Origin of the sequence: Longilinea arvoryzae, from assembly GCF_001050235.1 — a bacterium.
GTDB classification, from domain to species: Bacteria; Chloroflexota; Anaerolineae; order Anaerolineales; family Anaerolineaceae; genus Longilinea; species Longilinea arvoryzae.
Window position 1 is genome coordinate 3,223,624 of the sequence record NZ_DF967972.1, and the last position, 57,671, is coordinate 3,281,294.

54 protein-coding genes and 1 tRNA gene (2 of these 55 only partly in view) are annotated in these 57,671 nt (G+C 56.2%); 33 read left to right on the forward strand and 22 right to left on the reverse strand.

Annotated elements, in window-relative coordinates; translation table 11 throughout:
* The 6 genes from LARV_RS14340 to LARV_RS14365 form a co-directional block, all read left to right on the forward strand.
* On the forward strand, positions 1–1,203 hold the 3' portion of the coding sequence (locus LARV_RS14340) for a HEAT repeat domain-containing protein (protein ID WP_075074276.1). 39 nt of this gene lie to the left of the window's left edge; the window shows 1,203 of its 1,242 coding nt (coding positions 40–1,242); its start codon lies beyond the left edge, outside the window; it ends in the stop codon at positions 1,201–1,203.
* Between the two features lie 21 nt (positions 1,204–1,224).
* Positions 1,225–2,412, forward strand: coding sequence for a peptidase MA family metallohydrolase (locus LARV_RS14345; RefSeq protein ID WP_075074277.1), 1,188 nt, complete (start codon positions 1,225–1,227; stop codon positions 2,410–2,412).
* Positions 2,409–2,702 (forward strand): acylphosphatase, encoded by a 294-nt coding sequence (locus LARV_RS14350; RefSeq protein ID WP_075074278.1) that lies wholly within the window; start codon positions 2,409–2,411, stop codon positions 2,700–2,702. The genes LARV_RS14345 and LARV_RS14350 overlap by 4 nt, the downstream gene beginning before the upstream one ends.
* A gap of 148 nt (positions 2,703–2,850) precedes the next feature.
* Positions 2,851–3,078 carry an AbrB/MazE/SpoVT family DNA-binding domain-containing protein gene (locus tag LARV_RS14355; RefSeq protein WP_075074279.1) on the forward strand — a complete coding sequence of 76 codons (228 nt, stop codon included), beginning with the start codon at positions 2,851–2,853 and terminating at the stop codon, positions 3,076–3,078.
* Positions 3,075–3,809 (forward strand): ABC transporter ATP-binding protein, encoded by a 735-nt coding sequence (locus LARV_RS14360; RefSeq protein WP_075074280.1) that lies wholly within the window; start codon positions 3,075–3,077, stop codon positions 3,807–3,809. Before LARV_RS14355 ends, LARV_RS14360 begins: the two co-directional genes overlap by 4 nt.
* Complete coding sequence (locus LARV_RS14365) at positions 3,806–4,543, forward strand: ABC transporter permease (RefSeq protein ID WP_075074281.1); 738 nt, start codon at positions 3,806–3,808, stop codon at positions 4,541–4,543. Before LARV_RS14360 ends, LARV_RS14365 begins: the two co-directional genes overlap by 4 nt.
* A 111-nt stretch (positions 4,544–4,654) precedes the next feature.
* Here LARV_RS14365 and uvrB read toward each other — a convergent pair whose 3' ends face one another.
* The 7 genes from uvrB to LARV_RS14400 form a co-directional block, all read right to left on the reverse strand.
* Positions 4,655–6,700 (reverse strand): excinuclease ABC subunit UvrB, encoded by a 2,046-nt coding sequence (uvrB, locus tag LARV_RS14370; RefSeq protein WP_075074282.1) that lies wholly within the window; start codon positions 6,698–6,700, stop codon positions 4,655–4,657.
* Positions 6,701–6,758: 58 nt separating this feature from the next.
* Positions 6,759–8,123 (reverse strand): sensor histidine kinase, encoded by a 1,365-nt coding sequence (locus tag LARV_RS14375; RefSeq protein ID WP_075074283.1) that lies wholly within the window; start codon positions 8,121–8,123, stop codon positions 6,759–6,761.
* Between the two features lie 5 nt (positions 8,124–8,128).
* Positions 8,129–8,809: a response regulator transcription factor gene (locus LARV_RS14380; RefSeq protein ID WP_075074284.1), complete on the reverse strand. Its 681-nt coding sequence runs from the start codon at positions 8,807–8,809 to the stop codon at positions 8,129–8,131.
* On the reverse strand, positions 8,787–12,191 hold the full coding sequence (gene mfd / locus LARV_RS14385) for a transcription-repair coupling factor (RefSeq protein WP_075074285.1): 3,405 nt from the start codon (positions 12,189–12,191) through the stop codon (positions 8,787–8,789). The genes LARV_RS14380 and mfd overlap by 23 nt, the downstream gene beginning before the upstream one ends.
* 12 nt (positions 12,192–12,203) lie before the next feature.
* On the reverse strand, positions 12,204–12,812 hold the full coding sequence (gene pth, locus LARV_RS14390; protein WP_075074286.1) for an aminoacyl-tRNA hydrolase: 609 nt from the start codon (positions 12,810–12,812) through the stop codon (positions 12,204–12,206).
* Positions 12,813–12,818: 6 nt separating this feature from the next.
* On the reverse strand, positions 12,819–13,418 hold the full coding sequence (locus LARV_RS14395) for a hypothetical protein (RefSeq protein ID WP_075074287.1): 600 nt from the start codon (positions 13,416–13,418) through the stop codon (positions 12,819–12,821).
* A gap of 107 nt (positions 13,419–13,525) precedes the next feature.
* The gene (locus LARV_RS14400) at positions 13,526–13,867 is read right to left on the reverse strand and encodes a cupin domain-containing protein (protein WP_075074288.1); all 342 of its coding nucleotides are present in this window, start codon (positions 13,865–13,867) and stop codon (positions 13,526–13,528) included.
* A gap of 121 nt (positions 13,868–13,988) precedes the next feature.
* Here LARV_RS14400 and LARV_RS14405 point away from each other — a divergent pair, with 121 nt between their 5' ends.
* Positions 13,989–14,453 carry a hypothetical protein gene (locus LARV_RS14405; RefSeq protein WP_075074289.1) on the forward strand — a complete coding sequence of 155 codons (465 nt, stop codon included), beginning with the start codon at positions 13,989–13,991 and terminating at the stop codon, positions 14,451–14,453.
* A 48-nt stretch (positions 14,454–14,501) separates the two neighbouring features.
* The gene (locus tag LARV_RS14410) at positions 14,502–14,864 is read left to right on the forward strand and encodes a YtxH domain-containing protein (protein WP_075074290.1); all 363 of its coding nucleotides are present in this window, start codon (positions 14,502–14,504) and stop codon (positions 14,862–14,864) included.
* A gap of 55 nt (positions 14,865–14,919) precedes the next feature.
* Here the strand turns inward: LARV_RS14410 and LARV_RS14415 are convergent, their stop codons facing one another.
* Positions 14,920–16,545 (reverse strand): NAD(P)H-hydrate dehydratase, encoded by a 1,626-nt coding sequence (locus LARV_RS14415; protein ID WP_172797885.1) that lies wholly within the window; start codon positions 16,543–16,545, stop codon positions 14,920–14,922.
* 101 nt (positions 16,546–16,646) lie between these two features.
* On the opposite strand from LARV_RS14415, the gene LARV_RS14420 reads away from it, so the two are divergent.
* Together LARV_RS14420 and LARV_RS14425 are read left to right on the forward strand one after the other, a co-directional pair.
* Complete coding sequence (locus tag LARV_RS14420; RefSeq protein ID WP_075074292.1) at positions 16,647–18,203, forward strand: spermidine synthase; 1,557 nt, start codon at positions 16,647–16,649, stop codon at positions 18,201–18,203.
* Positions 18,200–18,868, forward strand: coding sequence for a TIGR01906 family membrane protein (locus LARV_RS14425; RefSeq protein ID WP_075074293.1), 669 nt, complete (start codon positions 18,200–18,202; stop codon positions 18,866–18,868). Before LARV_RS14420 ends, LARV_RS14425 begins: the two co-directional genes overlap by 4 nt.
* Before the next feature lie 76 nt (positions 18,869–18,944).
* Here LARV_RS14425 and gpmA read toward each other — a convergent pair whose 3' ends face one another.
* Positions 18,945–19,691, reverse strand: coding sequence for a 2,3-diphosphoglycerate-dependent phosphoglycerate mutase (gpmA, locus tag LARV_RS14430; protein WP_075074294.1), 747 nt, complete (start codon positions 19,689–19,691; stop codon positions 18,945–18,947).
* A gap of 126 nt (positions 19,692–19,817) precedes the next feature.
* On the reverse strand, positions 19,818–20,930 hold the full coding sequence (locus LARV_RS14435; RefSeq protein ID WP_075074295.1) for an ABC transporter ATP-binding protein: 1,113 nt from the start codon (positions 20,928–20,930) through the stop codon (positions 19,818–19,820).
* Positions 20,931–21,221: 291 nt separating this feature from the next.
* Here LARV_RS14435 and LARV_RS14440 point away from each other — a divergent pair, with 291 nt between their 5' ends.
* The 4 genes from LARV_RS14440 (at position 21,222) to LARV_RS14455 (ending at position 26,092) form a co-directional block, all read left to right on the forward strand.
* Complete coding sequence (locus tag LARV_RS14440) at positions 21,222–21,518, forward strand: hypothetical protein (RefSeq protein ID WP_075074296.1); 297 nt, start codon at positions 21,222–21,224, stop codon at positions 21,516–21,518.
* Positions 21,519–21,820: 302 nt separating this feature from the next.
* Entirely contained in the window at positions 21,821–23,641 is a 1,821-nt protein-coding gene (locus LARV_RS14445; RefSeq protein WP_083522590.1) for an ABC transporter ATP-binding protein, read from the forward strand.
* Positions 23,631–25,460 carry an ABC transporter ATP-binding protein gene (locus tag LARV_RS14450; protein WP_075074297.1) on the forward strand — a complete coding sequence of 610 codons (1,830 nt, stop codon included), beginning with the start codon at positions 23,631–23,633 and terminating at the stop codon, positions 25,458–25,460. The genes LARV_RS14445 and LARV_RS14450 overlap by 11 nt, the downstream gene beginning before the upstream one ends.
* Before the next feature lie 71 nt (positions 25,461–25,531).
* Complete coding sequence (locus tag LARV_RS14455; RefSeq protein ID WP_075074298.1) at positions 25,532–26,092, forward strand: GNAT family N-acetyltransferase; 561 nt, start codon at positions 25,532–25,534, stop codon at positions 26,090–26,092.
* A gap of 344 nt (positions 26,093–26,436) precedes the next feature.
* On the opposite strand, the gene LARV_RS14460 is transcribed toward LARV_RS14455, so the two are convergent.
* A complete protein-coding gene (locus LARV_RS14460) occupies positions 26,437–29,340 on the reverse strand; it encodes an insulinase family protein (RefSeq protein WP_075074299.1) in 2,904 nt (967 codons plus the stop codon).
* A gap of 176 nt (positions 29,341–29,516) precedes the next feature.
* On the opposite strand from LARV_RS14460, the gene LARV_RS14465 reads away from it, so the two are divergent.
* Positions 29,517–32,039 carry a clostripain-related cysteine peptidase gene (locus LARV_RS14465; RefSeq protein ID WP_152031808.1) on the forward strand — a complete coding sequence of 841 codons (2,523 nt, stop codon included), beginning with the start codon at positions 29,517–29,519 and terminating at the stop codon, positions 32,037–32,039.
* 81 nt (positions 32,040–32,120) lie between these two features.
* Here the strand turns inward: LARV_RS14465 and LARV_RS14470 are convergent, their stop codons facing one another.
* Complete coding sequence (locus tag LARV_RS14470; protein WP_075074301.1) at positions 32,121–32,591, reverse strand: zinc-ribbon domain-containing protein; 471 nt, start codon at positions 32,589–32,591, stop codon at positions 32,121–32,123.
* A 343-nt stretch (positions 32,592–32,934) separates the two neighbouring features.
* Here LARV_RS14470 and LARV_RS20215 point away from each other — a divergent pair, with 343 nt between their 5' ends.
* A complete protein-coding gene (locus tag LARV_RS20215) occupies positions 32,935–34,209 on the forward strand; it encodes a hypothetical protein (RefSeq protein WP_152031809.1) in 1,275 nt (424 codons plus the stop codon).
* A 103-nt stretch (positions 34,210–34,312) separates the two neighbouring features.
* On the opposite strand, the gene LARV_RS14485 is transcribed toward LARV_RS20215, so the two are convergent.
* Together LARV_RS14485 and LARV_RS14490 are read right to left on the reverse strand one after the other, a co-directional pair.
* Positions 34,313–35,122 (reverse strand): IS3 family transposase, encoded by an 810-nt coding sequence (locus LARV_RS14485; RefSeq protein WP_236709973.1) that lies wholly within the window; start codon positions 35,120–35,122, stop codon positions 34,313–34,315.
* The gene (locus LARV_RS14490) at positions 35,119–35,466 is read right to left on the reverse strand and encodes a helix-turn-helix domain-containing protein (protein ID WP_075073994.1); all 348 of its coding nucleotides are present in this window, start codon (positions 35,464–35,466) and stop codon (positions 35,119–35,121) included. The genes LARV_RS14485 and LARV_RS14490 overlap by 4 nt, the downstream gene beginning before the upstream one ends.
* 784 nt (positions 35,467–36,250) lie before the next feature.
* On the opposite strand from LARV_RS14490, the gene LARV_RS14495 reads away from it, so the two are divergent.
* Positions 36,251–37,243: a DUF362 domain-containing protein gene (locus tag LARV_RS14495; RefSeq protein ID WP_075074304.1), complete on the forward strand. Its 993-nt coding sequence runs from the start codon at positions 36,251–36,253 to the stop codon at positions 37,241–37,243.
* 292 nt (positions 37,244–37,535) lie between these two features.
* Here the strand turns inward: LARV_RS14495 and LARV_RS14500 are convergent.
* Together LARV_RS14500 and radC are read right to left on the reverse strand one after the other, a co-directional pair.
* Positions 37,536–37,607, reverse strand: a tRNA-Met gene (locus LARV_RS14500).
* A gap of 73 nt (positions 37,608–37,680) precedes the next feature.
* Positions 37,681–38,385, reverse strand: coding sequence for a RadC family protein (radC, locus tag LARV_RS14505; protein WP_075074305.1), 705 nt, complete (start codon positions 38,383–38,385; stop codon positions 37,681–37,683).
* A gap of 129 nt (positions 38,386–38,514) precedes the next feature.
* On the opposite strand from radC, the gene LARV_RS14510 reads away from it, so the two are divergent.
* The 14 genes from LARV_RS14510 to LARV_RS14575 all read left to right on the forward strand — a co-directional run bounded on the left by LARV_RS14510 (position 38,515) and on the right by LARV_RS14575 (position 50,873).
* Positions 38,515–39,117 carry a zinc ribbon domain-containing protein gene (locus LARV_RS14510; RefSeq protein ID WP_075074306.1) on the forward strand — a complete coding sequence of 201 codons (603 nt, stop codon included), beginning with the start codon at positions 38,515–38,517 and terminating at the stop codon, positions 39,115–39,117.
* A 79-nt stretch (positions 39,118–39,196) separates the two neighbouring features.
* Complete coding sequence (locus LARV_RS14515; RefSeq protein ID WP_172797887.1) at positions 39,197–39,991, forward strand: PfkB family carbohydrate kinase; 795 nt, start codon at positions 39,197–39,199, stop codon at positions 39,989–39,991.
* 5 nt (positions 39,992–39,996) lie between these two features.
* The gene (locus LARV_RS14520; RefSeq protein ID WP_075074308.1) at positions 39,997–40,794 is read left to right on the forward strand and encodes a ParA family protein; all 798 of its coding nucleotides are present in this window, start codon (positions 39,997–39,999) and stop codon (positions 40,792–40,794) included.
* Positions 40,795–40,799: 5 nt separating this feature from the next.
* Positions 40,800–41,657: a ParB/RepB/Spo0J family partition protein gene (locus tag LARV_RS14525; protein ID WP_075074309.1), complete on the forward strand. Its 858-nt coding sequence runs from the start codon at positions 40,800–40,802 to the stop codon at positions 41,655–41,657.
* A gap of 1 nt (position 41,658) precedes the next feature.
* On the forward strand, positions 41,659–43,239 hold the full coding sequence (locus LARV_RS14530; protein ID WP_075074310.1) for an amidohydrolase: 1,581 nt from the start codon (positions 41,659–41,661) through the stop codon (positions 43,237–43,239).
* A gap of 21 nt (positions 43,240–43,260) precedes the next feature.
* Positions 43,261–44,295, forward strand: coding sequence for a sensor histidine kinase (locus LARV_RS14535; RefSeq protein WP_075074311.1), 1,035 nt, complete (start codon positions 43,261–43,263; stop codon positions 44,293–44,295).
* Positions 44,296–44,329: 34 nt separating this feature from the next.
* On the forward strand, positions 44,330–45,520 hold the full coding sequence (locus LARV_RS14540; protein ID WP_236709984.1) for a GAF domain-containing sensor histidine kinase: 1,191 nt from the start codon (positions 44,330–44,332) through the stop codon (positions 45,518–45,520).
* Between the two features lie 28 nt (positions 45,521–45,548).
* Positions 45,549–46,256: a response regulator transcription factor gene (locus tag LARV_RS14545; RefSeq protein WP_075074313.1), complete on the forward strand. Its 708-nt coding sequence runs from the start codon at positions 45,549–45,551 to the stop codon at positions 46,254–46,256.
* Positions 46,257–46,278: 22 nt separating this feature from the next.
* The gene (locus tag LARV_RS14550) at positions 46,279–46,596 is read left to right on the forward strand and encodes a DUF6812 domain-containing protein (protein WP_083522593.1); all 318 of its coding nucleotides are present in this window, start codon (positions 46,279–46,281) and stop codon (positions 46,594–46,596) included.
* Positions 46,593–47,906, forward strand: a complete 1,314-nt coding sequence (locus LARV_RS14555; RefSeq protein WP_075074314.1) for a CpaF family protein — start codon at positions 46,593–46,595, stop codon at positions 47,904–47,906. Before LARV_RS14550 ends, LARV_RS14555 begins: the two co-directional genes overlap by 4 nt.
* A 48-nt stretch (positions 47,907–47,954) precedes the next feature.
* A complete protein-coding gene (locus tag LARV_RS14560; protein WP_075074315.1) occupies positions 47,955–48,635 on the forward strand; it encodes a helix-turn-helix domain-containing protein in 681 nt (226 codons plus the stop codon).
* A 5-nt stretch (positions 48,636–48,640) separates the two neighbouring features.
* The gene (locus tag LARV_RS14565) at positions 48,641–49,192 is read left to right on the forward strand and encodes a soluble NSF attachment family protein (protein ID WP_075074316.1); all 552 of its coding nucleotides are present in this window, start codon (positions 48,641–48,643) and stop codon (positions 49,190–49,192) included.
* Positions 49,193–49,242: 50 nt separating this feature from the next.
* Entirely contained in the window at positions 49,243–50,091 is an 849-nt protein-coding gene (locus LARV_RS14570) for a GNAT family N-acetyltransferase (RefSeq protein ID WP_075074317.1), read from the forward strand.
* 71 nt (positions 50,092–50,162) lie between these two features.
* On the forward strand, positions 50,163–50,873 hold the full coding sequence (locus tag LARV_RS14575) for a thioredoxin domain-containing protein (RefSeq protein ID WP_075074318.1): 711 nt from the start codon (positions 50,163–50,165) through the stop codon (positions 50,871–50,873).
* Between the two features lie 163 nt (positions 50,874–51,036).
* Here the strand turns inward: LARV_RS14575 and LARV_RS14580 are convergent, their stop codons facing one another.
* The 5 genes from LARV_RS14580 to secG all read right to left on the reverse strand — a co-directional run bounded on the left by LARV_RS14580 (position 51,037) and on the right by secG (position 54,907).
* The gene (locus tag LARV_RS14580; protein ID WP_075074319.1) at positions 51,037–51,747 is read right to left on the reverse strand and encodes a DUF554 domain-containing protein; all 711 of its coding nucleotides are present in this window, start codon (positions 51,745–51,747) and stop codon (positions 51,037–51,039) included.
* Positions 51,744–52,295 (reverse strand): cob(I)yrinic acid a,c-diamide adenosyltransferase, encoded by a 552-nt coding sequence (locus tag LARV_RS14585; RefSeq protein WP_075074320.1) that lies wholly within the window; start codon positions 52,293–52,295, stop codon positions 51,744–51,746. The genes LARV_RS14580 and LARV_RS14585 overlap by 4 nt, the downstream gene beginning before the upstream one ends.
* A gap of 6 nt (positions 52,296–52,301) precedes the next feature.
* The gene (locus LARV_RS14590) at positions 52,302–52,862 is read right to left on the reverse strand and encodes a hypothetical protein (RefSeq protein ID WP_075074321.1); all 561 of its coding nucleotides are present in this window, start codon (positions 52,860–52,862) and stop codon (positions 52,302–52,304) included.
* A gap of 25 nt (positions 52,863–52,887) precedes the next feature.
* On the reverse strand, positions 52,888–54,579 hold the full coding sequence (locus LARV_RS14595) for an ABC transporter substrate-binding protein (RefSeq protein ID WP_075074322.1): 1,692 nt from the start codon (positions 54,577–54,579) through the stop codon (positions 52,888–52,890).
* 106 nt (positions 54,580–54,685) lie between these two features.
* Complete coding sequence (gene secG, locus LARV_RS14600) at positions 54,686–54,907, reverse strand: preprotein translocase subunit SecG (RefSeq protein ID WP_075074323.1); 222 nt, start codon at positions 54,905–54,907, stop codon at positions 54,686–54,688.
* A 78-nt stretch (positions 54,908–54,985) separates the two neighbouring features.
* On the opposite strand from secG, the gene LARV_RS14605 reads away from it, so the two are divergent.
* Positions 54,986–56,050: a CehA/McbA family metallohydrolase gene (locus LARV_RS14605; RefSeq protein WP_075074324.1), complete on the forward strand. Its 1,065-nt coding sequence runs from the start codon at positions 54,986–54,988 to the stop codon at positions 56,048–56,050.
* 3 nt (positions 56,051–56,053) lie between these two features.
* Positions 56,054–56,551 (forward strand): YbaK/EbsC family protein, encoded by a 498-nt coding sequence (locus LARV_RS14610; protein WP_075074325.1) that lies wholly within the window; start codon positions 56,054–56,056, stop codon positions 56,549–56,551.
* Positions 56,552–56,557: 6 nt separating this feature from the next.
* Here the strand turns inward: LARV_RS14610 and LARV_RS14615 are convergent, their stop codons facing one another.
* On the reverse strand, positions 56,558–57,671 hold the 3' portion of the coding sequence (locus LARV_RS14615; protein ID WP_075075255.1) for an RtcB family protein. Its footprint extends 335 nt past the window's final position; 1,114 of the gene's 1,449 nt are visible here — the last part of the coding sequence; its start codon lies off the right edge, out of view — the gene reads right to left on this strand; its stop codon occupies positions 56,558–56,560.

Below are 57,671 nucleotides of genomic sequence, written 5' to 3' on the forward strand. Positions count from 1 at the left end.
CAAATTCTGGACGCCCTGGTTGACGAAAACCAGGTCTTTCCGGCCGTTTATCTGCACCGGTTTTCGGACCCGTCTCCGGAGGATCTGAAAGCTCTCCAGGCCGTGTGGGAAAAAGTACCCGAGCAACGCCGGGCGGCGCTGGTCGAGGATCTCGAAGAGTTGTACGATTCGGACACGCTGACCTCCTTCGAGGGCATCGCGCGAATCGCCATCACCGATTCTCACGCCCCGGTCCGCGCTGGCGCTTTGCGTTTGCTGTGGGATTATCAGGGTCGAGATTTAATTCCGGTCTACCAATTCCTGCTCGAAAAGGACCCGGATGAAATCGTTCGCGCCCAAGCGGCCTCGTTGCTCGGGCAGTTTGTCTACCTTGGCGAATTGGAAGAAATCTCGAGTGAATTGCACCATGCCATCGAGGACGCCCTGCTTCAGGTCGTCGAGAGCAGCGAAACCAAGCTGGTGCGCCGGCGCGCGCTGGAATCGCTGGGTTATTCCAGCCGGGACGAAATTTCACATCACCTCCAGACGGCTTTCGAGTCGGGCGATTTTCAGTGGATGGCCAGCGCCTTGTTCGCCATGGGCCGTTCCACGGATGAAATCTGGGGCTCCCACGTTCTGAAAATGATCGACCACCCGGAACGAGATGTGCAACTGGAAGCCATACGGGCTGCCGGTATGCTCGAACTGGAAGACGCGCGTGTTCCTTTGCTGCGCATGGCCAAATCCGGCATCGACGACTCGGATATGCGCGGCGCAATTTCCTGGTCGCTTTCGCAGATCGGCGGCGATCAGGTCGGCGTGATCCTCAATAAATTGCTGGCGCGAGCTGAAGACGATGAAGAAGCCGAGTTCATCCAGAGCGCAATCGACAATCTCGAATTCAAACAGGGCGAAGGAGATTTCGACCTTTTCGATGCTTCGCCTGCCCGACCCAGCACATTTCACATCGTCCGTCCTTCTCCGGATGGGGATGAAGAAGTTGTCGTTGAGGATGAAGCCCTCGAAGGGGATGGTATTCCCGAAGGAGACGAAGCCCTTGAAGGGGATGAAATCTCCGAAGGGGACGAAGCCCTCGATGAAGACGAGGACTTCGAATGGAACCGAATCCAGGATGAGGGTGAAGCTGCCGTCGGGGAAGAGGAAGACGAACTCGAGGATGGCGAAGATTTCGATCGCGGCGCCGGTGACGAAGAAGAGGATTGAGCCTCATCATAGGGGGGGAATATGCACGCAAGCATGGCGGTGATTCTATTCCTGATGAACTGGCTGGGCGCGGCGCTAGCACCGCTTTCCGCGCCGGTCGAGGTCCAGGACGTGGCTGCATTCTATACCTACGGCGAAAACGTCACCTTCCAGGCGCGCGTCACCCCGGCCGATGAGATTACCCAGGCTTTCCTGATGATCCAGCCGGAAGGCCAGAGCACGCGCATCGAGGAATTAACCTGGAATTCGGCCGGGGAAATTTTGTATCCTTATGATACGGCCCTTCACCCCCTGCGCCCGTTTGGCAGAACCTATTACTGGTTCCGCCTGGTCACCCCGACCGGTGAAATCACCACCCCCTCCTACTGGTTCGATTACATCGACAATCGCTTCACCTGGCAGTCGCTTTCGAATGATTATTTCGAGGTCCACTGGCAGACCGGAGATCTCTCTTTTGGGCAAACGGTGCTGAATACGGCCCAATCAGCGCTGGAAGCCGTGCAAAAAATCCTGCCGGTCGCCCCGAAATTGCCCTTGAAGATCTACGTCTACGCCGACGCGAATGATCTGCAGGCTGCCCTCCCGGATGAATCAGAGAGCTGGGTGGCAGGGCACGCCAGCCCCGATCTGGGCGTGGTTCTGGTCTCCATCCCCAGCGGCCCCGATCAGAGCCTGGAATTGGAGCGCCAGCTTCCCCACGAGCTGATGCACATCATGGAATACACCCTGGTGGGAGATCAGTACGGCAACACGCCCGTCTGGTTGACCGAAGGGATCGCCTCCATTGCTGAATTATATCCAAACGCGGATTACGCCCGTGTCCTGGATACAGCCATGGGGAAAAATGAACTGCTGTCCTTCCAGAATTTATGCAGCGCTTTTCCAAGGGACGCCAGCAGCGCTTTCCTGGCTTACGCGCAGTCGACCTCTTTCGTACGCTACATCTACCAGACTTTCGGCAGCACCGGCCTTTCGAACCTGATGCGCGAATATCAAATTGGCATGGGCTGTGAAGAAGGCGTTCAGGCATCCCTGGGGAAATCCATTACCGGACTCGAAAACGATTGGCGGCAGGCCAGTTTTTCGATCAGCCCCATCGATCAGGCGTTCAAAACCCTTTCCCCCTATCTGCTGATTGCGCTATTGGTGGTGGCGGCGCCACTGCTCGTGGTATTGGCCCGCCCAAGGCACCTGGAGAAACCGCTTTGAGCAATGAGGAGTTCGTTCAATTACACGCCGTCGTCGACGGTCACGTGCAGGGCGTTGGCTTTCGTTTTTATGTCAAAAGAGAAGCTGAGGAGCTGAACCTGACCGGTTGGGTGCGCAATAAATATGACGGCCGTGTCGAGGTGCTCGCCGAAGGTCCACGCAGCGATCTGGAGTTCTTTCTTTCCAGGCTCCAGCGCGGTTCCGGCCCGGCGTACGTTTCCGAGGTCAAGGTCGACTGGAATCCGGCCAGCGAGGTCTACAAGCGCTTCAATATCGCGCCTTCTGAATAATCGACCGAACCGTACCGATCTTCACAACAGCCTGCGAAACCTGCCTGGTTCGCAGGCTGTTCTTTTAAGATTTCTCTTGACAGCTTGCTTAAGAATGGTATGATTTTTTCCTACTTGTTATACTTTTCGTACTTTTGGGAGAATGGATATGAACTCCTTGAACGGCAAGTACATCTTCGGAATGGTGAAAGTCGGCGAAAAAGGCCAGATCGTCATACCCAAGGAAGCCCGCACGGTTTTCAACATCAAACCCGGCGATTCACTCATGCTGGTCGGCGATGAAAAGCAAGGCCTTGCCATCATCACCAGCGACGCCCTCACGAAGATCTTTACGCATATCTTGAACAAGGAAGATAAATCGGACACAGAAAAATGATCGCCATTCAAACCATCGATCTGGTAAAGAAATACGGCACGAAAATCGCCGTCGATCGCCTCAATCTCTCGGTCGAGCAGGGCGAACTCTTCGCGTTGCTCGGGGTAAACGGCGCCGGCAAGACGACCACCATCAAGATGTTGTCCTGCCTGTCCATCCCCACCAGCGGGGATGCCATCCTGCTTGGCGACAGCATCGTATCCAACCCATTTGCGGTGAAGGAAAAGGTCAATGTTTCCCCGCAGGAAACCGCGGTTGCCCGCAATTTGACGGTGGCGGAAAATCTCGAGCTGATTGCCGCCATCTACGGCAGCGATGGAAAGGCCGCAAAATCGAAGGCCGGTGAAATGTTGTCTGCCTTCGACCTGAACGAGGTTGCCCGCCAGAAAGCCAAAATTCTATCCGGGGGCATGCAGCGCAGACTCAGCATTGCCATGGCGCTTATTTCGAATCCTCAAATCCTGTTCCTCGACGAACCCACTTTGGGATTGGACGTGCTTGCTCGCCGCGAATTGTGGTCCGCCATCGAGGCCTTGAAAGGGAAGATCACGATCATCCTCACCACTCACTACATGGAAGAAGCCGAAGCGCTTTCCGATCGCATCGGAATCATGGCAAAAGGCCGCTTGAAAGCCATCGGCACAGCTCCGGAATTGATTTCAGAGACTGGAACGAAAACCCTGGAAGACGCATTCATCGCCTTCGCGACCCAAAACGAGGTGCTGGCATGAGATTCATGGCCTTCGCATCTCGAAACCGCAAAGAAATCCTGCGCGACCCGTTGAGCGTGTTTTTCGGAATCGGTTTTCCGCTGGCGATTCTACTCCTGCTTTCGGCCATCCAGGCCAACATTCCGGTCAACCTGTTCGAAATCGGCCATCTGGCTCCGGGCATCGCGGTATTTGGTCTGTCGTTCATCTCACTATTTTCCGGAACGCTGCTCGCCAAAGACCGCGGAGAAGCCTTCCTGATGCGCCTGTTCTCCTCACCGCTCACCGCTTCCGATTTCATCCTCGGTTACACGCTGCCGCTCATTCCGATATCGTTGGCGCAAAGCGGCGTATGCTTCATCGCAGCGTTTGCGCTGGGCATGGCGGTGAACCTGAATGTGCTGCTCGGGTTGGTCGTCCTGATCCCAACGGCGGTCCTCTTCATTGGTATCGGCCTGCTGGGCGGCAGCCTGTTGAACGAAAAACAGGTGGGCGGGATCTGCGGCGCGCTGCTGACCAACCTCAGCGCCTGGTTGAGCGGCACCTGGTTCGACTTGAACCTGGTCGGCGGCGGTTTCAAAACAATCGCCTACCTGCTTCCCTTCGCGCACGCCGTGGATGCGACCCGCGCGGCGGTCGCCGGGAACTATGCCGGCATTTTTCCACACCTCTGGTGGGTGATCGGATATGCGCTTGTCATTTCGATCATCGCAGTCATCGCCTTCCGGCGGAAGATGAGCGGTGATCAAATCTAAACCAATACTTCAAAAAAAACGGGCATGCCATCGATTACGGCATGTCCGTTTTTTAATATTATCCTGAGTCACGCTTCAGCCGCACAGCTTCCGTGCGCGGAATCGGATTACCTAAACATCCTCACCCGCCAGAAGTTTGGCGCGCTGCCAGGGGGTCAGGTCCGATTCTTCGGCCATCAGATTGCGCAGGCCGTAAATCTGGTCGCGCAGCACCGCGGCACGCTCGAATTCGAGGTCCTTGGCGGCCTGCTTCATCTCCTTTTCCATTTCGGAGATCATGCGCTGGATCTCTTTGCGCGGAATACCGGAAGGTTTGCCTTCCCCGGCGCCATATTCGCCGCGGGCTTCAGCTACCTGTTTCTCGCCCATGCGTTCGGTCAGATCATGGATCGCCTTGACAATGGTCACCGGTTCGATGCCGTGCTCGTCGTTGTACTTCTTCTGTTTGACGCGCCGGCGGTTGGTCTCGCCGATCGCGGCCTGCATCGAATCGGTGATATGGTCGGCGTACATAATGACCCTGCCGTTCACGTTACGGGACGCGCGGCCAATGGTCTGGATCAACGCGGTGCTCGAACGCAGGAAGCCTTCCTTGTCCGCGTCCAGGATACCCACCAGGGATACTTCCGGCAGATCCAGGCCTTCACGCAGCAGGTTGATGCCCACCAGCACATCGAACACGCCCAGGCGCAGGTCGCGCAGGATGCCGATGCGTTCCAACGTTTCCACCTCGGAGTGCAGGTAGTGAACCTTGATGCCCAACTCCATCAGGTAATCCGCCAGATCTTCGGACATCCGCTTGGTCATTGTGGTCACCAGGACGCGCTCACCGTGCTCAGTGCGCAGGCGAATTTCCTTGACCAGGTCGTCCACCTGGCCCTGAGTCGGGCGAACCTCCACCTGTGGATCGAGCAGGCCGGTCGGGCGAATGATCTGCTCGACCACCTGCGAAGCTCGCTGCATCTCATACGGCCCCGGCGTCGCCGAGGTATAGACGGTATACCCCATGTGATGTTCGAACTCATCGAATTTGAGCGGCCGGTTATCGATCGCCGACGGCAACCGGAAACCGTATTCGACCAGGGTATTCTTGCGGTTGCGATCGCCGTTGTACATGCCGCGGATCTGCGGAACCGTCATGTGGGATTCATCCAGCACCAGCAGGTATTCACTGGGCAGGTAATCGATCAGCGTCCACGGCGCCGAACCCGCCGGGCGCTGGTCGAGATGGCGGGAATAGTTCTCAATGCCGGAGCAGTAACCCACTTCGCGCAGCATTTCCAGGTCGTAGCGCGTGCGCTGCTCGATCCTCTGCGCTTCGAGGTATTTATCGTGCGCCTTGAAGTAAGCCAGACGTTCTTCGAGTTCCGACTCGATATCGTTGATGGCTTTCTTGAGGCCGTCTTCCTGGGCAATGTAGTGCTTGGCCGGGTAGATCTCGATCTTTTCCGGCGTCTCCAGGATTTCGCCAGTCACCGGATTGACCGTGATGATGCGTTCGACCTCATCCCCGAAGAACGTGATCCTGTAGGCCAGCTTGTCTTCATAGGCCGGGAAGATCTCCAGAGTGTCGCCGCGCACGCGAAAAGCGCCCGGGTGCAGGTCCATATCGTTGCGCTGGTACTGGCTCTCCACCAACTGGCGCAGCAAAGCATGCCGGCGGTACAAACCGCCCACCTCGAGCGTGATGATCACGCTGCCGTAGGTGGCCGGGTTGCCCAGCCCGTAGATGCAGGATACCGAGGCCACGATGATGACATCACGGCGCGACATGAGCGCCTTGGTTGCCGCCAGGCGCAGCCGGTCGATCTCTTCATTGATTTCGGTTTCCTTCTCGATATACAGGTCGCGTTTCGGAACGTACGCTTCGGGCTGATAATAATCGTAGTACGAGACGAAATACTCGACCGCGTTTTCGGGAAAAAACTCTTTGAATTCAGCGTATAACTGCGCCGCCAGGGTCTTGTTGTGAGCCATGACCAGCGCCGGCAACTTGGTTTGGGCGATGACATTCGCAATCGTAAAAGTCTTGCCCGTACCGGTCGCACCCAGCAGCACCTGATGTTTGAAACCGGATTCGACGCCGGCCACCAATTCACGAATTGCCTCGGGTTGGTCGCCGGTCGGTTCATAGGGAGCGTGTAATTTGAAATCCATCCTGGACCTTTCTGATCTACGGCACCAATAGAGATCAATTGTTCTATTTTATCATACTCTACGCGGATGGGAAACGCAGATCGAAAATAGCGCCGCCGTGTTCATGATTGGCCGCGGTCAGGGTGCCGCCCATCAATTCGGCTAACTGGCGCGCGATGGCCAACCCCAGTCCGGTGCCGCCCTGCTCCCGGCTGCGGGCGCGGTCGGCGCGGTAGAAGCGTTCGAACAGGTGCGGCAGCGCTTCAGGGGTTATACCGGGGCCGCCGTCGTGAACGGAAACCTGCACGAACCGTTCGCTGCAATCAATAGATAAATCCACCCGGCCGTTTTCAGGAGTAAACCGCAGGGCATTGGCAAGCACATTGTTCAGAATTTGTTCGATGCGTAACGGGTCGCCCATCACGCGCGGACATTCACGCTCGCTCTTCGGATTCAGCACCAGGTCGATCGACCGTTCCCGGGCTGCGGGTTGAAATCGCGCCACGACATCGATTGCCAGTTGCTGCAAATCCACAGCGATGCTTTCAAGTTTCAATTCCCGGGCATCCGCCAGCGCCAGCGTGCGCAGATCTTCCACCAGGCGCGCCAGGGTTGTATTTTGATCCAATGCCACCTGCAGGTTCGCGGCCGTCATGGGATAGATGCCGTCCTGCATGGCTTCGAGTTGTGCGCGTTGCACGGCCAGCGGTGTGCGCAGCTCGTGCGCGATATCGGCCGTCATCGCCTGGCGGCGCGCTTCGGACTCTTGCAGGGAAGCCGCCATATGATTGAAGGATTGTCCCAACGTGGCCAATTCATCGTTGCCCTGGACCTGTACACGCTGCGATAAATCACCCTCCGCCATCCGCCTGGCAGCCAGTTCGAGCTGTTGCATGGGTCTGGCCAGCCCGCTGCCCACCAGCAGGGCCAGTATCACCGCCAGTACCAGCGCAATCCCACCGGCCAGCAGGGAGATGTTGTTCAGGCGCTGTACCAGACGCTGGCCACCGCCCAAATTCGTCCCCAATCCGCCTTCGGCCCACAAATACCCGATGATCTTGCCCCGGGCGTCCTTCATCTGCACGGCTTCAGCCAGCAGGCTGGCCGAGACTCTCTGACCGGCGGTTTGCAAACCGGCCGTATCGAAAACCAGGACTCCTTCCGCGTCGATCAATCGCAGCCGCTGGTTCATCATTCCACCCATGCCGAGACCGCGCCCCTGGCCGCCGTGCACCGATTGCAGCAGGCTGTCCGCGCCCTGCCAGCTCTGGTGAGCGGTGTAATAATCCTTCAGCGAACTGACCAGCTCATCCAAACCAACCATGCCGCCGCTGGTCATGTAGGTTTCCACCTGACTTGCCACACTCAGGCGCGCGAAAACCGTGATTGCCACAATCGGCACCAATGCCACCAGGATGAACGCCAAAATCAAACGCAGGCGCATATTTGTCATTCCTTTCGAAAGCGGTACCCCACTCCGTACACGGTCTCGATGTACTGCGGTTCTTTGGGATCAGCTTCCAGTTTGGCGCGCAGATTCTTGATATGCGCGTCGATGGTACGGTCATATCCTTCGTAAGCGGTGCCCTGAACGGCTTCCAGAAGCTGCAGGCGGTTGAAGACCCGGCCGGGCTGGTCGACCATGGCGACCAACAGGTTGAATTCGGTCGGGGTCAATTCCACCCCATCTCCGCCGCGCGTGACGGTGTGCGCATCCAGATCGATCACCAGGTCGAACGAGCGCAGCACCGAATTGACCGTCCTGACCGCTCCCGATCGGCGCAGCACCGCCCGCACCCGGGCCACAACCTCGCGCGGCGAATAAGGCTTGGTAATATAATCGTCCGCGCCCAACTCCAGGCCAACCAGGCGGTCGGTTTCCTCGACCCGCGCCGTGAGCATGATGATGGGCGTTTCTCCCTTGCGCCGGATGGCGCGGGCGACATCGAGCCCATCCATTCCGGGCAGGTTTAGATCCAGCAGAACGAGATCCGGATGGTGCGTTTCCCATAATGCCAATCCCTGATCGCCGCGCTTCGCGATGAGCACTGAATAACCACTGGCTTCCAGATAGGAGCGTAGTATCTTGACCAGTTCGGCCTCGTCCTCAACGATCAGGATGGTCGCCATTTTCCGCCACCTTTCGAAGTGTGTCAATCAGGAGTTCTTTCCAGCCATCCGGATCACCATTCAAGGACAGCCAGTAGGCATTTTTTCCGGCGCGGGCCTGCGGCCCCAGGTTGGGTAAATTCCGGGCTGGGAAACCATCCGGCAGCGGCGGAAAACGCAGCACCAACTGGTCATTCTCGAGCGTCACGGATGCCAGACCGGCCTTCTCGGCCAGCAGCTTGACCCGCATCTGGTAAAGCAGATTTTCAACGTCCTCCGGCAACACGCCGAAGCGATCGATGAATTCGTCCGCCATGAACTGCACCTCGGGTTCATTTTGCAAATCCGCCAACCGGCGGTACAGACTGAGACGCAGATTTTGATCCGGCACGTAATCCGCCGGGATGCCGACCGAAATTGGCAAATCGACGGTCACCGCCATGCGAATGGCGGCCGCGTTGATCAGCGTGGCCGTGTCCGCGGCGGCGGGAATCTTTTCCACCTGACGAATTTGACGGACGGCCTGCGCCAACAAACGGGTGTACAGGTGAAAGCCAACACTGGCGATATAACCCGACTGGCGCACACCCAGCATTTCACCCGCCCCGCGCATTTCCAGGTCGCGCATTGCGATGGAATATCCGGCGCCGAGCTGAGCATTCTCGGCGATCACTTCCAGCCGTTCCTGACCTTCCGGGGTGGGTGCTTTGTGGCGGTGGCGGAAGAAATAGGCGTATGCGCGCTGTGCGCCGCGTCCCACCCGGCCGCGCAACTGGTAGAGTTGCGCCAGGCCGAAAGTATCCCCCCGATCGACAATCAGGGTATTCGCGTTTGGAATGTCCAGGCCGGACTCGATGATGGAGGTGCACAACAGGACGTCGATCTCGCCTTTCGTGAATTGCGTCATCACCTGAGACAATCCCTGTTCCTGCATTTGCCCGTGGGCAATGCCGATGCGCGCCTCCGGGACCAGCTTGTTGAGGTGCTTTTCCATGGCGCTGATCGTCTGCACGCGGTTGTGCACGAAAAACACCTGTCCGCCGCGTTCCATTTCGCGCAGAATCGCCTGGCGCGCCAGGCGGGGTGAATACGGTCCGATGTGGGTGATGATCGGCAGGCGTTCAGCCGGCGGGGTGTTGATCTGTGAGATATCCCTCGCGCCGGTCAAAGCCAGGTAGAGCGTGCGCGGGATGGGGGTCGCGGTGAGCGTGAGCACATCCACCTCGGTGCGCAGCTTTTTGAAATGCTCCTTATGGGCCACGCCGAAACGCTGTTCCTCATCGATGATCACCAGCCCCAGATCTTTGAATTCCACATCCGGTTGGATCAAGCGATGTGTGCCGATGATGATATCCAGTTCGCCCGCCGCAAGCTTCAACAGAATTTCATCCTGCTCTCGGGACGTGCGGAAGCGCGATAACATCTCCACGTGCACCGGGTAGGCTGCCAGGCGCTGCCGGAAGGTCTCGAAGTGTTGCTGCGCCAGCACGGTGGTCGGCACCAGAACCGCCACCTGCTTGCCGTCCATGACGGCTTTGAAGGCGGCGCGCAGAGCGACTTCCGTTTTGCCGTAGCCGACGTCACCGCACAACAGGCGATCCATCGGGCGGGCAGTCTCCATATCCTTCTTGACGGCCTGAATCGCTTTGTTTTGATCCTCGGTTTCCACGTACGGGAAGCTGGCCTCGAGTTCCTTTTGCCAGGGCGTATCCTGGCTGAAGGAAAACCCCCTGGCCACCTGACGGCTGGCGTACAGGTCCAGCAGCTCGCGGGCCACCTGCAGCACTTCCTCGCGAACTTTTTGCTTGGTATTGGTCCACTCCGGGGTGCCCAGGCGCGTTGGAGAAGGTGGCTCGGCTTCCGGGCCGACATACCGGCTCAGACGATCGGCCTGGTGCACGGGCACGTAGAGCTGGTCGCCCCCGTCATACTCGACGCACAGGAACTCGCGTTCGATTCCTTCCAGGGTGCGTTTGACCAGCCCGGCGAAGCGTCCGATGCCGTAGTCGATGTGCACCACCCAGTCGCCGGGCTTCAGGTCGGTATAGACGGCCTCGGGAGCTTCGGCCTGCATGCGCGCGCGCACGCGCGGTTGCGGCCGCTCCCAACCGAAGATCTCCGCATCGGTCAGCAGGTGCAATTGGCCGCCGGCCGGCAGATTCAACGACCAGCCTTCGGTCAGCGTGCCCTCGATGAACTCGGGAGAGAGATCCGAACCGGCTTCATTGGGGCGCTCGTTCCACAATTCGCGCAGGCGCGATACCTGGCGCGAGATCACCCAACTGGGCTCACCTTTCCGGCACAGGTCTTCGATGTGTTCCACCAATTGCCGCAGGCGCCCGCCGAAACGCGGCCCGGGGATGAAGGCGGAAGACAGTTCCGAAGGTTCGGCCTCGCCTGCGTGCCCCAATTGCAGCCAGATATGGCCTGTCAGACTGTCGATGACCTCAGACCAGCTCAGGTAAGGGATCGGATACGTTTCAGAAAGCGTGCCTTCGGTGATGCTTTCAGCGCGCAGACGCACGGCCTGCTCCTCGATTTCGACCGCCTGGGATTGCAGCAGATCCATATCGTCGACCAGGGTCAGCGCGCCCTTCGGCAGGTAATCGAGCAGGCTGGATACGGCCGGGTGCACGACCGGAATGTAGAACTCGTCCACTTCCCGACCGGCGGGCAGAATCCCGACCGCACGCCCGGGCAGCAATTCGCGCGCCGGGGTCACCAGCAATTGATCCAGTTTGGCCACAGTGCGTTGGCTGGCCGGATCGAAACGGCGCAGCAAGTCAATTTCATCCCCAAAGAACTCGATGCGCACCGGCAGCGGTTCAGCCGGCGGCCAGATATCCAGAATGCCGCCGCGGCGCGAGAATTGTCCCGGTTCGAGCACGATATCCGCGGCCTGATAACCGATAGCCACCCACGATCGCGCCAGTTCATCGGGAGGTAGGGATTGATTGATCTTGATCGTCCGGCTGGCCTTGATAAAATCGCGCCGCGGCAGGGTGCGCGTCATCAACGCCCGCACGGTTGTAACCACGATGGGCGGCACATCCGGTTTGGACGAGCCGACCAGGTGATATACCGCCAAAGCCGTCAATGCCTGCAGGCGGTCCCGGCGGGTGTTATCGCCCCAGGCAGCCTGTTCGTAGAAAAGCGGAGTCGGTTCTGAAAAATAAAAGCGCGGCGCGTTCCTGGCCCAAAAGCTTACCTCATCCAGCAGGGTGAGTGCATGCTGCGGGCGATCGGTCACCAAGACCAACGGCTGCTGCAAATCCTGGTACAGCGCGGCAGCCAGAGGTAAGCGGGCGGCTCGCATCAAACCCAGGCCGGGCAGTTGCGCCCCAGCCTTGAGATTGTCGACCAAAGCCTGATATGCCGGTAGTTTGCGAATCGCGTCGAGCAATCGAACTGCCTTTCACTGAATGGAACCGTTGAACTGGTTCATGGCCGCATCCAGTCCATCCAGAATAAAAATCTTAATCGCTTCGACCGCGCGGTCGAGGGTGGGTGATAGAATTTCCTGATCCGCCTTCGAGAAATCTTGAAGGACGTAGGTCGCTGCGTCCATCTGGCCTGGCGGGCGCCCGATACCAATCCGCAGGCGCGGGAAGGTCGGGGTTCCGACTTTTTGGATGGTGGATTCGACCCCTTTTTGCCCGGCCGAACCGCCGCCCGGGCGCAGGCGCAGTGTTCCCACCGGTAGGTCAAGATCATCATGGGCAACGATCAACTGGTCGAGTGGCACCTTGTAATATCGCAGCAGCGAGCCGATTGCCTCACCCGAGAGGTTCATATACGTCTGGGGCTTGGCAACGATGATCTTGCGTCCCTGCCACAATCCACTCCCGATCAAGGCCTTCGATTGCACTTTTCCGATCTTAATATCAAACACCGCACACAACCGGTCGATGGTCATGAAGCCCACGTTATGCCGGTTGCCGCGATATTCGCGGCCAGGATTGCCCAACCCAACTACCAGGAAGGGAAATTCGGGCGATCGTGAGTGTTGCGCTACATTCTCCAAGGAACTCTATCTCCGTCCCAGGCGTCGAACGCCCAGATAAATTGCGAAAAGAACGAACAAGCCCAACGTTGCCATCAAACCGTAAGTCACCCCACCTCGCAGGTCCGCACCTGTCACCGAAACCGGGTTGGGCGGCTGCGGCGTGGGTGTGTCGCTCAGGGTGACCGGCGTGGGTGTGGGTGAAGGACTCGCGGCCTGGGTAACGTTGGCTTCCACTGCGGGCGTGTTGGTCTCGATGGCCGAATAATTGCGCACGCGCACCCCGGCGACTTCGTAGATCGCCTCACTGCCATCCGTTTTGGTGACCTTCAATCGCAGGTGGTAAACCCCGTCCGAAATGGTGGTCGTATCCCAACTGGCCAGGACGTTGTTCTCGACGGATGGAATCTGGTCCTGGATGAGAAACCAGGTCTGCGTCAGGTCATTCTCATAGCGAAACTCGACCAGCGCTGAGGCAAAGCCTTCCATCGCAGTCGAACCGCTCAATGAAACTACGCCCTGCACGGCTTGTCCGGGCAGGAGGGTATCGATTCGGGGCGCCGCTGCGGTTTGTTGAGCGAACCCGAACCAACCAACGATCAGAAGTGAGAAAATCCACTGGAACATGGCAATCTATAAGTTTAACATGTTCCGTGAGAACACGCAAATCTTCCTGTTTACAGGATGAAGGTCCGCTCGTCCGGACCATCAGCGGAGATCACCGGATCTGCAGGTTAATGACCCGGCGAAGGAGCAATCCCGATCAGGACGATTAACGGCTCGGCATTGTTATTGGTCACACTGTGCGGCAGTGAAGACGGCGCCCACACCAGCATACCCGGGCCGGCGTTATGAAATTCATCGCCCACCTGAAAATATCCGCTCCCCTCCAGGACAAAATAGAATTTATCCTCACCAACGTGAATGTGGATCGGTTGCGACTGCCCGGTGGTAAAGCAATGAACCCCAAGTAGAATGTTTTCACTTTGCGCCAGGGTGGCTTTGAAGACTTTGTTTTCATCGCTGCCAATGAAGGCATGATAATCGATAAAGTAACCCGGTTCTTTGGTGTCCATCTGGTATCCTTACACAAAATGAGGATTTGATTTCTGCAGAGATTATTGCAGAATAGACCGTGAAAATCAATGGATACGATGAATCCCACACCGATCCGGGTATGTTATAATGAATTGAAATATGGCAGATAATCTCGCATCCATCCCGCTGGAAGAAACACCGCCGCAAACGCCGCAGTTGCCGCCGGCCCCCACCCAATCCACAGCATCACGTCGCCGTCTGGTGGGGGTCATCATTATCGCCGTGGTAGTGGTCGGGTTGCTGATCTTTGGCCTGGTCATGCTCCTGAGCGCCGACGCAGCCACAACCAGCGAAATTCGAGATATCTTCATCATCTTCATGGCGCTCGAATCGCTCGTCCTGGGCGTCGCGATGGTCATCTTGATCGTTCAATTAGCCACCCTGATCAACCTCATCCAGAACGATCTCAAGCCCATTCTCAAATCGACCAACGAAACGGTGAGCACGCTGCGCGGGACTGCCACATTCATCAGCAATAACATCACCGAACCAGTGATCAAGCTCAACGAATATCTGGCCGGTCTTAAGAAACTCCTGGATATCCTCCGCCCTGGTCGGCGGTAATCCGGGCGACCATCTCATCAGCGTTTGTAACGAAAGGAGAAAGGTCCCATGGCAGAACGAGATGATTTTGGCGCTTTTGTGATCGGTTTTATCGTGGGTGCAGTCTCAGGCGCCGTGACAGCCCTCCTGCTGGCCCCCCAGTCCGGAGCGGAAACCCGTACCTACATCAAAGAGCGCGCCATCGAACTGGGCGACACCGCCACGAAGACCATCAACGAAACCTACGATCAGGCTCAGGTCTCAGCCAATGAAGCCGTGAAACGGGCTGAAGGCGTTCTTAAAGAAGCCAAGAAACGTGCAAGCGACCTGGCTGACCTCGGTAAATCCGCCTACGAAGAACAGAAATCCAAGCTGACCAACGTGCTTTCCAAGAATATCGAGGAACCCCCGGTTCCCCCGACGGAAGGTTAAGCCTGGTCCACGATTGAAAAACAGGCCGGTGAGAAAAACTCACCGGCCTTATTTATTATTCGAATCGCAGCGCCCACAGCACGCGCGGAATGGCTTCGATCACGTCACTGGCCAGCACCGGAGCGGTTCCGCCCAATTGGTCGGCGGCTTCCAGCCCCGCCTGAGCATGGATCCACGCGCCGGCCACAGCGGCTTCCAGAGCCGGCCGGCCCTGCGCCAGCAAACCGGCCACGATCCCGGCCAACACATCCCCGCTGCCCGCTTTGGCCAGGGCCGCGCTGGCGACCGGGATGATATAGGCGCGTCCATCTTCGGCAGCAATGACCGTCAAAGCGCCCTTCAGAATGACCGTAGTCTTCCATTTCTTGGCGAACTTGCAGGCAACTTCCTGCCGGTTGGCCTGAATCTCAGCCACCTCCAGGCCGGTCAGGGCGCTCATCTCCCCCGGATGCGGGGTCAAAACCGAACCGGGGGGAAGGAGCTCGGGCCAGCCGTCCACGCGCGCCATCAAACGCAGCCCATCCGCGTCCATGACCAGCGGCGGTAATTTTGGACTCTCCCCGGATTCGACCTCGCCCTCTTCCTGTGAGGTGAGGAAGCCAAACGAAGGTGCCTGATGCGGCGTTTCAGCGCTGGTGAGCAGGTTCTTGATAAATGATGCCGTGGTTTCTTCGGCCCCCAACCCGGGACCGACCAGGAATGCGGTGACGCGGCTGAGGTTCTTCCGCAGGACTTCTGCGCCGCCCTCCGCAATCATGCCCATTTCATCCGGCAGCAGCAGCCAGGTGGCCTCCGGGAACTGGCCGGCCAGGCTGGCCTGCAGCGGCGCCGCAACCGCCAGACGAACCAGTCCAACGCCCATGCGATACGCCCCGCGCGCAGCCAATAGCGGCGCGCCGATGTAATAGGTGGAACCGGCGGCGATCATCAGTGTGCCGAAGGTGCCCTTGTGTGCTGTCATGGGACGCTCCGGCAAATATCCGGCCACCTGTTCCCCATCGACCATAAACTCATCGATCTTCTTCAGGCTCGCCAGTTTTTCCGGCAATTCCAGATTGACTACACGAAGTTCACCGACCTTTTCGAAGGCCGGGAATCTCAGTAATCCCTGCTTGACGGCCTGCATGCACAGGGTGAGCTCGGCAGGAATGGTCTCAGCCGCCGCTTCACCGGTATTGCAATCCACGCCCGATGGGCAATCGATGGCGACCACATGCGGTACAGTCTCCGCCTCGGAAACGTATTTCAAGATTGCGGCGATTTCTTCTTTCAACGGCAGTTGGATGCCGGTGCCCAGCACCCCGTCCAGCAGGACGTTGGAATTTTCCAGCCATTCTTGTAATCCATGCAGTTTCTTATCCTGAGCGGCTGCCATCACCAGCACGCCGGCCGTTCTGGCGCGTTCGAGCAGGGGATCCTTTTCATCCCGCGGCCGGACGAGATAAGCCTGAGCCGTCCAGCCGGATCTGGCCAGCGTCTCCAATGCCACCAGCGCGTCGCCGCCGTTGTTGCCAGAGCCCACCAGGGCGGTGACCACCCGCCAATCTTCATCTCCATATTCGGACACCACGACCTCGGCGACACCGCGCCCGGCGCGTTCCATCATTTCCGCGAAACTGACACCGCGCTCATCGGCTTCTTTTTCGATGGCGCGCATTTGTTCGACACTCACGACTTGCATTTCAGCCTCCTTGGTGCCGGGTCCTGATTCAGGACTGCTAAAATTATACTCTGCCGGTCGGCCAATCAGCATAATTTTCTCCTTCAGGTATAATCACACCTATGCAAAAAGGGATCACCATCACCGTCTTCGTCTCTGGCATGGTCAGCCTGGCCGTCGAAATGGCGGCTTCACGTTTGTTGGGCAACTATTTTGGCACCAGCAACCTGATCTGGGCCACCATCATCGGCCTGATACTCATTTATCTCACCGCCGGTTACTTCCTCGGCGGCGCCTGGTCCGACCGCTCTCCCAACGCATCCACTTTCTATCAAATTCTGTTGTGGGCCGGACTGGCCATCGGCGTTATTCCCTTGATCTCGCGGCCGATTTTGCGTGTCGCGGCCAACGCCTTCGACGGCCTGCAACTGGGCGCCATGATCGGATCGTTCATTGCCGTGCTGATCCTGTTCAGCATCCCGGTGACCCTGCTGGGCACCGCCTCGCCCTTCGCGATCCGTCTCTCTCTACACGATTCGCGCCAGGCGGGCAGCGTTTCCGGCAAGATCTACGCCATCTCGACCCTGGGCTCGTTCATCGGCACCTTCCTACCCGGCCTGGTGCTCATTCCGCTGATCGGCACCTACCGCACCTTTCTGGCTTTCAGCCTGGTTCTCATCCTGACGGCCTTGATCGGCCTGGGATCGGTCTCCGGTTGGCGAAAAGCCGTTCTCTTCATCTGGATGCCAGTCGTCATCGCCATTCTGGCCATCGTCGGCGTGCGCGGCGCAGATAAAACTTCGCGCGGCCTGGTCTACGAAACCGAATCGGCCTACAACTACATCCAGGTCCTGCAACAGGACGGCTACACCATCCTGCGCCTGAACGAAGGCCAGGGCATGCACTCTCTCTATCATCCCACGCAGCTCAATTACTTTGGGCCCTGGGAACAGGTGCTGGTGGCGCCCTTTTTCAACGCCGCGCCGTATTCCACCGGCGACGTGCACAGCATGGCCATCGTCGGGTTGGCGGCCGGGACCACTGCCCGTCAGGCCAGCCAGGTGTACCCGGATATTCAAATCGACGGCATCGAAATCGACCCCAAGATCGTCAGCGTGGCGCGCAAATATTTCGATATGAACGAGCCCAACCTGAATGTCATAATCCAGGATGGCCGGTATGCATTATCCAACAGCCAGAAGAAATATGACATCATTTCCGTGGATGCTTACCGCCCGCCGTACATACCCTGGCACATGACCACGCAGGAATTCTTTCAGACGGTTTACGATCACTTGAATGAAAACGGCTCCATGGCCATCAACGTCGGGCGCGCGCCGAACGACCGCCGCCTGGTGAACGCGCTGGTCGGGACGATTCGCAGCGTCTTCCCCTCCGTCTATGTCATGGACCTGCCCAACTCTTTCAACTCGATCGTGTTCGCCACCCGCCAGCCCACGCAGGCCGCGAATTTGCAGGCGAATTTCAGCGCGCTGGTGCAGCAGCCGCAAACGCCCACCTTGCTGGTGGATACCATGGCCATTACGGTGGCCAACCTGCAGCCCACTCCCGATTCAAAAAACGTTTTCACCGACGATCTCACCTCCATCGAATGGCTGACCAACGACCTGGTGATGAGCTATTTCATCGGCGGCGATCTGGAAGGATTACAACAATGAAATCATTCCAAAAAGGGGTATCGATCCTTGTATCGATTTCCATCCCGTTCTTCCTCATGATGACCATGATCCGGTTTCTGTTTCAACCGGCATTTTTGAAAATCGAGTACAGCACACCGGGGTTCCCGGCGGACACTTTCGGTTTCACCCAGGAAGATCGCATCAAATGGGGGACGATCTCCATGGAATATCTCTTCAACACTCAGGGGATTTCGTTCCTCGCCGATCAGCGCCTGCCGGATGGATCGCCGCTCTACAACGAACGCGAATTAAGCCACATGTTGGACGTCAAGAACCTCATCCAGGTGATGCTCAAGGTATGGATCGGCCTGATCCTTGGCCTGATCCTCATCCTGGTCTGGGCCTGGCGTGGAAAGTGGCTGAGGGACCTTGGCCATGCCTACATGTTCGGCGGCTGGTTGACCCTGGGGTTGATCGGCTCCATCCTGATCGCCATCCTGGTCAGCTTCGAAGCCCTTTTCACGGCCTTCCACCATCTCTTCTTCCAGGGCGATTCATGGTTGTTCCTGTACTCCGATTCATTGATCCGACTCTTTCCACTGCCCCTTTGGCAGGCTGGTTTCATCGCCATGGGAATCCTCACCGGCCTTGGCGCGGTTTTGTTCATCGTTTTGGGCAGGCGTTTGGCTCGCAGGACTGGTTAGCTTCGATCTGGCGTAATAACGAAAAGAAAAACGACTGGAGAACCAGTCGTTTTTTTCGTTCTGGGAATCTTCCGGATTACTTCTTCTCGGCCTGTTTTGCAACCGCGGCCGCTTTGGCAGCAATTGCGTCTGCATCGCCCAGGTAATAATGGCGGATCTCCTTGCAATCCTTATCCAGCTCGTAGACCAGCGGAACGCCGGTCGGGATGTTCAACTCGGTGATCTCGTCGTCCGAGATATTGGAAAGATGCTTCACCAGCGCGCGCAGGCTGTTGCCGTGGGCGGCGATCAACACACGTTGGCCGCTTTTGATGCGCGGCATAATGCTGGCGTACCAGAACGGCATGACCCGTTTGAGCGTCAATTCGAGCGATTCGCAGGCCGGTAGTTCTTCCTTGGTCAGGCCGGCGTAGCGACGATCGAAGTGAGGGTGGCGTTCGTCGTTCCAATCCAGCGCGGGCGGCGGCGTGGCATAGCTGCGCCGCCAAATTTTGACCTGCTCCTTGCCGTATTTCTCAGCGGTTTCGGCCTTGTTCAGGCCTTGCAGCGCGCCGTAATGGCGTTCGTTCAACTGCCAGGCACGTTCCACCGGGATCCACATCAGGTCCATCTCATCCTGTACGATCCACAGTGTGCGGATGGCGCGTTTCAGCACGGAGGTATATGCAAAATCGAAGGTATAGCCCTCTTGTTTCAACAGTTGACCGCCCATGTGGGCTTCATTGACGCCCGTCTCCGAAAGGTCAACATCGGTCCATCCGGTAAATCTATTTTCAAGATTCCAGACACTTTCGCCATGTCGGATTAAAACCAGTTTGAACATCTTACCCTCTCAAAGTAATTTTCGACTTAAAGTCAGGTTACAGTAATTTTACCTGAAAAACGGACATCCATGTCAAATAAAGACAGCGCAAGGTTTCCCTTGCGCTGCCAGGTGCTTATTGAATGATTAGCGAACGGCTACCGGGTTGTCAGGATCGACGGAAGGATCGAAGATATGGAAGTTATCCATATTGAAGGCAACCTGAACTTTGCTGCCAATGGTGAAGCGGGTGCGCGGATCGACGCGCGCGACGAAATTGTTCTTGCCGCTGACCAGGTACAGGAAGATTTCATTGCCCATCAATTCGGTCACATCCACCTTGGCATCGATCATGGACGAGTGAATGCCGGCTGGGACGAACAACGGGTTGTGGATATCCTCCGGGCGGATGCCGAAGATGACCTGCTTGCCGGCGTACGGCATATAGGTCGTGGTGCGGTCTTCCGGAATTTTGACGCTGAATTCGCCCGAATCTACGAGAAGATCCGAACCATCCTTGCGCAGAGTCGCCGGGAAGAAGTTCATGGCAGGCGAACCGATGAAACCAGCCACAAACAGATTCGCGGGCTTATCATACAGCGTCTGCGGGGTATCCAATTGCTGCAAAATACCTTTGTTCATGACGGCGATGCGGCTGGCCATGGTCATGGCTTCCGTCTGGTCGTGAGTCACGTAAATGAAGGTGGTCTGCAGGTTGAGATGCAGCTTGCTGATTTCCGCGCGGGTTTGAACGCGCAGCTTGGCATCCAGGTTCGAGAGTGGCTCATCGAACAGGAATACCTTCGGTTCACGCACGATGGCGCGGCCGACCGCGACACGCTGACGTTGGCCGCCCGATAGTTCGCGCGGTCTGCGTTTCAGCAATGCTTCGATACCCAGCACCTCCGCTGCACTTTCCACACGCTTTTTGATCTGATCTTTCGGAACCTTGCGCAGCTTGAGACCGAAAGCCATGTTATCAAACACCGTCATGTGTGGATAGAGCGCGTAGGACTGGAATACCATGGCAATGTCACGATCCTTGGGTGGGACATCATTCACAACCTGATCGGCGATCATGACATTCCCCGAGGTGACCTCCTCGAGACCAGCCAGGCAGCGTAGAGCTGTCGTTTTTCCGCAGCCCGACGGGCCAACCAGAACCAAAAACTCCTTATCCTGGATCTGAATATTCAGATCGTTGAGGGCTGTGAAGTCCCCGAACTTCTTTCCAACGTGATCGAAAGTAACGCTTGCCATTGAATTCCTCCTTCCAGCAGTGTATAGTGATTTGATTATATGCCTCTCAAAGGAATTGTGCAATTGTTATTCATGGGGCAATAATTCAAAGCAATATCCAGTAAAGATTACAATTTCATCGAATTGCAATTTAAATCCTATCCGACCTCCATTTGACCTGGTCAAATGGCCGGGTGCAATACTCGACATTCTTCCGAACCGGGTCAAACCCAGCGGAGGATGTGTTCTTTCCACGCAAAGTCTATCCTATAGACTGTGGTCTTCGTGGAATCGAGGATCGGGAGGATTGGTATGAAAGGCACGACTTCTTTCCCAAGCCTGGGACAATCCATCTGCTGGACAGCCATTTTTTATGCCTGTTTTGGCCTCTTCCTTGGCGTTTTGGCATGGTTCATCAGCACCGCCAGTCAGAATATCCTGCTTCGCATGCTGGGACTGAATATTCCGAGTTGGGCGGCAGGATGGGTGTTCCTGATGGTCATGGTTCCCCTGTTTGGGGGGATCGGAGCGATCTGCGGCATCATTATTTATTGGCCGATGAAGGCCCTGATCCAATACCTGCGTCCGTCCCGGAATGTGGTATCGTGAAGGCTGCGAAATGTTTTATAATAAATAGCTCAATTTATCATTTACGGGCCTGTGCGCCCTGTTCAATGCGGAACGCTCCGTAAGCCTTAACTCGACAGCCTTGTCCGCTCCCATTTTGCCAGTTTTGATGATGTTATAGGGCGGCGCTATGATCCGAGCTCTCAACTAAATCCAATAACCTTTTTCTTCTGACCCGCTTTTCACTAAGTGGCTCAGCGAGGTAGGAAACCGGGTCTGGTTTCCTGTTCATCCTTTCTCTATCATCCTTGGGTTTGACATAAACCGCAAACTCGGAGGTTAATTTGGCCGTCTCGACAGTTTCCATCCAATATGATCTAAAAAACGCTGTCACCCCGAACCGGTTTCGGGGCCTGTGGCGTATGATGACCGGTTTTCACTGGCAATATCTGGCCGCGACCCTGTGCCTTGGAATTGCAGCCCTGGCAAAGACTACAACGTATTTGCTGCTGCGATACTTTGTGGATTCCTATTTCAACCCCAAACCGGGCATTTCCATTTATCCGTTGTGGATGATTGCGCTTGGTTTTGTGGGCCTGGCGGTCGTGGAAGGCAGCTTCACGTTCATGAGTGCTCGTCTGGCCTCCAGAACCGCGGAAGGGATTACCCGTCGTCTGCGCAATTACCTGTTCGACCACATCCAGCGCCTGTCGTTCACCTACCACGACAAGACCCAGACCGGTGAGTTGATTCAACGCTCCACCTCGGATGTGGATGCCATGCGCCGCTTCTTCTCCGATCAGGCCATTGGAATCGGACGTATCATCCTGCTGTTCATCATCAACTTCATCGCCCTGCTCCAGTTGAATGTCAAATTGACCTTCCTGTCCATCATCGTCATCCCATTCGTCCTGCTCACCTCGATCTTTTTCTTCCGAAAGGTGTCGAAGGCCTACGAAGCCTATCAGGAACAGGAAGCCACGCTTTCAACCACGCTGCAGGAAAACCTGACCGGCGTTAGGGTGGTCAAGGCATTTGCCCGCCAGAATTATGAGATCGAGAAATTCGAGCGCGACAATTGGGAAAAATTCAAGCGCGGCCGGGAACTCAATCGCATGCACGCCATGTTCTGGCCGTCGTCCGACCTGTTATGCGGATTCCAAATCCTGGCCGGCTACCTGATCGGGGCCTTGATGGCCATCCACGGTGATATATCGATTGGGACTTACATCGCCTATACCGGCCTGATCGTTTGGATCATCTATCCGCTGCGCAACCTTGGCCGCCTGATCGTGCAAACCTCCACCGGGCTGGTCTCTTTTGGCCGCGTGATGGACATCATCAAGCAGGACCGCGAACCGTTGGATGAAGGCGATATCGAACCCCGGGAAGCTGTGCGCGGTGAGATTACCTTCGACCACGTCGGTTTCGAATACGAAAGCGGTGTGCCGGTACTGGAGGACATCACCTTCAAGGTCGAACCCGGCCAGGCGATTGCGCTGTTGGGCTCGACCGGCTCCGGGAAGACGACCCTGGTCAACCTGCTGCCGCGTTTCTACGAATATACTTCCGGCAGCATCCGGCTGGATGGTGTGGAACTGAAGCGCTACCCGCGCCGTTTCCTGCGCCAGCAAATCGGCATCGTCGAACAGGAACCGTTCCTGTTCTCGCGCAGCATTCGCGAGAACATCTCCTACGGCGTCGGTCGAGAGGTCAGCGATAGCGAGGTGGAAACTGCCGCCCGCGCAGCCGCCATTCATGATGTCATCTGTTCCTTCCCGGAGGGTTATGGCACCCTGGTTGGTGAGAAAGGTGTGACGCTCTCCGGCGGACAAAAGCAACGTGTGGCCATCGCGCGTACGCTGCTGAAGAACCCGCGCATCCTGATCCTGGATGATTCGACATCCTCCGTCGATACGGAAACCGAAGCCGAGATACGCGAAGCGCTGCAGAACCTGATGCAAAACCGTACCACCTTCATCATCGCACATCGCATCCAGAGCATCATGAACGCCGATTTAGTATTGGTCTTGGACCGCGGTCGGGTTGTACAGCGCGGAAATCACGCCGACCTGGTGGCGGTGGATGGGATTTACCGCAAGATCTATAACATTCAGACTCACATCGAAACGGAGTTGGAGAAGGAGATCGCCGGTGCCGGATAACTATTACGAAGAAGAAGAGTATGAATCCCGTTTCGACGGAAAAACCTTCCGGCGCATTCTGGGATTGACGCGGCCGCACTTGAAATGGGTTGTTGGTTTCCTGATCACCATCACGGTTGTATCCTCGTTGGATGCGTTGTTCACCTATCTCGGCAAACGTATCATCGACGATGGCATCGTTGCCAGGAACAGCGGGATGTTGGTCAATATCCTCATCATCTACGGCCTGCTGATTGCAGTTCAAGCGGCTGGCGCGTTTGGGTTTATCTTCCTGGCGGGTGTTCTGGGCGAACGGATTCGCTACGACCTGCGCCAGAAGATGTTCAATCACCTGCAGAACCTGTCGCTGTCCTATTACAGCCGGACGCCGGTGGGTTGGATCATGTCGCGCGTCACCTCTGATTCGGACCGCGTGGCTGACCTGGTGACCTGGGGCATGGTGGATTCGACCTGGGGTCTGATGAACGTCCTCACCTCCATGGTGTTCATGTTCACCATCAGTTGGAAGCTGGCTCTGATCGTGTTGGCCATCCTGCCCATCCTGTTCTACGTCGCCATGCAGTTCCGCAAACGCATCCTCAAAGAGTACCGCAATGTGCGGAAGAACAATTCCAAAATCACCGGCGCGATCAATGAAAACATCACCGGCGTGCGCGTGGTCAAGGCCCTGGGTCGCGAAGCGGGCAACCTGGAGGAATTCGGCGTTCTCACCGGAAATATGTACCGGGCTTCCTACCGGGCGGCCTGGTTGAGCGCGCTCTTCCTGCCGACCGTGCAGGTGATCACCGCCCTGGCGCTGGGCAGCATCGTCTGGTACGGCGGCCTACAGGCCAGCTACGGCGGCATCACCATCGGCGGCATCCAGGCTTTCGTTGCCTACGTGACCTCCATCATGTGGCCCATCCAGGATCTGGCGCGCGTGTTCGCGGAAATGCAGCACTCCATCGCCTCCGCCGAACGCATCTTCTCGCTGGTGGATGCCAAACCCGAGGTTGCTGATCGGGAGAATGCCACCGATCCGGGCACCATCCGGGGCGAAATCAACTTCGAGCATGTGTATTTCTCGTATGATGACGAGAAGCCCATTCTGAGTGATTTCAATCTGCGCGTCAGACCCGGAGAAACCATCGCCCTGGTCGGCGCCACCGGCGGCGGCAAATCGACCATCGTAAACCTGTTGTGCCGTTTCTACGAACCCAAACAGGGGCACATCTACATCGGCGGGCGGGATTACACCGAATTATCACTGCACGCCATTCAATCCCGCATCGGCATCGTCCTGCAGACCCCGCACCTCTTCTCGGGCAGCATCCGCGAGAACATCCGTTATGGACGCCTGGACGCAACCGACGCGGAAGTCGAAGAAGCGGCCCGTCTGGCCGGCGCGCACGATTTCATCACCCGTTTCGAAAAGGGTTATGAGGATGAGGTCGGTGAAGGCGGCAACTCGCTTTCGGTCGGCCAGAAACAGCTCATCAGCCTGGCGCGCGCCGTGCTCTCCCGTCCCGAGATTTTTGTGATGGATGAGGCCACCAGTTCGGTCGATACGCTCACCGAAGCACTGATCCAGCGCGGCATGGATACCCTGATGAAAGGCCGCACCAGCTTCGTCGTTGCCCACCGCCTTTCGACCATCAAGCGCGCCGATCGCATACTGGTGATCGAGGACGGCCGCATCGCGGAGATGGGCACGCATACCGAGCTCTTGCGAGCTCGGGGTAAGTATTACCAACTCTATACCAAACAATTCCGCCACCAGATGACCGAAGCGTTCGATCCATTCAAAGTGGACGAAACTTCCCCCATCGCGGCGGACTGAAGCCTGTTGAAGGAACCGGCAATTTCAGAGGTTGCCGGTTCCTTGTTTACGCTTTTCGAATGGGTGTAAAAATGTCCTCTTCTGACTCAGCTTTTCTCATCGGAAAACGGGTTCAACTCCGCCCGTTGGAAAAATCAGATCTGCCTTTGATCGTTCGCTGGAACAACGACCCTGAAGTCCGCGGTTTGACCGGTGAGGTGTTTCCATCTTCACTGGATAACACACAGGCCTGGTATGATCGCATCAAGGATGACCCGAGCCGGGTCTGGTTCATCATCGAAGAACGCGAAACCGGAACGCCCATCGGCGAAGCCGGATTGCTGCGCATTTTTCCGGCCTGGCGAACCACGGATCTGACCATCATTATCGGGAATAAAACCTGTCAGGGCAAGGGATACGGCACCGAAGCCATCACGCTGTTGATGGATTATGCCTTTGGGGCGCTGGCCCTGCACCGCATTTCCATCGGGGTGGTCGGCTTCAATGAACGCGCGCTGGCTTTTTACGAGAAAGTCGGTTTTCGGCGCGAGGGCATCCAAAGAGACGGCTATTTTTACAATCATCAGTTCAGCGACTTTATCATGCTGAGCATTCTCGAAGACGAGTTCCGCGCGAAAAACCAAACGGCCTGAGAAGGCCAGGATCCATCCGGTTTCATAAGGATATCGATATGAGAAAATCCAATTGGATCATCCTTGCAACGCTAAACATTCTCGCCGGAATTGGATTTCTGGTTGCGTACCTCATTGGCGGATATACACCTTTCATCGCCATCGCTGCGCTCTGGATATCGATCGGGTGCTTGAACGGTATCATTGGCGCTCGGCGCAAAAGGAAATCCCAATAATCGGTACGGATTACGAATCCTCTGTAAAAAACATTCACCGGGAGATCATACTCCCGGTGAATGTTTTTCTTTTCCAATAACCCGGAATGATGCTGGACCGGGATTTCAATTCTGGATCGTCGTGATAGGCTAGAGAATTCGTTTGACCGCAGCCCAGGTCACCTTGCTGGCTTCCACGGCCTGCGGTGAGCCCATCACCACCACCTCGCCGCGCTCCTTGAATTGCTCCAGCGCCTCTCCAAGGGCGTGGAAATCCGCCTCGTTGGCGCTCAAAACTTCATCCCGCATCTGTTGGCGTTCTTCATCGGTGACGCCCAGCAGGTGGCGGGTCAAGGCTGTGTATCCCTTGGCGTCCGGCAGCAGATAGGCATCCAGCTCACCGATGACACCGATGATGGATTTGTTCAATTCAGCCGTATCCAAATTCAACGTGCGCAGGAAATTCGCGGTCTGGTCGTAGATCGAAAGCGTTTTGTCCAGGTTGGGATCGCGGTAGGAAAGCAGGCTGAAGATTCCGGAATACCGGTCGAAAGCGCCCATCCCGCCGTAAGCTCCACCCTGCACGCGCACGCGTTCCCACAACCAGGTGCTGCGCACGTATTGCAGGGCCACCAGCAGCGATCCGCGGAACGGATAGCCGTCGCGGTAAAGATCGAATCCTTTGCCGACGAAATTGACCTGGCTGGGCAGGGTGATTGCCTCGGGACGTTCGGCGGACGGGCGCTGCCAGATCGTCGCTGCAGCCGTTTCTTTCGAAAAGTCGTCAAGAAAAGCGCGGAGTTGGGGTTCGATCCCGCGCCAGTTGTCCGCATCCACGGTGACGTTGGCGATCAAATTGGATTGGCAAACCAGTAAGCTGCGGATTTGTTCGAGTCTCGCCTGAACCGCCGGCCAATCCTTCTCCATCTGTTCCGCCAGTTCGCGCAGGAAAAGCAACTGGCTGACGCCGGTCATCTGCTCGGCAGCCCAATCGGCTTCATTGAGCCCGGCCTTGATGCGCAGGTTGACGATCCGATGGCCGACTTCGGTGAGCATCGATTCAAAGCCGGCCTTTTCTTCCAGGACCATCTGGCGCAAGCGCTCGCGATCGTCGAGGCGCGCCGAACGCAGTACGTCGCGCAGGATCGACAGCAATTCAGTGGTCTGCGGAACCATGGCTTTGCCGCGCAGGATCAACCAGTTGGTGGATTTTCCGGTGGACGGAACCATGGAATGAAACAGGGCATGGTAAATTCCGCCCGTGTTCCGGCCAATCCGCTGCACGAGCTGAACGAAATCGAGTCGGTCGGTTCCGGTTTCCAGCAAAGCATTTGCAAACAGGGGAACGTAAGGCAGCAGTTCCTGCGGCAGGGTGTGCAAATCAAACCCCAGATCGAGGTAAAGGATGCCGTTCGTAAACAGATCGTGATGGAGCATCCTGGCATCGCCCTGCTGCATTTCGATGGATGGAATCTTGCGCGTTTCTTGATCGAGATCGGCAATCGTGAGAACCGGAATGGTCGCCAGCGCCTCAGGTGAATCTGGCGTTTGCTGGCGCAGCTTGAGTTCGCGCGTATGCTGGACAACCTCCTCCACCTGGGAAACGCTCATCCCATCGCGCACGGTTTTCAGGCGCAATTTCTCCTCCGCTTCGCGCTGCACTGCCAGGTTTGCATCCGGCAGCAAAATTACCGTGCCGCGGTGCGGGTTGTTCACCAGGTGAGTCTCGATGAGCCCTTCGAAGAAACGGCCGGCCCGGATTTTGGCCTTGATTTCATTCAACGGCTGCTCGAAGCGGATCATATCCAGTGGATCGCGGTCGTACAGCCAGGAATCCATGGCCCGCAGCATCATGGCCAGGCCGCGTGGGAAGGAACCCGTGTTGTTCTCGCGCAGGCTGAATTCGACCGTGTTCATGGCAGCAGCAATCGTATCGCCGTCGATGCCCTGCACGCTTAATTTCTTCAGGGTTTCCAGGATCAGCGACTCGACTCTGTCCACGTCCGCCGGCTTCACGCCCTTCATGCCGACCGAGAACAGCATTTGGGCCAGGCCGGTGTCCATGCCCCGGCCGGCCAGGTCCTCACCCAATCCGGAATCGATCAGTGCTTTGCGCAGCGGTGCGGCCGACGTGCCGATCAGAATTTCATTCAAAATACCGAAGGCGAGCTTCTCCAGCGGCGTGGCCCCTTCGGGCAGCATCCAATTGACCGTCAACATGGCCGTTGGGGCTTCGTCATCCGGCGTCACTTCATATGGCGTGGTCATCCGGCGCGGTGCAGGAAAGCGCTGTTGCAATGGAATCGCAGAGTGAACATCGCGGCGGTTGAAATCCTTCAAATAAACATCCAGAATTGCCAGCCGTTGTTCCGGGTCATCGTCCCCGTAGAAATAAACCATCGCATTCGAGGGATGGTAATAACGCTCATGAAAGGCTGTAAAGGCTTCATAGGTCAAATCCGGGATGCGGCGGGGATCGCCGCCGGAGTCCTGCCCATAGGTAACATCCGGGAATACAACTGCCTGGCTTTGCTGCGAAAGGACTTCATCCGGCGTCGAATAAGCGCCTTTCATCTCGTTGAAGACGACGCCTTTAAAGGACATTTCCTCTTCCGGCCTGTCCAACTCGTAATGCCAGCCTTCCTGTTCGAAAGTATGCCGGCTCAGGTTGGGATAGAACACTGCGTCCAGATAGACGTCGATCAAATTATAAAAATCCTTCACATTCTGGCTGGCGACCGGATAACAGGTCTTGTCCGGAAAGGTGAAAGCATTCAGGAAAGTATTCAGCGATCCCTTCATTAACTCCACAAAGGGTTCCTTCACGGGATATTTCCGCGAACCGCATAACACGGAGTGTTCCATGATATGCGCCACCCCGCTGGAATCGCCCGGCGGCGTGCGAAAGTTAATGCTGAAGACCTTGTTCTCGTCGTCATTTTCGATCGAAAGCAGTCTGGCGCCGGTGCGCAGGTGGCGGTAAAGCCGCGCCCTGGAATTAATCTCAGGAATGTGTTCGTCGCGGATCAACTCGAATCCATGCAAAGTTGTCATGCTTAACCTTTCTCTGCAATGAGTGAATAGATAGAGTCATTTATACCATGCCCGTCAAATCCATCCAAACCGCCACCTGGCCAGTCTTCACAGAGGCTCGCGAACCGTTCGAGAAACCGGATAATGGCATTCAGGTATAATCGAAAATATCCCATGGAACACATCTGAGGTGAAACGTGGTCACTTCCGGTTTGCTAAACAGTCAATGGTCGAAGCGTCGCTGGATGGCGGCGGATGGCGGCAAGCCTACCCAACGCGTCGAACGCCGCCGGCCGTCCGGCCCTGGCGGCGCTCCGGGCGAGCGCGCCGAAGCGCCCCGGCGCCAGCAGCCCTCCCGTCCGAGCGGGACGCAATCATCCACCGGGAACGGCGGTTATTCCGGGGGCGGCTACACAGGGGGCGGCGGCAGTACGAGCGGCAGTTCCGGCCCATCCCTGCCATCCGGCCTTTTCAAGTCGCCGCTGGGAATCGTTATCGTCATCATTCTGCTGGCCCTCTTCGTGCTTCCCAATCTGTTGAACGGTAGCGATGGGACTGGGGACCAGAATCTGCCCACCCAGGAAAATACCGAAGCCGCCCATTCCATTCCCGAGACGTCGCTCGCTACTCCCACCCAGCGACCCACCCGCCCGGCATCAGTAAATACCGGCGACACCTGGACGGTGATGCTCTACCAGGACGCGGATGACCAGATTCTCGAGCAGGATATCTATTTCGACCTGAATGAAGCCGAACGGGTCGGCTCGACCGATCCGGTGCAAATCGTGGCCCAGATCGACCGCTTCCAGGGTGCCTATCAGGGCGACGGCAACTGGACTTCGACCAAGCGCTTCCACGTCACCCGGGACGACGATCTGGAGCAGATCCATTCGGAAGAAATCGCCGATCTGGGTGAAACGAACATGTCCAATGCCCAGACTCTGATCGATTTCGTCACCTGGGCCGTGAAAGAATATCCTGCCGACAAATACGCGCTCATCCTGTCCGATCACGGCATGGGCTGGCCAGGCGGTTGGACCGACCCGACATCCAAAGGGAGCGGCGACGAAAATCTTCCCATCGCCAATGCCATCGGAAATGCCTTATACCTGAACCAGCTCGATCAGGCTCTGACGGAAATTCGCAGCCAGACCGGCATCGACTCGTTCGAATTGATCGGGTTGGATGCGTGTTTGATGAGCCAGATCGAGGTGCTGACCGCCCTGGCGCCGCACGGGCGTTACGCGGTGGTCTCGGAAGAAACCGAACCCTCCCTGGGTTGGGCTTACGAGGCCTTTCTGAACGAGCTCAACGCGAACCCGGGCATGGACGGCGCCGCCCTGGGCCAGTACATCGTCGATAGTTACATCGTCGACGATCAGCGCATCCAGGATGACCAGGCGCGGGCCGCCTTCGTCGGGCGCGGCTCGACCATCAACAGCCTGTTTGGCGCGGCCAGCGTGCCCTCGGCCGCGCAGGTCTCCAACCAGTTGAGTCGGGATATTACGCTCACTGCTGTCGATCTGAGCAGCATTGCCGGGGTCAATGATGCGCTTAATAATCTGGCGTTCACCCTTCAATCCGCCGATCAGCGCTATGTCGCCCAGGCGCGTTCTTATGCGCAGTCGTTCACCAGCATTTTCGGCGCCCAGGTTCCGGCTTCCTACATCGATCTGGGTAATTTCGCCCAACTCGTGGCGCGTTCGGCCGGCAAACGGGATGTCGCCGATGCTTCCAACCAGTTGATGTCCGCCATCCAATCGGCGGTCGTTGCCGAACGGCATGGTACGCAAAAGGCCGGCGCCACCGGCATCGCGATCTATTTCCCCAACTCCAATCTCTACGGCTCGGATGTCGCCGGGGCCCAGTCCTATACCGGCGTGGCCGAACGATTTGCGCAGGAATCGCTGTGGGATGATTTTCTTGCCTATCACTATTCCGGCCAACCTTTTGAGCAATCCACCCGCAGCGCGGTTGTTCCCGTTGAAGCGGTGCGCGCCCCGGCGGCCGGTGGAATCCAGATTTCCAACCTGCAGCTTTCCAAAACCAGCGTCGCGCCCGGGGATAGCATCGATCTGAGCGCCGAAATTTCGGGTGAAAATATTGGTTATATCAAATTGCTGGTCGGATATTATGACTCCGCCGCCAACTCGATCTACGTCGCCGATTCGGATTATTTGAGCAGCTCCAACACGCAACAGCTCAACGATGTTTACTATCCGGTGTGGGAGAGCAGCGGTTTCAACCTGGCGTTTACCTGGGAACCGGTCGTTTTCGCCATCACGGACGGCCAGACGACGGCCGAGGCCCTGTTGACGCCGGAGAGTTACGGCGCTTCTCCTGAAGATGCGGTCTACAGCGTGGACGGGACCTTCACCTACACCGACAGCGGCGACACCCGCCCGGCACGGCTCTATTTCAGCAACGGCCTGCTGCAGCGTGTGGTCGGCTTCAGCGGCAGCGATCAGGCCAGCGCCCCGCGCGAGATCGTCCCCTCCGTGGGCGACACCTTCACCATCTCTGAAAAATGGCTCGATCTGGACAGCCAGGGCAACGTCACCGCGACCGCCTATCAGGACGGCAAGACGCTGACCTTCAGTGAAACCGGGCTCTCCTGGAAGCAGCTCTACGCAGCGCCCGGAGATTACCTCGTCGGCTTTATCGTCGAGGACCTGGATGGGAATCAGGTTGCTTCGTACGAACAGGTTCAGGTGAAGTGATAAAAGCGGGGCTGTCCAAAAAGACAGCCCCGTTCATTGTATTTTCCAGGCCGGAGTAGATTCGCCTGAGATCGCAAGGGTTCACATTTCGGTCATATTCGTCCCGCAGTCCGGGCAAAATTTGACCCCAGCCTGTACCTCTTTGCCGCAGTTCGGGCAGAATTTCGTTGCGGCCGGGGCCGGCGGGACCGGGCTGGAGGTGACTGATGGCGCGGGCGGCACTGGGGCCGGGCTGGAGGCAGGTTGTGCAGCCGGTTGGCTCGCCTGCGGGCCATATGTCTCTATGTTGATCCGCTGGACTTCCTCGCCTTTGGCCCTGGCCTGTTCTTCGAGGGCCGCGATGGCCTGGCAAATCTCATCATAGGCCGGACCGGTCACCTCACCGGTCGACCGCTGGGTATAGTACAGTTCGCCGATTTTCGCATATTGCGCCCGGATTTGATCCTTGATTTTTTCCAGATCGCCTTTGGCCTTGTTCAACCGGGCCATCTTGTCAGCTTCGAAGGCCACCTTTTCGGCGCCGCTTTTTAATTTACCAAAGAAATCACTCATATCATCCTCCTGATTGTTTCTTATAGTATAGGCGCATTCGCTTTTTCAACGATCAAAATAATGCTCGAATCTTGGATAAGTGTTTTTCACCCTTTGCAGGCTGAATCACGGAACGCCTGACTTTATTTCTCTACCAGTCTGCTTCAATGTGTGGATCGTTTTCAGCCGCACCTCACGAGATTGTCCCTTCCGTGGATGACACCGATTTGAAAATTATATCGACATTATATATAATCTACATTATTGATTGATGTTCTCACGGAATTATAGTTTCGACCGTTACAGATATGGTTCACCGATAAACCTCTATGGGTTTCCACAGCAAACATCTCGAGGGACAAGGATGTCTAGAATAATTCTGAATTCCTTTCGTGCCTTGATTTCAATGACAGTTCTACTACTGGCTGCTCAATTTCCTGAAATTCAATCGGCACCAACCACCGTTCAGGCTGGTTCGGGCACTACAATTGACATTCCCCAATCGAGTGTTGTGCCTGTAATGGATGGTATCTGTGATCCTCTGGAATACGAAGATGCGACAAAGATCTTTGTTACTGTGAGCACTAACCTGACTTTTCCCGTCTTTGTTAAGCATTCTGCAACCGATGCTTATTTCTGCTTTGGAGATTCGTCCGGTTTACCGTTACCGAATGGCGGACTTTCCCATGTGGTTGTCTATGTCGATCCGCTGCATGACGGAGATATCTACGGGAGTAATGCCGACGACTTTAGAGTCCACATGCCATATGATTCTCAGGGTCTACCGTGGGCAGCAACCTGGGGTTCAGGGCTTTTCAACGGACCAAACCCCGGAGGTTGGCAGGCGGTCAAATATCAAAATCCCGAACCTTCGCCTTTTTGGCAGGTGGAATTCAAAATTTCCCGGGAGAATATGGGCGGGTGGAAACACCCGGTCGGCCTGGCCTTTTTTTATCATTGGTGGCGATATGAAGGGGATGATTATTCCTGGCCGTTATCTGGAATCTGGGCAAATGCCAGACACTATGGCAATGGGAACTTGAACACAGGTACTGTCAATATTGGAAATACCGCTACCGTAAATACGATAGATGGTCTTTGCGATAATGAATATGACGATGCAACGACGAATACTTTTTCCATTTCCGGCCAGGCGGTCACTTCTTATTATGAACACTCAGGCACGGATTTGTACGTTTGCCTCAAGAACTTACCCATTCCTGACCCAACCCTTCAAAACCAACCCAATGTGGCTGTATATTTAACGCGCGCTGGTAGAGGCGGTGGAAGCCCATCAACAAACGACCTATCTTTGACAATTTCCTATGATGGCACAATCCGGGTTGGCAGTGGAGATGGTGTTGACTTTACGGGTCCTATACCAGGAGGCTATGAAATTGCCCGATCCACTTATTTGGACGGGTGGGATGCTGAATTTCAACTTAATGGCGCTGTCATCGGAAATTGGTGGTCGCGGGCCATCGGCCTTTCAGTCGCTGGACAAAATATCGACTCGCCGGACGATTTTTGGGGTTGGCCTACCGGATCCAAAGCACTCGTTCCAAATTCATGGGGCGAAGGAAACCTGATCGATCTTTCGGAACCCCCGCATTTATTTTTGCCGATCATCATTCGGTAGAAGCAATTGCCATACGAAAATCCTGGCCTGGGTAAAAAAGAACGATCTGCGTTTTCTGAACTGCACCCCATAGGGTAGACAGAAAAAGAAAGTGGCCTCAAGGCTAAGTGGACAGACACCTGAGTTGATAGGGTGTCTGTCTTGTTTTCAATTGTATCCGTTCATAGTTGAAAAAGTAGATGTATTCGTCAACAATCTGCTTAGCCTCCTCGAAAGTAGGAGTAGAAATATTGCGTAGAGCTTCTTCTTTGAGATGGCCGAAGAAGTTTTCCATTGGCGCATTGTCCCAACAATTCCCTCTGCGCGACATGGAAGGAGTAATGCTATACTGTTGGGTAAGGACATGATATGCGTGTGAGGTATATTGATGCCCTTGGTCACTGTGGAGGATCAGTCCATCAGTGACCTTTTCTTTCTCCTGAGCCAACTTGAGGGTCCTGGTTACCAATGCCACCGAGTTTGAGAGGCTCATGGCATGAGCAACGATAAAGCCACCGTATAAATCCTTGATGGTGGATAGATAAGCCCAGCCCTGCTGTGTGGCAATGTAGGTGATATCCGTTACCCATTTCTGGTTTGGCCGAGTGGCCGCAAAGTCACGGTTGAGAATATTCTCGTAGCGATGATAGATCTCCAACTGGCTCATTTTGGTGAACATCTTGTGGCGACGTGCCACTGAGCGAATGCCCAGACAGTTCATCAAACGCAAAATGGCCTTGTGGTTGATAATGACTGAACGATATTGGCTCAACCACAGCCCAATCCGCCGGTATCCGTAAGTGCTTTTTGATGCAGCATAGGCTTCCAGGATCAGTTGTTTCCGTTCAGCATCCAAATCTGGCTGACCCTTGCGCTTAAGCCAGGCATAGTAAGCTGCTCGCGAAATCCCGAAGAAACTACACATCGCGTTCACAGGGTAGATTCCTCGATAGTGTTCGATGACCCGATATTGCGCCTCGCGAGCATAGCTGTGCGCAACTCGGTATGAAATTTTTTTAGCAGCGCATTCTCCATCTCCAGGTGGGCGATATAGGCTGGTTGGGTTAACGGCGTTTTCCGCGGCCGACCAATCGGCTTATCGAAACCAGCTTCGCCTTCCCGCCGAAAGCGCCGAACCCACTGCTCAACCAGCTCTCCGCGTGGCAGTCCCAATTCCTGAGCGGTTTCAGCGTTTGTTTTGCCTTGTTCTAAACACATCTGCACTGCCAGCAACTTTACTTCCTTGCGATAGTGAACCATCCCTTTTTCCCCAGACATAGTAAAAGCACCTCCTGCTTCTATTCTCGCATGAGGTGCTTTCTTTTCCTGTCTTGTTTTCTGGGTTCAGTTCATTCCGGATCGTTTTCTTTTTGGCGCGGGTGAAGTTTGAACCCAAAACCAATGGCTTAAGGGTAATGACCGGGATAGTTAAGAATTACGCCAGCTACAATTTATATTGTTAATATATACAATTTATTTATGAAAATGATAGCGTTTATCGCATAGAATGGGGCTATCGCAATTTCAGGCTTAGAGATCCGAGTCGGGTGTATCGCGACCGGAGAATAAGCCTTTCGCGGATATCCAGCCACGGTTTCAGACGATCGAGTAAATGAGTCATCCGTCGGGGTTTAGCAATGGAGGACTTGACAGGCGCCATTGCTATCGCGACGAATGCGTCCTCAGATGTTGGACGTTGTTTTAAGGAGCAAATATGACAGAAAAACTGTCTAGAAGAGCTTTCATGAAGTGGTTATTTGTATTGATCGGGGGTGGGGGAACCGCTTTGGTGAATTCTTTCTATCCAATGAATATACTTGGATCAGTTCCTGGGAAGAAAAGGACCCCAAAGGGCACTCCTACAGGGACAGCTACACCGACGGGTACCAAGACACCTACCCGTAGTCCAACCGTGACCCTCACATCATCGCCGACATCCACCGGACCACCAATTTCGACGAATATCGCTGCACCTGGTTCGACAGCCACGATTACACCGACTCGCACATCCACACAAGGTAACACTGTACCTCCGCCGGTGACAGGGGGGCGGGTGGTGCATATGCACAGCAATACAGCAACGGACTGGGACGGATCGAGTGATTTCTGGAACCATGTGAACCAGAGCACTGTGAATAACATGGTGGACCAGGGGATAATGATCCTGACGGGGAAATCCACATTAAGCGATGCCTGGCATGCGATTCTGCCCAACTACAGTGCCGGTCAGCCGGTGGCAATCAAGGTGAATTTTAACAATACGATCAGTTGGGGGTGTGGAAGTACCTCGAGCGTCATCAACGCCTTGATCCAACCGGTGAATGCGGTGGTCAGGGGATTGAAAGGGATTGGCGTTGCGGAAGGGGATGTTTGGGTGTACGATGCTTCGAACCGCGTGATTCCTGACTACTTTGTAAACGGTGGAATCTATGCGGTTAAATACTTTGGAGGTTGTCGTCGGGACGTGAATTGGGCGGGGGGTAGCCCCGTGAATTTCTTCCCGCCAGCGGGTGTGGCAATGCCAGGGCCAAACAAAATACCGGGGCTGCTGGTGGATACAGCCTACCTAATTAACATGCCGATTATGAAGAACCACAGCGTGGCCGGGGTAACATTGTCGTTCAAGCACCACCTGGGGTCGATCAATAACCCCGGGGGACTCCATAGCCAAATCTTTGTGAACAATGAAGGAACGAATTACAGCGATACCTACAACCCATTGATCGATCTATACAAGAACTTGAACATTGGGCCAAAGACGGTGCTGACGATCGGGGATGGAATATTCGGGTGCAAGGGGCAGGAGGATCTGGCACCGTCAGTATGGAGCACGTTTGGGGGAAAGGCGCCGAACAGCCTGTTGTTTGCGACCGACCCGGTAGCAATTGACAGTGTGATGTATGACTTGTTGAATGCAGAACCGTACGCACAACCACCCGCCCTCTCCGACAACTACTTGCGGTTGGCGCAGAATGCAGGCCTTGGGGTGTTCGAGCATGGCGACCCCTGGGGCACCGGTTACCAGCGTATCGACTACCGTAAGAGGGAGATCTAGTCGAATACTTCCTCTCATAACCGGAGTAAGTGATTGTATTCCCGCAGAGACATGCCGATCCCGAATTCGGTCTTTCTTCATGCCACGGGTTGGAAATACCGGCTATGTTCGGGTGGGAAAATCACTGCCATATTGAGTCTTTGGAAAAATCAAGCCGCTTATCGTTTTCAGCGCCCCGGCTTTTCTTCAAGAGACCCGGAAGTTGATAGAAATGGGGAAGTAGATGCAAAAATCGCCGTATATGGGGTGTTCCAAAAAAAATAAATCCCCTAGATACAGGGGATTTTGGGAGTGGCGAGGGTGGGATTTGAACCCACAACCAATGGCTTATGAGTCCACTGCTCCACCGTTGAGCTACCTCGCCGTGTTGTGCGGGGGTTAGTTTACTATGAGGGCCCTTTTTTGTCAATAAAACTGATTGCAAAAATTCAGGGCATTTATCCGAAACCCAGACCCTTTTCTTTCATCGATACATAGCGTCCCTGCCCGATCACCAGGTGATCCAGCAGTTCGATGTCCATCAACTTGCCGGCCTGGATGACGCCGCGCGTCAAGGCCACGTCTTCCGGGCTGGGCGTCGGATCGCCGCTGGGGTGATTGTGCACCACCAGGATGGAAGCCGCGTTGCGCTGGATGGCCGGCCGGAACAATTCGCCGATGCGCACCATCGACGAGTTCAACGAGCCCTTGTAGATCTTCTCGATGCCCAGCACGCGGTTGCGTGTGTCGAGCGCCATCACCCACAACTGCTCCTGCGGCAGCGCCGCCATTTCATAGCGCACCAGTTCGGCGGCTTCACCGGGTGAATGCACCGCCGGGCGGTCTTCGACGGACTGCGCGGCCAGGCGGCGTCCCAGTTCGATGGCCGCTTTGATCTGGGCCGCCTTGGCCGTCCCCAGGCCTTTGACAGCGCAAACCTCGCTGAACGAAGCGCGCTGCAAACCGGACAACCCGTGAAATTCCTGCAGCAGACGGTGCCCCAACTGGACCGCGTTTTCACCCTGGATGCCCACCCGCAGCAGGATGGCCAGCAGTTCGGCGTTGTTCAACGCCTCCGCGCCGAGCATTTCCAACCGTTCGCGCGGGCGGTCGTTGCTCTCCAGATCCAGAATCCGATATCCCCCGGCCTGTTCTTTGACCATTTTCGCCCCGTTGATCTATATTGTAATTGTTTTTGACTATAGTAGAAATTTATTTTTTTCGCAAGCTGGATCGAGGATGAAAAACCGTTTGAGTCATCCCATGCTATAATTTAGCTTTGGAGAATTTCCATGACGTTCGATCCCACCACTCTCAGCAATTTCACGTTATTTGGCACGGCCTTCGCCGCGGCGTTCATCGCCGCGCTCTGGCTCAGCCTGGTGATCTGGACATTCCGGGATATCCGCTCGCGAGCGCGCGATCCCCTGGCCCGTGTGCTCGCGATTTTGGTGGTCGCAGTTCTCTTCCTGCCGGGTGTGCTGGTTTACCTCATTCTGCGTCCCGCCCGGACCCTGGAAGAAGAATATCAGCGATCTCTCGAAGAAGAAGCTCTGTTGCAAACCATCGAAGAAATCCCGGTCTGCCCGGGCTGTTCGCGGCACATCGAGCCGGATTGGATCGCCTGCCCGCACTGCCACACCCGCCTGAAAAAGCGCTGCCACCAGTGCGGCCGCCTGATGGAGCTGCCGTGGAACCTGTGCCCCTATTGCGCCACCCCGGCTCCGGGCGCGCGCCGTGAAAATATCACCATGGAAGAGGCCCTCCAGACACTGCCCAATGAAGCTCCCGCAGACGAACCGCCCTCCCAACCGGTCGCGGTGGAAGTCGACGAGCCTCAAGCAGCCGAGACAAAGCCGATCGAGGAAAATCCAACCGAGAGCCAGGAACCATAGTTGGTATAATTGGACCATGTATAATCTTTCGCCGATTGAACCGGTAGATTATCTCATTATTGGTCATCTCACTCAGGATATGACTGAAAATGGCCCCGTACTCGGCGGTACGGCATCTTATGCTGCCCGCACGGCCCTGGCCATCGGGCTGCGGGTCGGTATTGTCACCTCGTGCGCCAGCGATATCGCGCTGGATAGCCTTAATGGCGCAGCCATTAGCATGCGCGCCTCCGAATATTCCACCACCTTCGAAAACATTCAAACGCCGAACGGGCGAATTCAATATCTACACCACCTCGCCTCGGGGTTGGACTATTCCATGGTCCCGCGCACCTGGCAGGATGCCCCCATCGTTCATCTGGGACCGATCGCCCAGGAAGTGGACCCCAAACTGGCGCGGGCCTTTCCCGATTCTCAGGTCTGCCTGACGCCGCAGGGCTGGCTGCGCACCTGGAATTCCGACCATAAAGTGCATCCCACCGACTGGCCGGAAGCGCGATATGTTCTGGAGAACGCCAGCGCGGCCGTCCTCAGCATCGAGGACGTTCAGGGTGACGAAAGCATCCTCGAAGACATGCTTTCGTCGATTCGCATTCTGGTCGTCACCGAAGGCGCCCGCGGATCCCGGCTTTACTGGAATGGCGATCTCCGCTACTTCCGGCCACCCGAGGTGCCTGAAATCGACCCGACCGGCGCCGGAGATATATTCGCCGCCGCATTCTTTGTCCGTCTCTACCAGACGCACGATCCCTGGGAGGCGGCCCGTTTTGCCACCCAACTGGCAGCCAATTCCGTCACCCGCCCCGGTCTGGCCGGCACGCCGACCATCGATGAGGTGCAAACGGCGCTGCTCGAAATCATTCCAAAGGCATAACCACCATGGCCCGTATCTATACACTGGCAAATCAAAAAGGCGGCGTAGGAAAGACGACCTGCGCGATCAATCTGGGCGCGTACCTGGGTTATTACGGGCAGCGTGTCCTGCTGGTCGATCTGGATCCGCAGGCAAACGCCACTTCCTCGCTTGGCATCGACAAGAAAACGGTCAAGAGCGGCACCTACGAGGTGCTGATCGGCGCCAATCCGGTCGGGCCGCAGATATTACATAATCCGAAGCTGAAAATATCCGTCCTGCCGTCATCGCCCGCCCTGGCCGGCGCGGAAATCGAACTCATCGAGATGGCGAACCGGGAACAACGCCTCAAGGATGCACTCGCGCCGGTCATGGATCGCTACGACTACATCCTGATCGATTGCCCGCCGTCGCTCAGTTTGCTGACCATCAACGGGCTCATTGCCGGGCGGAATGGCGTGCTCATTCCGGTGCAGTGCGAATACCTGGCTCTCGAAGGGTTGGGCCAATTGACCCAGACATTGACCCGGGTGCGCACTTCGTTGTTCCCCAACCTGCAGGTTCGGGGCGTGATTCTGACCATGTACGACGGCCGGACTCGCCTGGCCATGGATGTGGTTGGTGAGGTCAAGAAGTATTTCCCGGAGAAGGTTTTCCAAACGATTATTCCGCGCAGCATCCGTCTGGCAGAAGCCCCTTCCTACGGGCAGCCCATTTCGCTCTACGCGCCTGATTCGACCGCCGCGCGCTCCTATGCGGCTCTGGCGCGGGAATTGCTGGAACAGGACGGAATTCATATTCCCGTGTTCAGTGAGGAAGGATGATGTCTATGGCTCGCAAAGGTGGCCTGGGTAAGGGTCTGGATGCGCTTATTCCGGGGGGAACTTCCTCGCCGGCAGAGGGGACGTCGACCTTCGATGTATCCATCGAGAAGATCGTTCCCAATCCACTTCAACCGCGCAGTACGATGCAGCCCGAAGCCCTGGAAGAACTGGCCGCCTCCATTCGCGAACACGGCGTCCTGCAGCCCCTGCTCGTGACTTATGACGCTGCCAACGACACGTACATTCTGGTTGCCGGTGAGCGCCGCCTGCGGGCTTCCCGACTGGCCGGTCTGGAGTCCGTGCCGGTGTTGGTACGCCAGGCCACCGAGCAACAGCGCCTGGAACTGGCTTTGATCGAAAACGTGCAGCGCGCCGATCTGACCGCGCTTGAAACCGCCGAAGCCTACCGCCAGTTGGCGGATGATTTTCATCTTTCGCACGAAGACATTGCCGCGCGGGTTGGAAAGAACCGCGTGACGGTGACCAATACGCTTCGCCTGCTCAAACTCCCCATCGAACTCCGTCAGGCGCTGGCAGATGGTCGTATCACCGAAGGTCATGCGCGGGCGCTGCTGGGCCTTCCATCCGATAAAGCCCAGACGGCCGCATTGGAAACCATCCTGCGTCACGACCTGAACGTCCGCCAGACCGAAGACCTGGTGCGAAAGTTATTGGGCGAACGCATCAAGAAGGCCGGGCCGCGCGATCCCGATCCGGAAATCACCGCCATCGAACAGCGCCTGCAGGAAGCCCTGGGCACCCGGGTGGCCATCCGGCACGGGCGCAAGGGTGGCAGCGTCGTCATTCACTATTATTCGGACGAAGAACTCGATACTCTGATCACCACCCTTACCAGGTCATAACATGCGCATACTGCATCACGCAAGGATACGCACGCTGAACTCGCATCAGCCGTTTGCGGCGGCCCTGGCCGTTGAAAACGGCCGGATTCTGGCCGTTGGCAGCAATAAAGACGTGCTCGCGCTGGCCAACCGTAATACCCAGATCGAAGATCTGCATGGACAGACAGTCTGGCCCGGCCTGACCGATGCCCACCTGCACCTGGAAGCCTACGCGGCCAGCCTGGACCGGGTGGATTGCGAAACCGCGACCCTTGCGGAATGCCTGGGCCGCATCGCCGAACGCGCCCGCGTCACCCCGGATGGGGCCTGGATTCTGGGCCACGGTTTCGACCAGAATCAGTGGCAGGGCGGTTATGGAACGGCAGGCGACCTGGACGCCGCTGCGGGCGATCGCCCGGTTTATATTACAGCCAAGTCGCTGCACGCGGGTTGGGCGAACAGCGCTGCCCTCCGCATGGCCGGCGTCGACCGCGACACCCCCGAGATCGAAGGCGGCCAGATACAGCGTGACAGGAATGGCGTCCCGACCGGCATCCTGCTGGAAAACGCCGTCCGCTTCGTCGAGCGCATTTTGCCGGCGCCGGATGAGGTGGCGGTCGCCGCGGCCATCGAACGCGCCCAGGAAAAGCTGTGGAGCATGGGGCTTACCGGCGTGCACGATAATGACCGCCGGCGCTGTTTTCAGGCGCTTCAGCAATTGGATCAACAAGGCAGACTGCGCCTGCGTGTCGTAAAGAATTTACCCTTCGACCAGCTCGCCGAAGCCGTCGCAGTCGGTCTGCGCAGCGGATTTGGCGGTGATTTTCTGCGCATCGGATCGATCAAGATGTTTGCCGATGGCGCGCTGGGCCCCCAAACCGCGGCCATGTTGCAACCCTACCAATACAGCGCCAACACGGGTGTTTTGCAGTTGGATGCCGGTCAGGTGTTCGAAGCCGGTGAACAGGCAGTTCGAAGTGGTTTGAGTCTGGCCATTCACGCCATCGGGGACTGCGCCAACCATGAGGTGCTTGCCGGTTATGAGATGCTGCGCGCTTATGAGCGTCAAAATCACCTGGCGCACCTGCGCCACCGCATCGAGCATGTCCAGATTCTGGCGCCCGGCGATTTACACCGCCTGACGGATCTCGATCTGGTCGCGTCGGTCCAACCCATCCACGCCACGTCCGATATGGATACCGCCGACCGTCACCTGGGAAGCCGGACGCAGTACGCCTACGCCTATCGAACCCTGTTGGAGGCCGGCACCCGGCTCGCGTTTGGTTCGGATGCGCCTGTCGAATCCCCCAATCCGTTTCTGGGGTTGCATGCCGCGGTCAATCGCACGCGTCCATCGGGGTACCCGGGCGCTGAGGGTTGGCGCCCCGAGCAGCGCATCTCTCTCGAGGCTGCGCTGGCCGCCTATACAACCGGTCCGGCCTTCGCCGCGGGTCGTGAGCGGGAACTGGGCCAATTGATGCCCGATTTTTATGCCGATCTGATCGTGCTCGCGGAGGATCCTTTCGATTTACCGCCGCAATCGCTGCACAACCGGTTGCCGGCTGCCACCATGGTCGGCGGTGAATGGGTATTCCGGCATTAATCTTGCACCGTTGGGGATGGAATGACTGAGACTGGTTCACTGACTCCTGAAATTCTGGTCGCCCGACTGGGAGACTCCCTGGTCGAGAAAGGTTTAATTTCTCCGGCTGACCTAGAGAAAGCGCTGCAAGTTCAACAGGCCCACACGCAAAAAGGCCAGACCCCGCTGCTGGGCAAGATTCTGATCGACATGAAGTTGATCGATCAACCCGCGCTGGATCAGGTTGTGACCGAGCAAATCCTTCAACTGCGAACCGCTCTTCAGGAAAAGAACAACCAGCTCGAAGAAGCCAATAACTTCCTCGAGTTGCGCGTGCAGGAACGCACGGCCGAACTTCAAAATGCCTTGACCAAGCTGGCCGAGCTCTCCCAATTGAAGTCGAATTTCGTCGCCAATATTTCTCATGAACTGCGCACGCCGTTGACCCACATTCGGGGCTATCTTGAATTGCTGTCTTCCGGCGACCTCGGAACGGTCAATAATGAACAATATCGCAGTCTCATGACCATGCAGCGTTCGACCGACCGGCTGGAAAAACTGATCGAGGATTTGATCATGTTCTCGATGGCCGAGCATGGGACGATCAATCTGCACGTCAAGACCGTCAATATCAACCAGTTGTGCAAGGACCTGGTGGAAGCGTTCCAACAACTGGCCAACGAGCATCACCACACCCTCACCTTCGAGAGCAACCATAATTCGGCCAACCTTCAGGCCGATCGCGAAAAGATGCAATGGGTGATCCAGCAGTTGATCGAGAATGCCATCAAATTCACACCCGACGGCGGCACGATCCAGGTCAAGACGGAAAAAGAAAACGAATTCATTGCCGTCCGCGTCAGCGACAACGGCATTGGAATGCCTCAGGAACGAATCGATGAGATTTTCGAACCCTTCCACCAACTCGACGGCTCTTCCACCCGCAAATACGGCGGCACCGGGCTGGGGTTGGCGTTGGTGAAAAAGATCATCGAAGCCCACGGTTCGATGATCCGGGTCACTTCGCAACCGGGCCGGGGAAGCACCTTCGAATTTTTACTGCGGACCGCAGATTGAGAATTAGTATATAATTCTACCGATGAAACTCGCGGTGCAAACTTCTCCATTAACCTTCGAAGACTTGTACAAAGTAAATCAGATCGTCGTACAAGCCAAGGGATGGAAATCTGCAGTAGATGAAATCGCGCGCTTTATCCGGCCGCATTTTATCTTTGATAATCTGGTCATCTATTTCATCGACCCCAATACCAAACACATCGACACCGCTTATGCCCGCGCCATGGGGCGCGGTAAAAAAGCTGAAGCGGATGTTTCCTGGGGAGAAACGGTTGCTGCACAGGTCTGCAATTCGGGGCAGATGAAATTGATCGAGCCGGATGAGCCGATGACCATCGATCGTCTGCGCAGACCTTACATTCTGGGCGTCCCATTATCTCGGAAAAAGAACATCCTTGGAACCATCATTTTCATTCGATTTGGCAGCCCGCCCTTCACAGAAGATCAAATCGAATTCGCCCAATTCATGGCCGGTGAAATATCCCTGCTCATTGATGATGATCTGCGCTCCGAACGGCTCGACGAACTGGAAGCCCAACATCACATTTTCCGCCTGCAGGAAGATTTCATGTCCACCCTTTCCCATGAAATTCGGACGCCATTGGGTTTCATCAAGGGTTACACCACCACCCTGCTGCGTCCGGATACCTCATGGGATGCCCACACCCAGCGTGAGTTTCTACAAATCGTCGATAATGAAACCGATCGCCTGCAAGAATTGATCGATGACTTGCTCGATTCGGCCCGCCTTCAGTCCGGACGGATGCAGATGAATTTTCAGGTCGTGCGCCTGGATGCCGTGATCAACGACCTGATCATGCGCATGCACCTGCACCAGCCGGATATGGTCATCAACCTCGATTGCGACCAACCTCTGAATTTGATCGAAGGGGATCCGGTTCGCCTGGCACAAGTATTGCAAAACCTGCTTAACAACGCTGCAAAGTACGCCCCGGGATCGGAAGTTTGGGTTAACATACGGAATATCGAGAACGGCGCTCAAATCGATGTCATCGACCACGGTCCGGGCATTCCTCCGCAGTACGTACCCTATATTTTCGATCGGTTTTTCCGCAATCCGGAACAGGCGCCCAACGTTCACGGAAACGGCCTAGGTTTGTTCATCTGCAAGCAGATCATCGAAGCGCACCAGGGGGATATTTCTGTCAAGTCCACGCCGGGTGTTGGTTCCACCTTTACCGTCTTTCTGCGAGACCATATTTAGATCGATTAGTGACAGAGGGAGAGAAAGCATGGGAACACGTATCCTGGTCGTAGACGATGAAGTCTTATATCAACACCTTGTGAAAGTAAACCTGGAAGCCGAAGGTTATGAGGTCATTACCGCCAGCAACGGCGAAGAGGCCCTGGAAACCGTGGCCAGCAAGCATCCAGATATGGTGATTTTGGACGTCATGATGCCGCGCCTGGACGGCTGGACCACCTGCGAGAGAATTCGTCAGTTCTCGTCCGTTCCCATCATCATGCTGACCGCCAAGGGCGAAGAACAGGATCGCGTTCGCGGCCTGAACGTCGGCGCTGACGACTATGTCGTCAAGCCTTTTTCGGCCACCGAACTGGTGGCGCGCGTTCGGGCTGTCCTTCGTCGGGCAAAAACCTCCGAACAGGTTGGGCAAAATCGCTACTTTGCCCACGGCAATTTAAAGATCGATTTTGCCCGCGCCGAGGTCTGGAAAGACAGCAAACCCGTCTATCTTTCGGCGACCGAATATCGCCTGTTGATCCAGTTCGCCCAACATATCGGCCAGGTGCTCACCGCCGAAGAATTATTGACCGCCATCTGGGGACCACAATACAGCGAGGATAAGGAAATCCTGTGGGTCAGTATTGCCCGGTTGCGCCAAAAGTTGGAAGATAATCCCCATTCCCCTCAACATATCGTCACCCGTTCCGGTCTGGGATATCTCATGCCGCCCATCGAGAAATCCAATCTCGGATAATTCTCCTGAAAGGGATTGTCGAATGATGGTCATTGAACATACAAAGCTCAAAAAAGAACAACGCACCAAGATTTTTTCCAATGTCATCTTCAAACGTCCGATTAATGTCGTGATCCAGACCACGGATCACAAGATTTGCGGGAATGTTCACGTGCGACCCGATGATCGTTTACGCGATGAATTGAATATGTCCGAACCCTTCTTAGCCGTGACGGATGCGACAATCTTCGACCAAAACGAACAGGTCCTTTACAAGACCAAATTCATTGCCGTTAATGTCGCTCACATTATCTGGTTGTTACCCCAGGATGAAATTAATCCATCACAGGATGAAAAATGACAACTCCGGCCTCAATTCGTGGGCCAGAACTGGCCAAACTAAAATCCTATATTGTCAACTTTATTTCCCACGAGTTGGAAAATCAACCTCCGACCACGGGGGATCGCCGAAAGGTCGTCGATGAATTGATGCGACAGGCCTATGCATCCACACGCCTGTCGCTTCCCACGACCATCCACGACCAATTGTTCCACGACATTCTGGATGATATCCTGGGCTTTGGTCCCCTGCAGCCCCTGCTGGATGACCCTGACATCACCGAAGTCATGGTCAATGGCCCCAAAAGCATTTACATCGAACGCAAGGGCAAACTGACGAAGACCAACATTACACTGGAAAACGACGACCAGGTATTGCACCTGATCGAAAAGATCATTCTGCCTTTGGGCCGGCGGGTTGACTCGGACAGCCCCATGGTGGATGCGCGTTTGCCCGATGGATCGCGCGTTAACGCGGTCATTCCTCCCGTTGCCATCGATGGCCCTTCCATTACCATCCGAAAATTCTCAAAGGATAAACTGGCCATCGACCAATTGATTAAATTCGGCTCACTCACGCAAGGTATGGCCGATTTCATCAAGGCCTGCGTCCTGGCACGTTTGAATATCGTCATTTCAGGCGGTACAGGCTCGGGTAAAACCACTCTGCTGAATGTCCTCTCGGGTTTCATTCCGGAGACCGAACGGGTGGTAACCATCGAAGATGCCGCCGAATTGAAACTGCTGCAGGATCACGTGGTGCGCATGGAAGCCAAGCCGGCCAACTCGGAAGGGCGCAATGAGGTCAGCATCCGCGACATGGTGCGTAACGCCCTTCGTATGCGCCCCGATCGCATCATCGTTGGCGAAGTCCGCGGCGGCGAGGCATTGGATATGCTTCAGGCCATGAACACCGGCCATGACGGATCGCTCACCACGCTGCACGCCAACACACCCCGCGATGCCATCTCGCGTCTTGAAACGATGTGCCTGATGTCGGGCATGGAATTACCGGTCAAAGTGGTTCGCGAGCAGATTGCATCGGCCATCGATTTGATCGTTCAGCAATCGCGTATGCGCGATGGCAGCCGGAAAGTGACCTCCGTAACCGAAGTGGCCGGCATGGAAGGCGACACCGTCGTCATGACTGAAATCTTCCGGTTCGAGCAAGTCGGCGTGGATAAGGAAGGCAAGGTGATCGGCGAGCTCAAGCCGACCGGTATTCGCCCGCTCTTCACGCCTCGCCTGGAAGCAGCCGGCATCCATCTGGGCGCGGATGTATTTGGGGCAAATTTATCGGATATGTTATCTCCTCAAAACAGGAGACGGTGAGACATTTTCATATATAATGTCCTTATCTCCGTTTGATTTAGGATGCATATGAATAAGAATCAAAGGCTGATCACACTCCGCATGCATAAACTTGGCGTTCTTCTATATGACGCCCGTCTGGCAACGCGGCGAAGCATTGAGGAATGCGCTGAAGCTATCGGTGTATCACCCGAGACCTTTAAGTCCTTCGAGGCTGGCGTAACCGCCCCCTCGCTGCCCCAGTTGGAAGCCCTGGCTTTTTTCCTGGACGTACCCATCGAGCATTTCTGGGGAAATGAAGCGCTCTCCGAATCCGCTGCAAATGAAACGGTCAACGACGCAAATCGCTTGTCGCAAATCCGTAATCGCATCATCGGAACGCGCCTGAAATTGCTGCGCACCGAACGGAATTTTTCGCTGGAAGAATTCTCTAAAGAATCTTCTGTTCCCATCGAGAGGCTATCCGCCTTCGAAGAAGGCCGGGGTTCGTTATCGCTTCCGGAGTTGGAAGTCGTATCCTTAATTCTGGATATCCGTTTGGAATCCTTCCTGGATGAACATGGCGTGATCGGTGCATGGCGTTCCCAGCAGATCACGGTCCAAAAATTCATGGAGCTTTCGGAACGCCAACAGCAGTTCATCCTCCAACCGGTCAATCGTCCTTATCTTGAGTTGGCCATGCGACTTAGCGAGCTATCCGTCGAGAAGTTGCGCGGCATCGCCGAAGGTCTATTGGAGATCACTTACTAACCACTATGGAAAACGTAACCGTCGTATCCCCTCGCGACCTGGTTAACCAGGCTCAAACGGCTTATGAGGCCGAAGAATTCCAACAGGCTGCCCGGTTATTTTTAGATGCCGCTGAGGCATATAAAACTTCCGGCGATGACATTCTGGCTGCCGAAGCCATGAACAACCAATCCGTCGCGCTTCTGAAAGCCGGCGACGCCAAGGGCGCGCTGGCAGCCGCGGAGGGCACCGACCAGATTTTTGCATCGGTCGGGGATCAACGCCGACAGGCCATGGCGCTGGGGAACGTGGCCTCGGCATTGGATGACCTGAAAGAACGCGAACGGGCCCTGGATCTTTATCGTCAATCCGCAGCCTTGTTCGAGAAGATCAACGAACCGGACTTACGCGCGCTGGTCATGCAGCGCATTTCTTCCATTCAAATGCAGCAGGGGAAACGCATCGAAGCCATGGCAACCATGCAGGATGGTCTTGCGCAAAAGAAAAACCTATCTCTGGCGGACCGTATTTTGAAAGGGTTGCTGCGCACCATTGGTAAAATGGCGGGTAAATCTTAATCTCCATTTTGAAACGAGAGCCTGCCTGAAAAGGCAGGCTGCTTTTTCAAATGAGCGACCTCATTTCCATCCGCGATGCACGACCTCAAGACATCAGTGACCTGGCTTTCTTATTGAACCAGGCACCCTATGTGCACCGGCATTTGGACTGGCGCCTGCCTCTGGATTGGATTGGTGAAGAATTCTTCTGGATCCTGGAACAAAGCCAGCGCATCCAGGCGGTTTTTGCCTGTCCTGCTGATCCGCCGGGAATCGCCTGGGTGCGGCTCTTCGCCAGCAGCGCCCTCATCCAGCCGGATGAAGCCTGGGATCGCCTTTTCGAGCATGCCCTGAATCGAATTGGGCCTGGTTCGAATATCAAGTTGGCAGCCATTTCATTGCAGAATTGGTTCGAGCAGTTATTGGTGCGCCACGGCTGGTCGCTTCATCAACAGATTGTCACCCTGGGCTGGTCAGGCGACTTTTCGGCGGTTCAGCCCCTGCCGGATGGCGCAGTCATTCGACCGATCCTGCCCGAGGATTTACCCGAGGTCACCCGTCTGGATAATTTGGCCTTCGAACCGCTCTGGCAGCTTTCGCTCACAGCGCTCACCCAGGCGTATGAACAGAGCGCCTTTTCTACCCTGATGGAAATCGATCAGCGCATCGTCGCTTATCAGATCAGCACCGCCACCGCGTACAGCGCTCACCTGGCCCGTTTGGCCGTACGACCCGAGTTGCAGGGCAAAAAGATCGGTTATGGTCTGGTCTATGACCTGCTGAAGCGCCTGGAACGATTGCATATCTGGTCGGTCACCGTGAATACGCAGCATGACAATCTGGCTTCCCAGGCTCTTTACCGGCATCTTGGGTTCGCGCACACAGGCGACCAATTTCCGGTTCTGGTTTATCCACTCTAATGTCCATTTAATTTACTTTTTAGACAATTAATGGCAAAATATTCTTATCATTACCGATAAAGGACAAGAATATGCCACGTAAAAACGAGATTCGAACTCAACTGAAAGAGAAACGCCGCCGCAGTCAGAACCGCCAGCGTTTTTTGTGGATTGGAATTATTACCATCGTCGCGATCGCAGTGGTCGGGGTGCTGATCGGGGTAAGCAACCGCCCCATCGGTGAAATTCGGGATGCGAAGCCGCTCGAACGTCCCCAGGCCAATCGCAACTCCATGGGGGATCCAAACGCGCCCGTGAAGGTCGAGGAATTCAGCGATTTTCAATGCCCTTACTGCCGGATGTTTTACGAAGACAGTGAAAGTTCGATCGTTGAGAACTATGTCAAGACCGGCAAGGTCTATTTTACGTACACGCCTTTTTCTTTCATCGATGGTAACGATCCAAACGGAGAATCCAAATCGGCCGCCGAGGCCGCCTATTGCGCGGCTGACCAGGGGAAATTCTGGGAATATCACGATCTGTTGTTCACCAATCAAAACGGCGAGAATATCGGCGACTTCACCAGCAAACGCCTGATCGCCTTTGCTGATAAACTGGGGCTGGACAGCAGCGCCTTCAAGAGCTGCTACAACGCCAACACTTACCGCCAGCAGGTGCTGGACGATCTGGCGCGGGGTCAAAGCCTGGGCGTCACGGCCACCCCATCTTTTGTGGTCAACGGCACCCTGGTCCAGGGATATACTGGATTGGCGCAGGCCATCGACGCGGCCCTGGCTAAATAACCGGTCTGATTCGGCCGTCAATCGGCGTAATTGAGTCGACTGGTAGGAAAAATCAACCCAAACAATGTCCACAGGTCGACCTGCTCCCCGCCTGCCCTGCAAAGGGATCGGGGATTGGGTCGGCCTGACTTTTGTAGATTGGCGCGACTTTAGTCGCCGGCGATCAATACAATCCGAAGGCGCCCAATAGCAGCACGAGCAGGGGTGCAATCACCAGGGCCGGCAGGAAATTGGCTGAACGGATGGGGCGCAGTTCCAGTAGGCTGCCGATGGTCAGGCCAACCAGAATAAGTCCGCCGGCCGCCGACATCTCGGTGATCATCGCATTCGAAACCAGCGACTGCATCTGAACCGCCAGCAGGCTGATGCTGCCCTGGTAAACCAGCAGAAGCGGCGCGGAAAAGATCACGCCCAGGCCCAGCGTGGAGGCAAACGCCATGGCAGCGAAACCGTCCAGAATGGCTTTCACGACCAGCACGCTGCTGTCGCCGGTCAGGCCGTCTTGAATGGAGCCCAGAATGGCCATCGGTCCTACGCAGAAGACGAGCGAAGCGGTCAGGAAGCCCTTAATGAAACGCTTGGAGGAAGTATTATTGCCGCCGTTATTGAATTTACCCTCCAGCCAGACGCCCAGATTCGCCAGATGCTGATCGATTTGCCACCACTCCCCCAACAGCGAACCAATCAAAATGGCGCCGACCACCACCAGCGCATTCTGGGTCTTGATGAACATCTGAATGCCATAACCCAGCGTGAACAAACCGAACCCGGAAACCACTGTCGTTCGCACCCGTTCGGGAATCCGCGCCCCCAGTAAATTTCCCAACAAACTGCCAAAAATTACAGCCCCAGCATTGATAAGTGTACCGATCATTTTTCTTTCGCCAGTGAAGGATTTTCACGGCCGCTGGCCGCGTTTTCAGATAACTCCATAAGAAATACCAACGAGGACAGGCGGTTTAGATAGCGCCCAAGGTCAGCATTGGTGATCTCCCCGCGCGCCAGAATTTCCGTCACCCGCCGTTCGGCCCGCCGGACAATGGTACGCGCCAGATCGAGCGCGGCGCCGGCTGAAGAATCGCCGGGCAGGATAAATTCATTGGGAGCCGACACGCTCTGCTCCAAAATTCCGATTTCATCCTCCAGCCGCCGGACGGCATTCGAATCGATGGTATGAAAGCGGGCAGCGGTTTGGGGGGTGGCCGCCAGCTCGGCCATCAAACGATACAGCTCACGCTGGATGCGGAGGATGCGGGTCTGATTCTCGGATCGGCTGCATTGGCTACGCGCAACGCCCAAAGCCGCGGAGGCTTCATCGACGGCGCCGATGGCTTCCATGCGGAGATCATATTTGGGAATCCGCCCTTCGCCCAACAATCCCGTGCTGCCGTCATCACCCTGACCGGTGTAGAATTTGGCCATGCGAACCTACCCTTCCGAGCGAAGACTGCGGTACAGGAACCAGAATCGATCGCGTGGGAAACCGGCCTGCAATTCAGGTTCCCAGACGAAATCATCCTCCAGGCTGGCGCCGCGCAGGCGGGCATCCAATCCTGCCAGGTACTCTTGCTCCTGCGCGCGAGGTTCTGCCAACATATCTACCTGCAGCAAATCGAGAATCACGCGCGACCGGATTTCGTAACGGTAAATTGCCCGGGAGGGATCCGCAAGGAGTTCATCCAGGTGATCCTTCCAGAGTTTCAGGCGGCCGGAATATTCAAGGGCGGCTTTTTTTGCCCAGTTCGAGCGCCACTTTTCAAATATTCGATCGATTTGCGCGATTAGGTCCGCATCGCCCGCCTCTTCGTGAACCGCCAGCAGGCGCGCAGCGGCCAGACGGACACTTCCTAATGATAAACGGGACAGATTCCCGTTTGATATTCCACCCCGGCCTTCCAAAGGCCAATAAATCTCATTCGACAGGAGGAAATCTGGCAATTCAGCCAACGCGCTTTTCAAAAAGGCGCGATCTTCCTTGATTGTTGGCATGGATTCCTCCTAGAAGGTAGAAAAATCAGGGCGTAATGGTCTCCGCGGGCGCAGAAGTAGCGCTGCTTGCCTGCAAGTACCATGAAGTCACGCTTGCAAAGCGATCGGCTGTATCGTACAACGGGCCCATGCGAATTCCCTGGACCTGTGAACCGACTGCGTATGTATAAACCGGATAATACAAGGGCAGCGCCGGAAGATCGTCGGCGAAAATCGCCTGGAAATTACGGTACAGGCGAGCCCGTTCGCTGTCATCCAGGGTAACGCGGGCATTTTCCAGGTAATCGCTGGCCATTTTATTATCCCACTGGGTATAGTTCTGGCCGCTGTTAGCCTGGACCTGGTCCCAGAAGGGATAGGGATCCGGGTCGGGAGAGCGCGCCAGGTCCATATCCACCAGCGCGGCTTGATAATCGCGGTTCGCCAGGCGTTCATTCAAAAGCGCATCATAGGAAACGGCTTCCAAATCCACCCGCACCTGGATCGATTCCCAATCCTTCTGGATGGCCTGCGCGATGAGCGTGTGTTCGGGCGTATCCGGATAGATCAAAGTGAACGAAAGCTGCACGCCTTCTTTCGCGCGCACATTCGGGTCATCCGTACCGACAACGTATCCGGCATCCTTGAGCATATCCGCCGCCTTGGTCGAGTCGAACTCGACCCGGCTGAGGCTGTCGTTATAAGCCCATGAATTGGGGAAGATCGGGCCATCTGCCAGAATCCCTTGACCGTTGAGAATCCGGTCGATGATCCACTGGCGGTTGAGGCCGGTATACAGCGCCTTGCGCACGGCCGCGTCCGCCAGGAAGGGTTTATCCGTGTTTTTCAGGTTGAACAACACCATCGACAATTCAGGTAGCCGGCCGGTATAAATCGAGAGATCGGGTTCCGCAAGTGCTTCCGGGAGGGTTGCCTTAGAGATTCCCGCAATCCCCTGGACATCCCCGTTTCGATAGGCGTCCAGCGCGGATTGATCATCCGCGTAATAACGGAACACCATCTGCTGAATGAACGGTTTGCTGCCGTAATACTTCGTGTTCGCAGACAGCACCACACCGGTAATTTTACCGTCTTCTGCAATCAGGCGATCGAACTTGAAAGGCCCACTGCCGACCGGTTGGAGATTGAAGGATGCGTCGATCAGGTCCGCGAAGTTGGTGCCTTCGAGAAGATGCTTGGGTAAAACGCCGAAGCTGAGATAATCCAGGAACGGCGAAAAAGGTTCCGGCAGCTTGAATTGAAGCTGCGTGTCGCTGACAGCCGTCACCTCCACGCTTTTCCAAAACGCCTGCAGATCGCTCGGAATGACCGGCGAATCGCTTCGCAGAAGATCGATGGTAAAAACCACATCCGCGCTGGTCAGCGGTTTCCCGTCGTGCCAGAGCACGCCCTCTTTCAGCGCGAAGTTGTAAATGGTTCCGTCTTTGGAGATGCCCCACGAATCGGCCAGATCGGCCACCGGATTGCCGTGATCGTCGAATGTGATCAAACGGCTGTAAAGCAGACGGTCCACGTCCCGATCGACGGAATTGTAGAAATCCAAAACCGGATTAAGGCGCTGCAAGGAACCAATCAGCGCCTCTGCGTACGCTCCCCCCTCGGAGGGTTGGGGCGCGGAAGCCGGTGTTTGAGAGGTGGGCTGCTCGATCAACAACAAAGCCCCCACGACCAGGCCGGTCAGAAAGATGATGATTAGTTGCCAGCGTATTTTTTTCATATTCCTCTGAAAAACGGAAAAAGGCGACTACCCCAATATCAGGCAAGTCGCCCCATCAAATGCTTCTTTGGGTCAGCCGGATTGCGAAAAACCGCGTCGCCCTCCGTTATTTTAAGGCTACGATGACGGTGGTGAGGATCAAGAAAACAACAGCCAGACCAATCGTAACGTAGAAGATCGTCTTTTCAATACCCCGTCGGGCGCTGAAAACGGTGCCACTGTCCTGTCCGGTCAAACCGCCCAGGCCAACACCTTTGTTTTGCAGGATGACAGCAGCGATCAGTGCGATCGAGATTATAATCAGGGCAATATCTAAGTAATTTTCCACGCTTAGCCTCCTAAAGTAAAAGCACGTCGATTATAACGTCCAATGGCCTAAATCGTCAACCACGAATTGTCAGTTAATATGAAAGAACTCATCACCAACCTTCATCTTCATACCCAGTATTCCGATGGAAGTGGAACCCACCAGGATATCCTCGAAGCTGCCATGCGCAGTGGCCTGGATGTGGTCATCCCGACCGATCACAACGTCTTTGTACAGGGGATGGACGCTTACCTGCGCAAGGGCGACCACACCGTGATGTTGATGTGTGCCGAGGAAGTTCACGACCCTACCCGCCTGCCGCAGAAGAATCACCTGCTGGTTATCGGCGCAGGCCGTGAATTGGCCACCTTTGCTCCTGACCCGCAAAATTTATTGGACCAGGTGCAGCGCGCCGGCGGGTTGAGTTTCATTGCCCATCCCAAGGAACACGCGTTGCCCTACTTTGGCGAGACCGATATCACCTGGGAAAACTGGGATGTGCATGGTTTCACCGGTATTGAAATTTGGAACAGCCTGAGCGAGTTGAAAGAAGTCTCGCATTCGCTTCTGCAAACCATTTTTCACGCGCTTTTTCCGGCCACCATTGCCCACGGGCCACTGCCCGAGACGTTGGCGTTGTGGGACAGTCTGCTGGCCAGGGGCGACCGCGTGGTTGCAGTCGGCGGGTCAGATGCGCACGCCCTGCACAAACGTCTGGGGCCCATTCGCAAGACGATCTTCCCCTATGATTTCCATTTTGGTGCCATCAACACCCACTTGCTGACCCCGGAACCTCTATCGGGTGATTTGAATTTCGACCGCCGCATGGTTCTGCAGGCGCTTCGGGATGGGCACGCTTTTGTGGGGTATGACCGGCCGGCGCCGACGCGCGGGTTCCGCTTCACCGCCCAGGGAGAGGAAAATGCCATGCAGGGCGATATCGTCCGCCTGCACGGCGGCATCACCCTGCAAATTCGCCTGCCTGGCGAGGCCGAATGTCGTTTGCTGAAGGATGGCGCGGTCGTACAGACCTGGCATAATCAAGAAATCTGCGCTCACATCACCACCCAACCCGGCGTCTACCGCGTGGAGTGTTATATTCGCTACCTGGGAAAGCTCCGCGGATGGATCTTCAGCAACCCGATTTATATCCGGGAGGGTTAATAAATGGCGGCAAATAACGTCACCCGCCTGTTGGACGCGCGGAAAATTCCCTACACTGCGTTCGAGCTTCCGGCCGAGAAATTAGGCGCCATCGAAACCGCGCGCCGCCTGGGCGTGCCGCAGGAAATCGTCTTCAAGACCATCGTGGTGAAACGGGACAAACCCGGCAAACCCTTGTTGGTGGTCATCCCAGGAAACCACGAAGTAGATTTGAAGGCCCTGGCGGCTGTGTTGGGCGAAAAGAAAGTCCACATTCCCACCCAGCGTGAAGCCGAAGCACTCACCGGGCTGCAGGCCGGCGGCATCTCTCCCCTGGCCTTGATCAACAAAGGCTTTCAAGTTCTCCTGGATCAATCCGCCGGGCGGCACGAGCAAATTCACATTTCGGGCGGACAGCGCGGGCTGAACATTCGACTGCCGGTGAAAGCGCTCGTCGAACTCACCCATGCGCGCCTGGCGTCGGTCAGCAAACCGATGGAAAATCCGCTCGACGAGGATTGAGGCGCTTCAGCCCTTGACCACCACTACAGGCCGCAGGCGGGCCACTTTTCGGGCAATGCCGGCGCCTGAAACGGTTTCGACCACGTCGTCCACATCCTTATAGGCTTGCGGGGCTTCTTCGGCCAATCCGGCCAGCGATCCGGCCTGGATGTGGATGCCCTGTTGCTCCAATTCATCGCGCAGTCGATCTCCGCGCACGTCCCGTTTGGCCTTGCTGCGGCTCATCACGCGCCCGGCGCCGTGACAGGTGGAGCCGTACGAGATCGCCATGCTGGTTTCGGTGCCCACGAGCACCCAGGAGGCTGTGCCCATCGATCCGGGCACCAGCACCGGCTGGCCGATGGCCTGATATTCTTCCGGCAGCCCGGCTTGCCCCGGGCCGAAGGCGCGCGTGGCCCCTTTGCGGTGCACGCATACTTTCAGCGGTTTTCCTTCGATCATATGTGTTTCGATCTTTCCCATGTTGTGCGCAACGTCATAGACCTGATGCAGGTGGAACCGGCGGATCTTGCCCGCCAGCACCTGTTCGAAGGCGCGCTGAGCGAGGTGGGCCAAAACCTGGCGATTACAAAAGGCGAAATTGGCTGCTGAGCGCATGGCCGCCAGGTAGTGCTGTCCCTCGGGCGAATCCATCGGCGCGCAAACCAGCTCGCGGTCCGGCAATTGAATACCGTATCGGCGTACGGCGGATTGAAATTCCTGGACGTAATCGCTGCACACCTGATGCCCCAGGCCTCGCGAACCGCAGTGAAACTGGAGCACCAGGCAGCCTTCCATCAGTCCCATCGCCTGAGCCGCATCCGGATCGAAAATCTGCTCGACCACATCCACTTCCATAAAATGATTGCCGGACCCCAACGTACCCAGTTGATCGCTGCCGCGGGTTTTGGCGTGCTCGCTCACCCAACGCGGATCCGCGCCGTCCACGCAGCCAGTTTCCTCCGTGCGGCGCAGATCCTCTGTAGTCGCCATACCCTGCTTGACCGCCCATTCAGCGCCCAGGCGGCAAACGGCGTCCAGTTCAGAAGGCTTGAGTTTGAACGGACCCGCCTTCCCCATTCCGCTCGGGCAGGCGGCATTCAGGGCTGCCGCCAGTTGAGCGAGATGGGGTTGCGCCTCG

Excerpts from the sequence above, each read along its gene's own strand:
- LARV_RS14585 (WP_075074320.1), bottom strand. The coding sequence starts at position 52,295 with ATGGCCAAATTCTACACCGGTCAGGGTGATGACGGCAGCACGGGATTG.
- LARV_RS14440 (WP_075074296.1), top strand. The coding sequence starts at position 21,222 with ATGAAAGGCACGACTTCTTTCCCAAGCCTGGGACAATCCATCTGCTGG.
- LARV_RS14425 (WP_075074293.1), top strand. The coding sequence starts at position 18,200 with ATGAAATCATTCCAAAAAGGGGTATCGATCCTTGTATCGATTTCCATC.
- LARV_RS14410 (WP_075074290.1), top strand. The coding sequence starts at position 14,502 with ATGGCAGAACGAGATGATTTTGGCGCTTTTGTGATCGGTTTTATCGTG.
- LARV_RS14565 (WP_075074316.1), top strand. The coding sequence starts at position 48,641 with ATGGAAAACGTAACCGTCGTATCCCCTCGCGACCTGGTTAACCAGGCT.
- LARV_RS14575 (WP_075074318.1), top strand. The coding sequence starts at position 50,163 with ATGCCACGTAAAAACGAGATTCGAACTCAACTGAAAGAGAAACGCCGC.
- LARV_RS14375 (WP_075074283.1), bottom strand. The coding sequence starts at position 8,123 with ATGCGCCTGCGTTTGATTTTGGCGTTCATCCTGGTGGCATTGGTGCCG.
- radC (WP_075074305.1), bottom strand. The coding sequence starts at position 38,385 with ATGGTCAAAGAACAGGCCGGGGGATATCGGATTCTGGATCTGGAGAGC.
- uvrB (WP_075074282.1), bottom strand. The coding sequence starts at position 6,700 with ATGGATTTCAAATTACACGCTCCCTATGAACCGACCGGCGACCAACCC.
- LARV_RS14365 (WP_075074281.1), top strand. The coding sequence starts at position 3,806 with ATGAGATTCATGGCCTTCGCATCTCGAAACCGCAAAGAAATCCTGCGC.
- LARV_RS14470 (WP_075074301.1), bottom strand. The coding sequence starts at position 32,591 with ATGAGTGATTTCTTTGGTAAATTAAAAAGCGGCGCCGAAAAGGTGGCC.
- LARV_RS14550 (WP_083522593.1), top strand. The coding sequence starts at position 46,279 with ATGATGGTCATTGAACATACAAAGCTCAAAAAAGAACAACGCACCAAG.
- LARV_RS14420 (WP_075074292.1), top strand. The coding sequence starts at position 16,647 with ATGCAAAAAGGGATCACCATCACCGTCTTCGTCTCTGGCATGGTCAGC.
- LARV_RS14405 (WP_075074289.1), top strand. The coding sequence starts at position 13,989 with ATGGCAGATAATCTCGCATCCATCCCGCTGGAAGAAACACCGCCGCAA.
- LARV_RS14360 (WP_075074280.1), top strand. The coding sequence starts at position 3,075 with ATGATCGCCATTCAAACCATCGATCTGGTAAAGAAATACGGCACGAAA.
- LARV_RS14495 (WP_075074304.1), top strand. The coding sequence starts at position 36,251 with ATGCACAGCAATACAGCAACGGACTGGGACGGATCGAGTGATTTCTGG.
- gpmA (WP_075074294.1), bottom strand. The coding sequence starts at position 19,691 with ATGTTCAAACTGGTTTTAATCCGACATGGCGAAAGTGTCTGGAATCTT.
- LARV_RS14580 (WP_075074319.1), bottom strand. The coding sequence starts at position 51,747 with ATGATCGGTACACTTATCAATGCTGGGGCTGTAATTTTTGGCAGTTTG.
- LARV_RS14415 (WP_172797885.1), bottom strand. The coding sequence starts at position 16,545 with ATGCAAGTCGTGAGTGTCGAACAAATGCGCGCCATCGAAAAAGAAGCC.
- LARV_RS14380 (WP_075074284.1), bottom strand. The coding sequence starts at position 8,809 with ATGGCGACCATCCTGATCGTTGAGGACGAGGCCGAACTGGTCAAGATA.
- LARV_RS14570 (WP_075074317.1), top strand. The coding sequence starts at position 49,243 with ATGAGCGACCTCATTTCCATCCGCGATGCACGACCTCAAGACATCAGT.
- LARV_RS14590 (WP_075074321.1), bottom strand. The coding sequence starts at position 52,862 with ATGCCAACAATCAAGGAAGATCGCGCCTTTTTGAAAAGCGCGTTGGCT.
- LARV_RS14595 (WP_075074322.1), bottom strand. The coding sequence starts at position 54,579 with ATGAAAAAAATACGCTGGCAACTAATCATCATCTTTCTGACCGGCCTG.
- LARV_RS14560 (WP_075074315.1), top strand. The coding sequence starts at position 47,955 with ATGAATAAGAATCAAAGGCTGATCACACTCCGCATGCATAAACTTGGC.
- LARV_RS14525 (WP_075074309.1), top strand. The coding sequence starts at position 40,800 with ATGGCTCGCAAAGGTGGCCTGGGTAAGGGTCTGGATGCGCTTATTCCG.
- LARV_RS14605 (WP_075074324.1), top strand. The coding sequence starts at position 54,986 with ATGAAAGAACTCATCACCAACCTTCATCTTCATACCCAGTATTCCGAT.
- LARV_RS20215 (WP_152031809.1), top strand. The coding sequence starts at position 32,935 with ATGTCTAGAATAATTCTGAATTCCTTTCGTGCCTTGATTTCAATGACA.
- LARV_RS14435 (WP_075074295.1), bottom strand. The coding sequence starts at position 20,930 with ATGGCAAGCGTTACTTTCGATCACGTTGGAAAGAAGTTCGGGGACTTC.
- LARV_RS14520 (WP_075074308.1), top strand. The coding sequence starts at position 39,997 with ATGGCCCGTATCTATACACTGGCAAATCAAAAAGGCGGCGTAGGAAAG.
- LARV_RS14400 (WP_075074288.1), bottom strand. The coding sequence starts at position 13,867 with ATGGACACCAAAGAACCGGGTTACTTTATCGATTATCATGCCTTCATT.
- LARV_RS14545 (WP_075074313.1), top strand. The coding sequence starts at position 45,549 with ATGGGAACACGTATCCTGGTCGTAGACGATGAAGTCTTATATCAACAC.
- LARV_RS14510 (WP_075074306.1), top strand. The coding sequence starts at position 38,515 with ATGACGTTCGATCCCACCACTCTCAGCAATTTCACGTTATTTGGCACG.
- LARV_RS14395 (WP_075074287.1), bottom strand. The coding sequence starts at position 13,418 with ATGTTCCAGTGGATTTTCTCACTTCTGATCGTTGGTTGGTTCGGGTTC.
- LARV_RS14355 (WP_075074279.1), top strand. The coding sequence starts at position 2,851 with ATGAACTCCTTGAACGGCAAGTACATCTTCGGAATGGTGAAAGTCGGC.
- LARV_RS14535 (WP_075074311.1), top strand. The coding sequence starts at position 43,261 with ATGACTGAGACTGGTTCACTGACTCCTGAAATTCTGGTCGCCCGACTG.
- LARV_RS14515 (WP_172797887.1), top strand. The coding sequence starts at position 39,197 with ATGACTGAAAATGGCCCCGTACTCGGCGGTACGGCATCTTATGCTGCC.
- LARV_RS14455 (WP_075074298.1), top strand. The coding sequence starts at position 25,532 with ATGTCCTCTTCTGACTCAGCTTTTCTCATCGGAAAACGGGTTCAACTC.
- LARV_RS14345 (WP_075074277.1), top strand. The coding sequence starts at position 1,225 with ATGCACGCAAGCATGGCGGTGATTCTATTCCTGATGAACTGGCTGGGC.
- LARV_RS14490 (WP_075073994.1), bottom strand. The coding sequence starts at position 35,466 with ATGTCTGGGGAAAAAGGGATGGTTCACTATCGCAAGGAAGTAAAGTTG.
- LARV_RS14610 (WP_075074325.1), top strand. The coding sequence starts at position 56,054 with ATGGCGGCAAATAACGTCACCCGCCTGTTGGACGCGCGGAAAATTCCC.
- LARV_RS14555 (WP_075074314.1), top strand. The coding sequence starts at position 46,593 with ATGACAACTCCGGCCTCAATTCGTGGGCCAGAACTGGCCAAACTAAAA.
- LARV_RS14530 (WP_075074310.1), top strand. The coding sequence starts at position 41,659 with ATGCGCATACTGCATCACGCAAGGATACGCACGCTGAACTCGCATCAG.
- LARV_RS14460 (WP_075074299.1), bottom strand. The coding sequence starts at position 29,340 with ATGACAACTTTGCATGGATTCGAGTTGATCCGCGACGAACACATTCCT.